The organism is Paraburkholderia fungorum (assembly GCF_046027605.1).
Taxonomy (GTDB): domain Bacteria; phylum Pseudomonadota; class Gammaproteobacteria; order Burkholderiales; family Burkholderiaceae; genus Paraburkholderia; species Paraburkholderia fungorum_F.
Map to the genome: position 1 here is coordinate 228,003 of NZ_JAQQEF010000005.1, position 57,671 is coordinate 285,673.

The 57,671-nt window shown below is 63.5% G+C and carries 43 protein-coding genes, 1 tRNA gene and 2 pseudogenes (2 of these 46 cut by a window edge); 20 read left to right on the forward strand and 26 right to left on the reverse strand.

Going from position 1 to position 57,671, the window contains the following annotated elements:
• The 3 genes from PQR53_RS11505 to PQR53_RS11515 all read left to right on the forward strand — a co-directional run.
• On the forward strand, positions 1-220 hold the 3' portion of the coding sequence (locus PQR53_RS11505; RefSeq protein WP_408453273.1) for an aldehyde dehydrogenase family protein. It extends 1,220 nt beyond the left edge of the window; 220 of the gene's 1,440 nt are visible here — the last part of the coding sequence; its start codon lies off the left edge, out of view; it ends in the stop codon at positions 218-220.
• A gap of 111 nt (positions 221-331) precedes the next feature.
• Positions 332-1,090: an SDR family oxidoreductase gene (locus tag PQR53_RS11510; protein ID WP_408453276.1), complete on the forward strand. Its 759-nt coding sequence runs from the start codon at positions 332-334 to the stop codon at positions 1,088-1,090.
• Between the two features lie 82 nt (positions 1,091-1,172).
• Positions 1,173-2,492, forward strand: coding sequence for an MFS transporter (locus PQR53_RS11515; RefSeq protein WP_408453278.1), 1,320 nt, complete (start codon positions 1,173-1,175; stop codon positions 2,490-2,492).
• A gap of 268 nt (positions 2,493-2,760) precedes the next feature.
• Here PQR53_RS11515 and PQR53_RS11520 read toward each other — a convergent pair whose 3' ends face one another.
• Genes PQR53_RS11520 through hemC form a run of 3 tightly spaced genes read right to left on the reverse strand, consistent with a single transcriptional unit; the run spans position 2,761 to position 7,003 of the window.
• Entirely contained in the window at positions 2,761-3,951 is a 1,191-nt protein-coding gene (locus tag PQR53_RS11520) for a heme biosynthesis protein HemY (RefSeq protein WP_408453281.1), read from the reverse strand.
• Positions 3,952-3,953: 2 nt separating this feature from the next.
• Positions 3,954-5,975 carry a fused uroporphyrinogen-III synthase HemD/membrane protein HemX gene (gene hemDX, locus PQR53_RS11525; protein WP_408453283.1) on the reverse strand — a complete coding sequence of 674 codons (2,022 nt, stop codon included), beginning with the start codon at positions 5,973-5,975 and terminating at the stop codon, positions 3,954-3,956.
• Positions 5,975-7,003, reverse strand: a complete 1,029-nt coding sequence (gene hemC / locus PQR53_RS11530) for a hydroxymethylbilane synthase (protein ID WP_408453286.1) — start codon at positions 7,001-7,003, stop codon at positions 5,975-5,977. The genes hemDX and hemC overlap by 1 nt, the downstream gene beginning before the upstream one ends.
• A 430-nt stretch (positions 7,004-7,433) precedes the next feature.
• Here hemC and ppc point away from each other — a divergent pair, with 430 nt between their 5' ends.
• Positions 7,434-10,670, forward strand: a complete 3,237-nt coding sequence (ppc, locus tag PQR53_RS11535) for a phosphoenolpyruvate carboxylase (protein WP_408453289.1) — start codon at positions 7,434-7,436, stop codon at positions 10,668-10,670.
• A 59-nt stretch (positions 10,671-10,729) separates the two neighbouring features.
• Here the strand turns inward: ppc and PQR53_RS11540 are convergent, their stop codons facing one another.
• Together PQR53_RS11540 and PQR53_RS11545 are read right to left on the reverse strand one after the other, a co-directional pair.
• Positions 10,730-11,188 carry a hypothetical protein gene (locus PQR53_RS11540; protein WP_408453292.1) on the reverse strand — a complete coding sequence of 153 codons (459 nt, stop codon included), beginning with the start codon at positions 11,186-11,188 and terminating at the stop codon, positions 10,730-10,732.
• Between the two features lie 42 nt (positions 11,189-11,230).
• Positions 11,231-11,983 (reverse strand): class I SAM-dependent methyltransferase, encoded by a 753-nt coding sequence (locus PQR53_RS11545; RefSeq protein ID WP_408453295.1) that lies wholly within the window; start codon positions 11,981-11,983, stop codon positions 11,231-11,233.
• A 167-nt stretch (positions 11,984-12,150) separates the two neighbouring features.
• Between PQR53_RS11545 and PQR53_RS11550 the strand changes: the two genes are divergently transcribed.
• From PQR53_RS11550 to PQR53_RS11560, 3 genes are all read left to right on the forward strand, one after another.
• Positions 12,151-12,963 (forward strand): helix-turn-helix transcriptional regulator, encoded by an 813-nt coding sequence (locus PQR53_RS11550; protein WP_408453298.1) that lies wholly within the window; start codon positions 12,151-12,153, stop codon positions 12,961-12,963.
• A 325-nt stretch (positions 12,964-13,288) separates the two neighbouring features.
• Complete coding sequence (gene argH / locus PQR53_RS11555) at positions 13,289-14,695, forward strand: argininosuccinate lyase (RefSeq protein WP_408453301.1); 1,407 nt, start codon at positions 13,289-13,291, stop codon at positions 14,693-14,695.
• A gap of 103 nt (positions 14,696-14,798) precedes the next feature.
• Entirely contained in the window at positions 14,799-14,939 is a 141-nt protein-coding gene (locus PQR53_RS11560; protein WP_408453304.1) for a hypothetical protein, read from the forward strand.
• 163 nt (positions 14,940-15,102) lie between these two features.
• On the opposite strand, the gene PQR53_RS11565 is transcribed toward PQR53_RS11560, so the two are convergent.
• Positions 15,103-22,434, reverse strand: coding sequence for a non-ribosomal peptide synthetase (locus tag PQR53_RS11565; RefSeq protein WP_408453307.1), 7,332 nt, complete (start codon positions 22,432-22,434; stop codon positions 15,103-15,105).
• Between the two features lie 536 nt (positions 22,435-22,970).
• Between PQR53_RS11565 and PQR53_RS11570 the strand changes: the two genes are divergently transcribed.
• The 3 genes from PQR53_RS11570 (at position 22,971) to PQR53_RS11580 (ending at position 25,363) form a co-directional block, all read left to right on the forward strand.
• Positions 22,971-23,393, forward strand: a complete 423-nt coding sequence (locus tag PQR53_RS11570) for an energy transducer TonB family protein (protein ID WP_408453577.1) — start codon at positions 22,971-22,973, stop codon at positions 23,391-23,393.
• A 267-nt stretch (positions 23,394-23,660) separates the two neighbouring features.
• Positions 23,661-24,968, forward strand: coding sequence for an MFS transporter (locus PQR53_RS11575; RefSeq protein WP_408453310.1), 1,308 nt, complete (start codon positions 23,661-23,663; stop codon positions 24,966-24,968).
• A gap of 215 nt (positions 24,969-25,183) precedes the next feature.
• Positions 25,184-25,363, forward strand: coding sequence for a hypothetical protein (locus PQR53_RS11580; RefSeq protein WP_028196775.1), 180 nt, complete (start codon positions 25,184-25,186; stop codon positions 25,361-25,363).
• 41 nt (positions 25,364-25,404) lie between these two features.
• Here PQR53_RS11580 and PQR53_RS11585 read toward each other — a convergent pair whose 3' ends face one another.
• Positions 25,405-25,542 (reverse strand): hypothetical protein, encoded by a 138-nt coding sequence (locus PQR53_RS11585; RefSeq protein ID WP_167363299.1) that lies wholly within the window; start codon positions 25,540-25,542, stop codon positions 25,405-25,407.
• Positions 25,543-26,281: 739 nt separating this feature from the next.
• The gene (gene waaC, locus PQR53_RS11590) at positions 26,282-27,286 is read right to left on the reverse strand and encodes a lipopolysaccharide heptosyltransferase I (protein ID WP_408453313.1); all 1,005 of its coding nucleotides are present in this window, start codon (positions 27,284-27,286) and stop codon (positions 26,282-26,284) included.
• A 210-nt stretch (positions 27,287-27,496) separates the two neighbouring features.
• Between waaC and PQR53_RS11595 the strand changes: the two genes are divergently transcribed.
• Entirely contained in the window at positions 27,497-28,912 is a 1,416-nt protein-coding gene (locus PQR53_RS11595) for a chloride channel protein (protein ID WP_408453316.1), read from the forward strand.
• Between the two features lie 195 nt (positions 28,913-29,107).
• On the opposite strand, the gene minE is transcribed toward PQR53_RS11595, so the two are convergent.
• The 5 genes from minE to map form a co-directional block, all read right to left on the reverse strand.
• Positions 29,108-29,371: a cell division topological specificity factor MinE gene (gene minE / locus PQR53_RS11600; protein ID WP_054035076.1), complete on the reverse strand. Its 264-nt coding sequence runs from the start codon at positions 29,369-29,371 to the stop codon at positions 29,108-29,110.
• Between the two features lie 14 nt (positions 29,372-29,385).
• A complete protein-coding gene (gene minD, locus PQR53_RS11605) occupies positions 29,386-30,201 on the reverse strand; it encodes a septum site-determining protein MinD (protein WP_054035077.1) in 816 nt (271 codons plus the stop codon).
• A 104-nt stretch (positions 30,202-30,305) separates the two neighbouring features.
• Positions 30,306-31,163 (reverse strand): septum site-determining protein MinC, encoded by an 858-nt coding sequence (gene minC / locus PQR53_RS11610; protein ID WP_408453319.1) that lies wholly within the window; start codon positions 31,161-31,163, stop codon positions 30,306-30,308.
• Positions 31,164-31,383: 220 nt separating this feature from the next.
• Positions 31,384-31,917, reverse strand: a complete 534-nt coding sequence (locus PQR53_RS11615; protein ID WP_408453322.1) for a GNAT family N-acetyltransferase — start codon at positions 31,915-31,917, stop codon at positions 31,384-31,386.
• Positions 31,918-32,115: 198 nt separating this feature from the next.
• On the reverse strand, positions 32,116-32,901 hold the full coding sequence (map, locus tag PQR53_RS11620) for a type I methionyl aminopeptidase (protein WP_408453325.1): 786 nt from the start codon (positions 32,899-32,901) through the stop codon (positions 32,116-32,118).
• 388 nt (positions 32,902-33,289) lie between these two features.
• Between map and PQR53_RS11625 the strand changes: the two genes are divergently transcribed.
• Positions 33,290-34,276, forward strand: coding sequence for a ferritin-like domain-containing protein (locus tag PQR53_RS11625; protein WP_408453327.1), 987 nt, complete (start codon positions 33,290-33,292; stop codon positions 34,274-34,276).
• 119 nt (positions 34,277-34,395) lie between these two features.
• Complete coding sequence (locus PQR53_RS11630; protein WP_408453330.1) at positions 34,396-35,721, forward strand: Nramp family divalent metal transporter; 1,326 nt, start codon at positions 34,396-34,398, stop codon at positions 35,719-35,721.
• Positions 35,722-35,827: 106 nt separating this feature from the next.
• Here the strand turns inward: PQR53_RS11630 and PQR53_RS11635 are convergent, their stop codons facing one another.
• The 5 genes from PQR53_RS11635 to PQR53_RS11655 form a co-directional block, all read right to left on the reverse strand.
• Complete coding sequence (locus tag PQR53_RS11635) at positions 35,828-37,039, reverse strand: class I SAM-dependent methyltransferase (protein WP_408453333.1); 1,212 nt, start codon at positions 37,037-37,039, stop codon at positions 35,828-35,830.
• 12 nt (positions 37,040-37,051) lie between these two features.
• Positions 37,052-37,915, reverse strand: a complete 864-nt coding sequence (locus tag PQR53_RS11640; RefSeq protein WP_408453336.1) for a DUF1365 domain-containing protein — start codon at positions 37,913-37,915, stop codon at positions 37,052-37,054.
• Complete coding sequence (locus tag PQR53_RS11645; protein ID WP_408453339.1) at positions 37,912-39,213, reverse strand: NAD(P)/FAD-dependent oxidoreductase; 1,302 nt, start codon at positions 39,211-39,213, stop codon at positions 37,912-37,914. Before PQR53_RS11645 ends, PQR53_RS11640 begins: the two co-directional genes overlap by 4 nt.
• A 138-nt stretch (positions 39,214-39,351) precedes the next feature.
• Positions 39,352-40,122 carry a DUF899 family protein gene (locus PQR53_RS11650; RefSeq protein WP_408453342.1) on the reverse strand — a complete coding sequence of 257 codons (771 nt, stop codon included), beginning with the start codon at positions 40,120-40,122 and terminating at the stop codon, positions 39,352-39,354.
• A gap of 116 nt (positions 40,123-40,238) precedes the next feature.
• Positions 40,239-40,994: a hypothetical protein gene (locus PQR53_RS11655; protein ID WP_408453345.1), complete on the reverse strand. Its 756-nt coding sequence runs from the start codon at positions 40,992-40,994 to the stop codon at positions 40,239-40,241.
• 266 nt (positions 40,995-41,260) lie between these two features.
• Between PQR53_RS11655 and PQR53_RS11660 the strand changes: the two genes are divergently transcribed.
• Entirely contained in the window at positions 41,261-41,980 is a 720-nt protein-coding gene (locus PQR53_RS11660; protein ID WP_408453348.1) for a hypothetical protein, read from the forward strand.
• 584 nt (positions 41,981-42,564) lie between these two features.
• On the opposite strand, the pseudogene PQR53_RS11665 reads toward PQR53_RS11660, so the two are convergent.
• The 5 genes and pseudogenes from PQR53_RS11665 to PQR53_RS11685 form a co-directional block, all read right to left on the reverse strand.
• Positions 42,565-43,046 (reverse strand): annotated as a pseudogene (locus tag PQR53_RS11665) (DUF2778 domain-containing protein).
• 15 nt (positions 43,047-43,061) lie between these two features.
• Positions 43,062-43,503: pseudogene (locus PQR53_RS11670) on the reverse strand (Hcp family type VI secretion system effector).
• A gap of 427 nt (positions 43,504-43,930) precedes the next feature.
• Positions 43,931-44,020 (reverse strand) — tRNA-Ser (locus PQR53_RS11675).
• A 171-nt stretch (positions 44,021-44,191) separates the two neighbouring features.
• Positions 44,192-45,487, reverse strand: coding sequence for a serine--tRNA ligase (gene serS, locus PQR53_RS11680; protein WP_408453351.1), 1,296 nt, complete (start codon positions 45,485-45,487; stop codon positions 44,192-44,194).
• A gap of 136 nt (positions 45,488-45,623) precedes the next feature.
• Positions 45,624-46,937 (reverse strand): replication-associated recombination protein A, encoded by a 1,314-nt coding sequence (locus PQR53_RS11685; RefSeq protein WP_408453354.1) that lies wholly within the window; start codon positions 46,935-46,937, stop codon positions 45,624-45,626.
• Between the two features lie 225 nt (positions 46,938-47,162).
• Here PQR53_RS11685 and cytX point away from each other — a divergent pair, with 225 nt between their 5' ends.
• A complete protein-coding gene (gene cytX / locus PQR53_RS11690) occupies positions 47,163-48,479 on the forward strand; it encodes a putative hydroxymethylpyrimidine transporter CytX (protein WP_408453357.1) in 1,317 nt (438 codons plus the stop codon).
• Positions 48,480-48,607: 128 nt separating this feature from the next.
• On the opposite strand, the gene speB is transcribed toward cytX, so the two are convergent.
• Positions 48,608-49,597, reverse strand: coding sequence for an agmatinase (gene speB, locus PQR53_RS11695; RefSeq protein ID WP_408453360.1), 990 nt, complete (start codon positions 49,595-49,597; stop codon positions 48,608-48,610).
• Positions 49,598-49,767: 170 nt separating this feature from the next.
• Here speB and PQR53_RS11700 point away from each other — a divergent pair, with 170 nt between their 5' ends.
• Positions 49,768-50,688 (forward strand): LysR family transcriptional regulator, encoded by a 921-nt coding sequence (locus PQR53_RS11700; RefSeq protein WP_408453363.1) that lies wholly within the window; start codon positions 49,768-49,770, stop codon positions 50,686-50,688.
• Between the two features lie 132 nt (positions 50,689-50,820).
• Here the strand turns inward: PQR53_RS11700 and lolA are convergent, their stop codons facing one another.
• Positions 50,821-51,549 (reverse strand): outer membrane lipoprotein chaperone LolA, encoded by a 729-nt coding sequence (gene lolA / locus PQR53_RS11705; RefSeq protein WP_408453366.1) that lies wholly within the window; start codon positions 51,547-51,549, stop codon positions 50,821-50,823.
• A gap of 234 nt (positions 51,550-51,783) precedes the next feature.
• Positions 51,784-54,099: a DNA translocase FtsK gene (locus tag PQR53_RS11710; protein WP_408453369.1), complete on the reverse strand. Its 2,316-nt coding sequence runs from the start codon at positions 54,097-54,099 to the stop codon at positions 51,784-51,786.
• 336 nt (positions 54,100-54,435) lie between these two features.
• Between PQR53_RS11710 and trxB the strand changes: the two genes are divergently transcribed.
• The 4 genes from trxB to PQR53_RS11730 form a co-directional block, all read left to right on the forward strand.
• Positions 54,436-55,437, forward strand: a complete 1,002-nt coding sequence (gene trxB, locus PQR53_RS11715) for a thioredoxin-disulfide reductase (RefSeq protein ID WP_408453372.1) — start codon at positions 54,436-54,438, stop codon at positions 55,435-55,437.
• Positions 55,438-55,685: 248 nt separating this feature from the next.
• Positions 55,686-56,447 carry a Smr/MutS family protein gene (locus tag PQR53_RS11720; protein ID WP_408453375.1) on the forward strand — a complete coding sequence of 254 codons (762 nt, stop codon included), beginning with the start codon at positions 55,686-55,688 and terminating at the stop codon, positions 56,445-56,447.
• A 13-nt stretch (positions 56,448-56,460) separates the two neighbouring features.
• On the forward strand, positions 56,461-57,081 hold the full coding sequence (locus PQR53_RS11725; RefSeq protein ID WP_408453579.1) for a trimeric intracellular cation channel family protein: 621 nt from the start codon (positions 56,461-56,463) through the stop codon (positions 57,079-57,081).
• Positions 57,082-57,202: 121 nt separating this feature from the next.
• Positions 57,203-57,671 carry the 5' portion of a glutathione S-transferase family protein gene (locus PQR53_RS11730; RefSeq protein WP_408453378.1) on the forward strand. Its footprint extends 191 nt past the window's final position, so 469 of the gene's 660 nt are visible here — the first part of the coding sequence; it begins with the start codon at positions 57,203-57,205; its stop codon lies beyond the right edge, outside the window.

Genomic DNA, 57,671 nt, shown 5'->3' on the forward strand with positions numbered 1-57,671 from the left:
CGGCCTGGTCGCCGGCATCTGGACGCGCGACGGCGCCCGGCAGATGCGGCTTGCGCGGCGCCTGCGCTCCGGCCAGGTGTTCATCAACAACTATGGCGCGGGCGGCGGCGTGGAATTGCCGTTCGGCGGCGTGAAGCATTCAGGCCATGGGCGCGAAAAGGGTTTCGAAGCGCTGTATGGCTTCACGGTATTGAAAACCATCGCGATTCGTCACGGCTAGTCGGGCGCTCGCGTTTCGCAGCAAGCAGGAGCGCAACGAAAGCGAGCGGTAGAAAACGGCAACAAGCGGCAACAAGCGCATCACCATCCACAACAAACAGCGGAGACATTTATGCGGTTGACAGGTAAAACGGCCATCGTCACGGGTGGCGGCTCGGGTTTCGGCGAAGGCATCGCGAAGACCTACGCGCGCGAAGGCGCGAACGTGGTGGTCAACGATCTGAACGGGGCGGCGGCCGAACGGGTGGCGAGCGAAATCGCCCTCGCCGGCGGCAAGGCGATCGCGGTGGCTGGCAACGTCGCGCAACGCGAGGACTGGCAGACGCTGCGCGAAGCCGCGCTCGAAGACTTCGGCAGCGTGCAGATCGTCGTCAACAATGCCGGCACCACGCATCGCAACAAACCGGTGCTCGACGTGACGGAGGCGGAATTCGACCGCGTCTACGCGGTGAACGTCAAAAGCATCTATTGGAGCGTGCAGGCGTTCGTCCCGTATTTCCGCGAGCAAGGCGGCGGCACTTTCATCAATATCGCCTCGACGGCCGGCGTGCGGCCGCGGCCGGGCCTCGTCTGGTACAACGGCAGCAAGGGCGCGGTGATCATCGCGAGCAAGTCGCTCGCCGTCGAACTGGGTCCTGACCGGATTCGCGTGAATTGCGTGAACCCGGTAATCGGCGAGACGGCGCTGCTGTCGGAATTCATGGGCGTGGAAGATACGCCGGAAAATCGTCAGCGCTTCCTTGCGGGTATTCCGCTCGGCCGCTTCTCGACGCCGCAAGACATCGCCAACGCGGCGCTGTATCTCGCCTCGGACGAGGCGGAGTTCATCACCGGCGTGTGTCTTGAAGTGGACGGTGGGCGCTGCGTGTAAACGCCATGCCGACCAAGCCGCCCAGCACGGCTAGAATCGCTCGACGGCGGTACTTCATTTCCACAAGAAAAGAGGAGACACCATGGCTAGTCCTGCAAATCCGCTTCACCATCCCGGCGCGGGTGCGCCCCCCTCCACTTTCGAAGAGGCGACCTACCGCAAGGTCACCTGGCGGCTCGCGCCGCTCCTGATGCTCTGCTACGTGGTCGCGTATCTGGATCGCGTCAACGTCGGCTTCGCCAAGCTGCAAATGACCACCGATCTCGGCTTGAGCGACGCTGTTTACGGCTTCGGCGCGGGGATTTTCTTTGTCGGCTATTTCATCTTCGAAATTCCGAGCAACGTGATCCTGCACAAAGTGGGCGCCCGTGTGTGGATTGCACGGATCATGGTGTCGTGGGGCGTGATCTCGATGCTGACCATGTTTGTCACCACGCCGACCATGTTCTACGTGATGCGCTTCCTGCTCGGTCTCGCCGAAGCGGGCTTCTTCCCCGGCATCATTCTCTATCTCACCTACTGGTATCCGTCGCACCGCCGCGGCCGCATGACCACCTGGTTCATGACGGCCATCGCATTGTCCGGCGTGATCGGCGGCCCGGTCTCGGGCTATATCCTGAAGAGCTTCAACGGCATGAACGGCTGGCATGGCTGGCAGTGGCTGTTTCTGCTCGAAGGGATTCCGTCGGTGATCGTCGGTGTGATGGTGTTCCTGATGCTGGACGACCGTATCGCCAAGGCGAAGTGGCTCACCGACGAAGAAAAGCAGTTGCTCGAACGCCAGGTATCCGCTGAAGAAGCCACCAAGCACGACATGCCGATCCGCCAGGTGCTGACGAGCGGCCGCGTGCTGATGCTGAGCCTCACGTACTTCTCGTTCGTGATGGGCCTGTACGGCGTGAGTTTCTGGCTGCCGACCATCATCAAGGCGACCGGCGTCACCGACTCGTTCATGATCGGCCTGTTGTCGGCGGTTCCGTTCGCCGCCGCGGTGGTCGCGATGGTATTGGTATCGCGCAGCGCGGATCGTAAGCGCGAACGGCGCTGGCATATCGCGTTGCCGGCCTTTGCGGGGGCGATCGGCCTCGTGCTCTCTGTGGTGTGGGCGCACAACACCGTGCTGGCGATGGCCTCGCTCACCCTCGCGACCATGGGCATCCTCACCACGCTGCCGCTGTTCTGGAGCTTGCCGACGGCAATCCTCGCCGGCACGGGCGCGGCGGCCGGCATCGCGATGATCAATTCGATCGGCAATCTCGCGGGCTTTCTCAGTCCGTATGCGGTCGGCTGGCTCAAGCAGGCGACTGCCGCGAACGACTCCGGCATGTATATGCTGGCGGCGTTCATGATCCTCGGTGGACTGCTGGCGATCAGCGTGCCCGCGAAGATGGTCAACAAGTAGCTTTAAGTAGCTGTAGCGTGGCTGACCGATGAACTCGTCGATGCGCTCGCGCAGGAGCCGCCGTCAAACGTCCTGAGTGACGCGTCACAGTTCATCTTTTGGCGAGTTCACACCGCATGCGCAGCGGTTCGTGGCGCACGCCACAAGCCGCGCGTTCCAAAGAAAAGCCCCCGGCATCTTCCGACGCCGGGGGCTTTTTTCATTTCACGTTCTGATTCCCGGCACCGCCGCGGCGTTTTCTGAACCGCACGCCGCAGCAGTCGAAGCATCAAACGATATTCATCGCCAACGCGCTCTCACGATAATGCTGGCTCGCCTTATCCGCATCGCCGAGCTGTTCATGCAAACGCGCCAACGCGCGATGCGAACGAATCTTCAGCGTCTCGTTGTCCGCCAGTTTCAGCGCGCGTTCGAGGAACGATTGCGCCTTGCCCCACAACTGCTGATGCAGACACAAGCGGCCCAATGCGAACAGCAAGTCCGCGTCTTCCGGACGATCCTTCTGCCACGCTTCGGCCTTCTGGATCAGCGGCAGCGCGTCGCCCCCGGTTGTGTCCGGATAACGGCGTAGCAGACGCGCGTCCCAGTTCTGCGCCAGCGCTTCTTCCACGATCTTGCGTGCTTCCTGCGGACGATTCAACGCCACCAGCAATTCAGCAGCGAGATCGGCGAGACGCGGCGAATGACGCTCAGTGGCCGACAGCGAGTTCCACAACTCCAACAGCGCATCGGCGTTGTGACGCCTGTCACGCAGCAGATTTTCCGCGGCGAGCTGACGCAGTCGCACCGCCACCGCCGGATGAATCGCCTCGCGCTTTTCCAGCGTCTTGACGAGCTTGAGCACTTCGCCCCAGTTCTTCAATTGCTGTTGCGCGCGCAACATGATCTGCTGCGCGTGAATGCGCCGTGCGCCCTGCGACTGCATTTCGGTGAGCGCGGTGAGTGCGCCGTCCGCGTCGCGGCCATCGGCGCGCATGTCGGCGGTGGCCATGAGCCGCGCGTCCTGCCAGTCGGCCTCGTCGATCTGGGCGAGCCATTCGTCGCGCCGCGCATATTCATGCATGCGGTGCGCCGCGGTAGCCGCGATCAAACCGGCCGCGCCCTTGTTGGCGCCGTTCGTGAGCGAGTCTTTCGCGGCTTTTTCAGCGCGCGAAAAACGCCCCGCGTACAGATTGCCGATCGCGTCACGCAAGGCGGCGTGCGCCTTCGCGACCCGTGAGCGAGCGCGATAGGCCGCCACGCGCTGCGGCATGCGCCAGATATTGCGCACGATGCGCAGCAGTGCATACAGCAGGATGAACAGCACCACCAGCCCGACCACGAACAGATTCAGCGAGATGTCGACGCGGTACGGCGGATAGATCAGCAGTACCTGCCCCATGTCGAAGCGTCCGACCACCGCCAGCACCACCGCGATAGCGAACAGCAACGCGAGCCATAGAAGTCCCCGGATTGCCATGATTAACCTCGGCTCCGGTATTGATTGACGGCCTGCAGGCTGGTGTTCAGATTCGGCAGTTCAACCGCGGCCGAGCCCGCATCCACCTGCTTGACCAGATCGATCACGGTCTGCGTCTTCTTCGACGTGCTGTCGAAGTAGCGTGTGAGCGCAGCCTGCGCCGCCTGCAGGTCGGACTTCAGCGTGGTCTGGTTGCGCGAGAGCAGCGCAAGCCGCGCCGACAGCAAACGCAGCTTCAGATTCTCACGCACGAAATAGCCTTGATCGGGCGTGATCAGCATGGCGTCGGCATTGTCGATGCGGCGCACCTGCACGAGGCTCGTCAACTGCTGGCCGATGCCAGTGGTGACTTCGCGCCACCAGACTTTCCAGCGCGGCTCGCCGGTGGCCGTGGCCACCTTCGCCGTGTCGGCCCAGGTGGCCGCCTTCGGCGTGGCGTGGGCGATCGGTGCCTCGCCGGAGAGCGGCAAGTTGTCGACCTGGTCGATCGCGTTGTCGAGCTTGATCGCCATACCCGTCAGATCCGTGGAGGGCGCGGCCTTCAGTTTGTCGATGTCTTGCGCGATCGCCTTGCGCACGGCCACCGCCTGCGGGCTATCCGACGCGGCGAGCCGCGTGTCCGCGCTTTGCAGCGCGAACAGCGCAAGTTGCGTATTGCCGGTGAGCTGCAATTGCTGGCTCGCGGCCGACAGCATCTGGCCGACTTCAGCCATCGTCCAGTCGTCGCGATTGCGCGCGAGATCGGCGTATTGCTGTTGCAGCGCTTGCTGCGCGCTTTGCGCGTCGGCGAGCTTGCCTTCGAGTTGCGCGACCTGCGAGTCCGATTGATGCACCGTGGCCAGCGCCTGATCGGTCTTGACGCGCAGATCGTTGGTCTGCGCGTCGTTGGCTTGCTGGCGTTGCACGAGCTGCTGCTCGGTGCGCTCCACCTTGCGATTGAGCGCATAGCCGCCCACCCCCGCCGCGCACGCGATGATCACGACGACAAACCACAGCAGCGGTCCGCTCGCGCTGCGGCGCTTTTGCTGCGCTTCGTAGGGCGTGAAGGGTTGATTCGGCGGCAACGCAGAGGTCGCGGCCGGCTGGGGTGAAGCGTTCGTGGATGCGTTCGTTTCAGTCATGCGTGATTTAGCCGGTGAATGAGCCGGATTGGACGGTACCGGTTGAACTACGGTCGGGACGGCGGCTAGCAAGGCGCGGACAATGCGATCATCGCCCGCGCCGGACACCGTAATGCTATCAAAACCCAATGCCCGCGCGGTCTGCGCGATACGGGGATGCGGCGTGACCAGGGCGGCGCGCTTCAGTTGAGCGATTTCGTCGGCGGTCAGATGGTCTTGCGCGAGTTCGTGCAGATTGCGCACGCCTTCCGAACTGGTCAGCAACCAGGCATGCGGCTCACCTGCGAGCAACGTGTGCACGCGCGCCCAGCCGCCGATCGACGGTTCCGGCACGAGGCGCCGATAGGCCGCAACCGTTTCGACTTCGGCGCCCGCTTCGCGCAAGCGATCGGCCAGCCATTCGCGGCCGCCGTCGCCGCGCACGATCAGCACGCGCTTGCCTTCCAGCGTGCTCGCGCCGAGCGCGCTATCGAGCGCCGCGAACAGGCCTTCGGAATCGAAGCGCCCGGTGTCGTCGTCGGGTACGGACGGCGGGCTGATGACGTTGTATGCCGGCGCCGTGACGCCATGGCGCACCAGCGCCTGCACACTGCCCGGCCCGACTACGCCGATCGGCAGCGCGTGCGGCCAGATCGCGTTGCTGCGGGCAAACGCGTGATCGACCGCATTGGGCGAGACGAACACCACCAGCGCATAGCGCTCCAGAGCAGCCAGCGCCGCACGCAACGGCGCGTCGTCAGCGACAGGCGCGATGTCGATTAACGGAAAGTCGAGCACGGCGACACCTGCCGCCGCGAGTTGCGCAATCAATTCGTTCGACTGACCGGCCGGTCGCGTAATCACGACCGTGAACGCCGCCTTGCCGACGGATGAGGATGCGTTGCCCGGGATATCGGCCGCCATCACTCGCGAGGCGCCGCGCTGTCCGGCCCGCCGTCGGCCGCCTTGGCCCCGGCCTCTGCCGCGGGACCGCTGGCCGTGCTCAACGCGCGGACGATGTCCATCGCGCCTTGCTGTTCGAGCGCGCTCGCCACTTCCTGGCCAAGCGCGACCGCACGTTCGACGGTGGGCGCCGGCGCGGACGCCTGCGCGCTGAGGATACGCTGCCCATCGGGCGTGGCGACGATGCCGCGCAGATGCAGTGCGCCGTCGTGCCAATGCGCATATGCCGCGAGCGGCACTTCGCAACTGCCGCCGAGGGCGCGCGAGACCATCCGCTCGGCTTCAACGGCCGCCGCCGTATGCTCGTGATGCAGCGGCGCAAGCCATGCCGCGAGCTCCGCCCGGTCGGCGCGAATCTCGATGCCGAGCGCGCCCTGACCGGCTGCGGGCAAGCTGTCTTCGGGATCGAGCAGCGCGCGGATGCGCTCGCCGAGACCCAACCGCTTCAAGCCGGCTGCCGCCAGAATGATCGCCGCGTAGTCGCCGCGATCGAGTTTCGCCAGACGTGTGTCCAGATTGCCGCGCAACGGCCGCACCACGAGATGCGGGTAACGCATGCGCAGCATGGCCTCGCGGCGCAGGCTGGAGGTGCCGACCACGGCGCCGGCCGGCAACGCGGCAAGCGAGTCGTAGTCGTTGGACACCATTGCGTCGCGTGGATCCTCACGCTCCATGATGGTGGACAACGCAAAGCCCGCCGGCAATTCCATCGGCACGTCTTTGAGCGAGTGCACGGCCAGGTCGGCGCGGCCATCGGCCAGCGCGGCTTCCAGCTCTTTGACGAAGAGGCCCTTACCGCCCACCTTCGACAAAGTGCGATCGAGAATTTGATCGCCGCGTGTCGTCATTCCGAGGATTTTTACGTCACAAGATGGATATAATTTGTGCAGCGCACATTGCACATGCTCCGCCTGCCACATGGCAAGGCGGCTTTCTCGCGACGCAATCACAAGCGTGTGAGGTGGCGCAGAAAACGTCTCGGTGTTCATTGGCTTGCTGATCGAATGATGGGATGTAATAACAATCAATGTTAGCACGCGACCCTGTGTCTCAAGGCACAGCGCCGCGCCGTGCTGACGCGGTATCGATGGAGGAGACGAGCCTCGCGCGCGGCGCGCGCGCATGCCGCATTCCAGCCGGTTCACGCACGGTCGTTCGCGCACCGGGGCACGGCATGCGGGATGATGCAATGCGGTGCAACGTGCTTCGTGTGCCCATGGCGCATGCAATGCACGCCGTGCGCCTCAAGCGCTTTGTGCGCTGTGTGCAAATGCGCGCGCGGCCATCCTCTCCGGCGTGGTGCCATCGGCGCGTACCGCTTTGTGCTGGTTCCTTGCAGTTCACGTTGCAACTCATAGTGCAGTTCCGCAGTAGCAGTTCATCACTCAACAGACCCTGGCTTCCCTGAGGAAACCCATCGTGACGTCTTCCGGATCGGCGCGCCCTGCCCGCCGCAACACTGCATCGCCCAACGCTCAAGCGGCCGACGCCGCCGCGGCGCCCGCCGCTTCTGCGTCCGCCGCAACGGCTGCCCAGTCCACACCGGCCAAACGTGCCGGCAAAGGGGCCAAGGCAAGCCAGGCCGCACACGTCGCCAAAGCCGCGAAGTCCGCCAAAACCTCCGCGGCCACCAAAACGGAAAAGACGATGAAGACAGTGAAGGCCGTCAAGACATCCAAGGCAGCGCAAGCCGCGAACGCCGCTCAAGCGGTGAAGCCGGCCAAAGCCAAATCCCCGAAGATCAAGGTCGTCGCGAACAAAACGGCCGCGCCGCAAACCGCGAACGCGCCCAGGCTGCAAACCGTTTCGCCGGATACGGTCGTGCCGGCGTCGAAAAGCAGCGGCCGCACCCGTGAGGACAAGGACCACCCGCTGTTCCAGGACATCCGTTATCTGGGACGCCTGCTCGGCGACGTGTTGCGCGAACAGGAAGGCGACGCGGTGTTCGACGTCGTGGAGACGATCCGCCAGACCGCTGTGCGCTTTCGCCGCGAGGACGACAGCGCCGCCGCGCAAACGCTCGAGAAGAAACTGCGCTCGCTGAGCCCCGAGCAAACGGTCAGCGTGGTGCGCGCGTTCAGCTACTTCTCGCACCTTGCGAATATCGCTGAAGACCGCCACCGCAATCGCCGTCACCGGATTCACGCGCTGGCCGGGTCGACCTCGCAACCGGGCACCATGGCGCATGCACTCGAACGGCTGGTCGAGGCGGGCGCCGCCGCGACGCCGGTCCTGCAGCAGTTCTTCAACGACGCGCTGATCGTGCCGGTCCTGACCGCCCACCCAACCGAAGTGCAGCGCAAGAGCATTCTCGACGCACAACACGACGTCGCGCGCCTGCTGGCCGAACGCGATCAGCAATTGACCAACCGCGAACGCGCGCATAACGAAGCGATGCTGCGCGCAAGTGTCACGTCGCTGTGGCAAACCCGGATGCTGCGGGACTCGCGGCTGACGGTGGGCGATGAAATCGAAAACGCGCTGTCGTATTACCGCGCGACCTTCCTCGAAGAAATTCCGGCGCTTTACGCCGACATCGAGGAAGCGCTCGCCGAGCACGGCCTCGCCGCGCGCCTGCCGCCGTTCTTCCAGATGGGCAGCTGGATCGGCGGTGACCGCGACGGCAATCCGAACGTCACGGCCGAAACGCTCGAACACGCGATCACCCGCCAGGCCGCGGTGATCTTCGAACACTATATGGAGCAGGTGCACAAGCTGGGCGCCGAGTTGTCGGTGTCGAACCTGCTGGCCGGCGCAAGCGACGCGTTGAAAGAGCTCGCGGCCGCTTCGCCCGACCAGTCGCCGCACCGTACGGACGAGCCATACCGGCGCGCCTTGATCGGCATGTACACGCGGCTCGCGGCAAGTGCGCGCGTGCGTCTCGGCGAAGGCAGCGTGCCAGTGCGCAGCGCGGGCCGCGGCGCGGCGCCGATCCGCGCCAAGCCGTACGGCGACGCCGACGAATTCGTGCGCGACCTGCACGTGCTGATCGATTCGCTCGCCGAGCATCATGGCGCGCCGCTCGCGGCACCGCGCCTGTCGCCGCTCGCGCGCGCCGCCGAAGTGTTCGGCTTCCATCTGGCGAGTATCGACTTGCGCCAAAGCTCGGACATCCATGAAGCGGTGATCGCCGAGTTGCTGAACCGCGCGGGCGTCGAAGCGGACTACGCGTCGCTCTCCGAAGAAGACAAGCTCAAGGTGCTGCTCGCCGAACTTTCGCAGCCGCGCGCGTTGCGTCTGCCGTACGCCGAGTACTCCGATCTCGTGAAGAGCGAACTCGGCGTGCTCGAAGAGGCCCGCGTCACGCGCGAGAAGTTCGGCGCGCGCGCGGTGCGCAACTACATCATTTCGCACACGGAGACCGTCAGCGATCTGGTCGAAGTGATGTTGCTGCAGAAGGAAACCGGTTTGCTTCACGGCCGTCTCGGCGATGCCAACGATCCGGCGCGAGCGGGCCTGATGGTGATTCCGCTGTTCGAGACGATCCCCGACTTGCGCAACGCGCCGCACATCATGCGCGATCTGATCGCGCTGCCGGGTGTCGATGCGCTGATCGAACATCAGGGCAACGAGCAGGAAGTGATGCTCGGCTATTCGGACAGCAACAAGGACGGCGGCTTCCTGACCTCGAACTGGGAGCTGTATCGCGCCGAGCTTGCGCTGGTGTCGCTCTTCAATCAGCGCGGCGTGACCCTGCGCCTGTTCCATGGACGCGGAGGCACGGTTGGCCGTGGCGGTGGCCCGACTTATCAGGCCATTCTGTCGCAGCCGCCGGGCACCGTCGACGGCCAGATCCGCTTGACCGAGCAAGGCGAAGTGATTGCCAGCAAGTTCGGCAATCCGGAGATCGGCCGGCGCAATCTGGAAACCGTGGTGGCCGCCACCCTGGAAGCCTCGTTGCTGCCGCATGGCAATGCGCCCGAGCAGCTGCCCGTCTTCGAAGAGACGATGCAGCAATTGTCCGACGCGGCGATGGCGTCGTATCGCGCGCTGGTCTACGAAACGCCCGGCTTCAAGGAGTATTTTTTCGAGTCGACACCGATCTCGGAGATCGCCGAGTTGAACATCGGCAGCCGTCCGGCTTCGCGCAAACTGCAGGACCCGAAGCAACGCAAGATCGAAGATCTGCGCGCGATTCCGTGGGGCTTCTCGTGGGGTCAATGCCGTTTGCTGCTGACCGGCTGGTACGGTTTCGGCAGCGCGGTGGCCGCGCATCTGGATAGCGCGCCGAGCGATGCCGAGCGCACTCGCCGTCTTGCACTGCTCAAGAAGATGCACAAGACCTGGCCGTTCTTCTCGAACCTGCTTTCCAACATGGACATGGTGCTGGCGAAGACCGACCTCGCGGTCGCCTCGCGCTACGCACAGCTCGTGTCGGACAAGAAGCTGCGCAAGCACGTGTTCGAGCGGATCGTCGCGGAATGGGAGCGCACGTCGAAGGTGTTGTCGGAGATCACCGGCAAGAGCGAACGGCTCGCGGAAAATCCGCTGCTCGCGCGTTCGATCAAGAACCGCTTCCCGTACCTCGACCCGTTGAATCACTTGCAGGTGGAGTTGCTCAAGCGTCACCGTGCGGGCGATACCAATGCGCGCGTGCGGCGCGGGATTCATTTGAGCATCAACGGGATTGCGGCGGGTTTGCGCAATACGGGTTAATTAACCGCGGGTTAAACAGCGGCCGAACTGGCCGCTATACCGACGAAGCCGAGCGCGGATTATTTCGCCGTGCCCGGCTTCGGCATTTGGGGCGTGGGAATGTTGAATTTGAGCGGCGGCTCGCGCCATGCCTGAACCCGCTTGTCGCGCTCCGCGTTTTCGAACTGGATGCGCGAGTCAAGATCACGCCGCGCTTGCCGTGACATGTTCACATTGGAGCCCGGCGTGGTGATGGTAAACGGCGCGCCGGCTGAGTTGTTTGAATCAGGAACCGGATCGGACGACAGCGAGCGCGACAAGGTGTTGTTGTACGGATAGCCGTTATAGTCTTTGTAGAGAGAGTCGCTATTGACCCCACTGCCCTGCGCCGACGTGATACCGGGCAGCGCAATTGCGACCGCCCCAAAAAAGATCAGCCGCTGCATCTTCGCACCTCCGGATTGCTTAGCAATCCGCAGCGTATCACGCCCAGGCGCCGTATCTTTTCCGGGATGACCACATGGGTCGTTCTGCCACATCGGGCGCCCAATGCATCGGCGCCCACACGTTTCCGCACAGGTTTACCGCGCCTCCACCATCAGCGCGTCGAGCTGGAACGAGCCGTCTTCCTGCACGTCGAAATACTGGCGCACCTCATCCGGCGCGTTGCTCCACAGCGAGCGGATCGCCACCACGCGCGGCTCCGGCGTGCGCATACGCGCCACCCACGCGCTGAACTCGATGTCGATGCGCCAACGCTCGCGAATCGACGCCTTGAAACCCGCCGCTTCGAATAAGGCAATCCATTCGTCGGCGCGGTAGTCGCGAATATGCGAGCCGTCGCGCAATACTTCGACTGCCTGAATATGCGTGTCGAGCAATGGATGATCCGCGCCGGCGATGTCGATGAACAGCACTTTGCCGCCCGGCTTCAACACCCGGCGTACTTCGGCGAGCGCCAGCGGCACATCGTGCCAATGGTGCGCGCTCATCCGGCTGATGATCCAGTCGAACGAATGATCGTCGAACGGCAGCGTTTCGGCGGCACCCTGCTGCGTGCGGATGTTGGTCAGGCCGCGATCCTTCGCCGCGCCGTCGACCGTTGCCAGCATTTGCGGCGCGATGTCGTAGGCGACCACTTCTTTTGCGTGCGGCGCCACCGCGAAACTCGCGTGGCCCGCGCCGCAGCCCATATCGAGCACCTTCGCGCCCGGCGTCGCGGCGATCGATTCGGCCAGCGTCTGCAGATCGGCGCCGGTGGCGTGCGTCTGACTCGTCAAATACGCGGCGGCGGTCGAGCCGAAAGCGTCGGCGACCTGATCGTGATGCTTCATGGGGAGCTCCGGTTTGTCTCTGTAGGGTTGGGCCCGGACTGGGCGGGACGGGCACTGCGCCGTTCCAGCCGTTACAATAGAGGCCGCCGTGTACCAGTACAAGTTAAGCAATTATTCTGGTATCGATAGCACTACCCCGACACCTTCCCAACCGCTGCCCGACCAGAATGACCACGCCGTCTCCCGCCGACAATCCGCCGCCGCTCGACGCCACGCCCGCCCGCGCACTGGGCGATTTCATCCGTGCGCATCGCGAACGGCTCTCGCCGCAAGCGCTCGGCCTGCCGCCCGGCCCGCGCCGCCGGACACCCGGCTTGCGGCGCGAGGAAGTCGCGCAGTTGTGCGGCGTGAGCCCGACCTGGTACACGTGGATCGAACAAGGCCGGCCGGTCTCCGCCTCCGCGGACGCGCTGGCGCGGATCGCCGTCGCGCTGCAGCTGTCGCGCGCCGAGCGGGCGTATCTGTTCGAACTGGCCGCGCAGCGCGACCCGGCCGAGCCCGATCCAGCCGCCGCCGACGCGCCCGCCACGCTGCTTGAAACCGTGCAGCTCGTGGACGCACCGGCTTACGTGCTCGACCGGCAGTGGAATGCGCTGGCGTGGAACGCGCGCGCCGCCGACCTGTTCGTCGGCTGGCTGGACGGCACGCACGACCGCAATCTGCTGCGCTACACCTTCACCGAGCCGGCCGCGCGCGAGTTGATTTTTGACTGGGAAGCGCGCGCCCGGCGCCTTGCCGCAGAATTTCGCGCTGACTCGATCCGCCATCTGAACGACGCGCCAACACGCGCCTTGATCGACTCACTGACCGCCGCCAGCGACGAATTCGCGCGCTTCTGGGCGTCGCAGGACGTCGGCGGGCGTGAAGGCGGCCGGCGCGAATTCAACCATCCGCGCGACGGCCGGGTCGTCTACGACCAGATCACCTTCAAGCCCGCGCATCGCGAGGATTTGAAGCTGGTGGTGCTGGTGCGGGAGTAGCTGCTTGCGTGGCGGCGGCCTGTCGCGTCGTCCACACCGAACCGCCGCCGCTCCTGCGATGCGGCGCATAATACCAGTGCCGAGGCGCGGATCGGCAATGCGCTGTCTGGAGTGCGCCCGGCACGGACCTCGCACAACGAGGCACCCCTCGTCATCACGCCCTCAAAGCGCCGCGGCCCTTTCGCCAAGGACCGCCCCCTGGCAGGCCGCGTCTTTGCAGCGGGCCGCCAGTGTTAAAATCCCCCTCTTTCGCTCGTTTCGATGGCGCCCGCACCCTAAGCAAACGCCGTCAGTCTCCTCACCGCTCGCTCAACTGCCCAACACCATGACGTCCCAACTGCACAAAAAAGGCGAAGCCTGGTCGGCTCGCTTCTCGGAGCCGATGTCGGAGCTCGTCAAACGCTACACGTCGTCGGTTTTCTTCGACAAGCGTCTGGCGCTCGTCGATATCGAAGGGTCGCTCGCGCACGCCTCGATGCTGGCCGCGCAGAAGATCATCGCCGCCGACGACCTCGCCGCGATCGAACGCGGCATGGCGCAGATCAAGGGTGAAATCGAGCGAGGCGAGTTCGAGTGGCAACTCGATCTGGAAGACGTCCACCTGAATATCGAGGCGCGCCTGACCGCGCTGATCGGCGATGCCGGCAAGCGCCTGCACACGGGCCGCTCGCGTAACGACCAGGTGGCGACGGATATCCGCCTGTGGCTGCGAGGCGAAATCGACCGCATCGGCGGCTTGCTGACGGAATTGCGCACGGCTCTCCTCGACATGGCGGAGAAGAACGCTTCGACCATCATGCCGGGCTTCACGCACCTGCAAGTCGCGCAGCCGGTCACGTTCGGTCATCACCTGATGGCTTACGTCGAAATGTTCTCGCGCGACGCCGAACGCATGGTCGATTGCCGCAAGCGTGTGAACCGCCTGCCGCTGGGCGCGGCGGCGCTCGCCGGCACCAGCTATCCGATCGACCGTCAGGCGGTGGCGAAGACGCTCGGCTTCGACGGCATCTGCGCAAACTCGCTCGATGCGGTGTCCGATCGTGACTTCGCGATCGAATTCACGGCAGCGTCGGCGCTGATCATGACGCACGTGTCGCGTTTCTCCGAAGAACTCGTGCTGTGGATGAGCCCGCGCGTCGGCTTCATCGATCTGGCCGACCGTTTCTGCACCGGCTCGTCGATCATGCCGCAGAAGAAGAACCCTGACGTGCCCGAACTCGCACGTGGCAAGACCGGCCGCGTGAACGGCCATCTGATCGCGCTGCTGACCTTGATGAAAGGCCAGCCGCTCGCATACAACAAAGACAATCAGGAAGATAAGGAGCCGCTGTTCGATACCGTCGATACGGTCGCGGACACGCTGCGCATCTTCGCTGAAATGGTCGCCGGAATTTCGGTGAAGCCACAAGCCATGCGCGACGCCGCGTTGCAAGGCTTCTCCACGGCAACCGATCTCGCCGACTACCTGGTCAAGCGCGGTCTGCCGTTCCGCGACGCGCACGAAGCGGTGGCGCTCGCGGTTCGCGTGTGCGCGGATCGCGGCTGCGACCTGGCGGACCTGACGCTCGAGGAAATGCGCAAGGAACTGCCGAACGTCGCGCACCTGATCGGCGAAGACGTGTTCTCGTATCTGACGCTCGAAGGCTCGGTGGCGAGCCGCAACCATCCGGGCGGCACAGCGCCGGAGCAGGTGCTCGCGGCGATCAAGGCCGCACGGGAAGCGTTGAAGTAAGGTCAGGCCTGGCGCGCGTTGGCGCGTCCGGTAACGGCCCCGTGCGTACATCGTGTGGACCGGCCACATTACCTCAAGCGTCGCCGCGGGCATTAAACGAAGCATGAAAACAAAGGCGAACTCATCGGCGGGTTCGCCTTTTTCGTTTTCGGAGCTGGATGAATGGCTGGATGGCTGGATGGCTGGATTGATTGCGCAAAGCGTCGCGCAAAAAAAGAAAGCCCGCGCGAAGCGGGCTAAATGAAAGACTTCCACCGATGCCTCTCGAAAGAGGCCATCGAAGTGTAGGCGTGTTTTGGCCGAAGAGAAAACCGCCTATATTTCAGCCTATTACAAAGCGCGCAGGGGTTCGATTCGCAAGCTGAACGGGCGGGCCCGCCCGTCGCTTGCATGCCCTTCACAGCGCTTCAGGACAGCGCCGTCTCCGGCAACGGCTGAAGAAAACCCGCATCGCGCAGATAACCCACGTAGAGCCTGATCAGCGCGCCGTAGTCGACCGTCAGATCCACACCGAGCCGCGCCAGTTCCGTCAACGTGCCGAGCTGCTCGACCGGCAACGGCGCGGCGGACAGGTCACCGATATAAAAGTCGCGAATCAGCGCCAGCCCATTCGACGCATCGAGATCCGCCAGCCGCCGTTGCCAGTCGGCCGCCACCTGCGGCTCAGCGTGCAAACCGCAGACGGCGAGCGCATCGAACCACTGCCGCTGGGTGAGCGCGATCGGGTTGTTCAGGTTCGCCACCCTCACGCCGGTACGCGGATATAGCGCCACCGCCGTCACCGCGCTCGCAATCAGATCGACCGGCATCATCTCCACTTCCTGCGCCGTTTCCGGATAAGCGCCCAGTTGCAAGCAGCCCTTGTTGAACAACCAGAAATGGTTGTGCGCGAAGTTGCTGAAGCCGGTACGGCTATCGCCGGTGATATTGCCCGGTCGCGCGATTACCGCCGACAAACCAAAGCGGCGCGCGCACTCCGCAACTCGCTGCTCGCCCACCCACTTCGTCAGCAGATAGCCGTTGTCCAGCAACGGACGGGCGTCATTGACCTGCTCGTCGATGTGCCCGGCACCCGCCAGCATCTCGCCGACCGACAGCGTCGAGACAAAGCAGAACGGCTTGCGCCGCTCTGTCAGCGCGAGCCGCAGCAAAGCCTCGGTGCCGCCGACGTTCGCCCCTTTCATCTCCTCATAGCTATGCAGGTGATGCACGAACGCGCCGCAATGCAGGATCGCGTCGACCTCCGCAGCAAGACGCCCCCAGCGCGGCGAGTCGAGTCCAAGCTGCGGCGCGGCAAGATCGGCAGGGATCACTTCGACACGGCTGAAGTCGATCGCCAGACCTGCCTCGCGCGCCTTGTCCTGCAACACAGCGCGCCCTGCCGCGGGGTTCGGACAGCGTTGCAGGCAGATCACCTTGTCGAGCCGCGCGCATAACGCGTGCAGCAGGTAAATACCGAGGAAGCCGCTGGCGCCGGTCAGCAGCATCGCGCGAATCGGCGTCGCTTCGGCGCCGTCGGAAACAACGGGCGCTACATGCTCGACAACGAACGGCTGCGACGCGTCGGCAATCGCGCGTTCGATCATGTCCTCGTGACCGCCATTCGCGAGCGTGGCGATGGTCGGCGAGCGATAAAACGCAGCCATCGGAAACTCGATACCGAGCGCATCGCGCAATTGCCCCTGCATCCGCACCGCCAGAATCGAGTTGCCGCCGAGCCGGAAGAAACTGTCGTCGCGGCCGATACCGGTAACACGCAGCAGCGTCTGCCAGATTTCAGCGATGCGTTGCTCGACGCCCGCGCGCGGCGGCGTACCGCTTACGCGTGATGGCGCGGGCAACGCCTTGCGATCGTGTTTGCCGTTCGGCGATGCCGGCAGCACGTCCAGCCGGATAAAACACGCCGGCACCATGTAGTCGGGCAACGCCTCGCCCACATGACGGCGCAGCGTGTCCTCATCGAGCGCCGCGCCTGCGTCACCCGGCGCGGCAACGTAATACGCGGCCAGATAGCGCGCCTCGCCCTCGCCCCACACCGCGCAAGCAGCCTGCGCGACACCCGGCGCGGCCGCGATGCAATTCTCGATTTCGCCGGGTTCGATGCGAAAACCACGCAGCTTGATCTGCGCGTCGTTGCGGCCGAAATATTCGATCGTGCCGTCAGCGAGAAAGCGGCCGAGGTCGCCGGTGCGATACATCAGGGCGTACGGCGCGTCGCGAAACGGATCGACCACGAAACGCTCCATCGTCATGGCCGACTGGTTGATGTAGCCCCGCGCCAGATTCTCGCCGCCGATATAGATTTCACCGACTGTCCCCGGCGGCACCAATTGCCGCTGCGCATTGAGCAAATAGAGCCGGTAACCCGGCAGCGGCTTGCCGATGATGCGGCTCGGGCCGCCCGGCAGCACTTGCCCGCACGAGGCCATCACCGTGATTTCGGTGGGACCGTAGAGGCTGAAGAGGCGCGTGTGTTCGCTCCACCAGGCGGCGCTCGGCTCGTCGAGCGTATCGCCGCCGAAGCCGAGCAACTGCAAGTCGGGCAGCGGCTCGCGCGGCAGGTTCTGCACGACCACCGGTGCAAGCGATGCATGCGTGACACGCTGCGCCTTCAGCAAGCTGTGCAGCAGCCGCGGATCGCGGCGCGCCTCTTCCGGCAGCACGATCAGCGTGCCGCCGTGCAGCAGGGCGAGAAACAGATCGAGCACGCTGGCGTCGAAGTTGGTGGACGCCGCCAGCGTGCTGATGCTGCCCGGCGCATAGTCAAGCGCGCGGCTTGCACCGGCCACCATCCGGACCACGCTATGGTGTTCGACCAGCACGCCCTTCGGCTTCCCGGTCGAGCCCGAGGTGTGGATCACATAGGCGAGTGCCTGCGGGCCGACGGCACGCGGCCGGCCCGCAGGCGCTGCCAGTTGCGCGGGGTCGAGCATGCGCAATTGGCCGAGACCGGCGTCTTCCAGCGCACGGCGGCTCGTTTCATCGGCGAGCACGGTATCGACCGCGCAGTTCTCGACGAAATAGCGCAAGCGTTCGGCGGGATAAGCGGGATCGAGCGGCACATACGCGCACCCCGCCTTGAGTACGCCCAGCACAGTCGCCACCAGCAAGGCGCTCTTCTGCATGCTCAAACCGATGCGCGCGCCGTGCGGCATGCAGGCAGCCAGGCCGTTGGCGATGGCGTCGCTGAGCGCGTCGAGTTCGCGATAGCTGAGCTGCTCCGCGCCACAGCGCACCGCAACGCGCGCGGCGTTCGCCGCGACCACCTCGGCGAAGCGCGCGGGAATCGACTGGGGCGCGTCCGGCAGCGGCTCGCCGCAAGCGAAGCCTAAACACCGTGTGTGTTGCCCGTCGTTCAGATACTTGAGCTCGCCGACCAGCGCGTCCGGCTGGTGACCGGCGGCGTCGCACAGCGTCATGAACACCTCGGCCATCTGCTCGACCGAGGCCGCATGCAGCACCGAGCTGTCGTATTCGAAGCGCCCCTCCAGGCCGCCGTCCGGCCGCGGATAGAAGACCGCCGACAGATCCACCTTCGACGTCAGCGCAGCGTATTCCTCCGCGTGATAAGGTGCCTCGCCAATGCGGCCATTCAGTTTGATACCGTTCTGCAAACTGAAAATCGTGTTCAACGCGCCGAGCTGCGCGTTATCGGTGTCGTAAGGCGTGGCGAGCAGATGATCGCGGTCGTCCAGCATCTGACGCTGCACGGCTCGCGCCAGTTCGCCGAAACCCTGCCGCGTGTCGATGCGCTGCACCAGCACCGCCATCGAGACGAACATCCCGTGGATGCCCTCGCTGCCCGGCACGTCACGGCCCGCATACGGATAAGCGCACGCCAGATGCTGCTGGCCGCTCACGCGCCACAGCCAGACGAGGTACAACGCGAACACCACGGGCGGCAAAGTCATCTCGTGCGCCTCGGCAATCTGCTTCAGGCGCCGCATCTGGTCGGGCCGCACATGCAGCTTCAATGCGCGGTTCGCGTTGGGCTCGCGTTGCAGCGCGTCGAACGGCAGCTCGGTGCGCAACGCGAGCGCGTCGAGTTTGCGCATCCAGTAATCACGCGCGGCGGCAAAGCGCGGCGAGGCCGCGAGTTGCGGCGCCCAATGGCCGTAGTCGAACCACGAGAGCGGTTGCGCTGAAACCAGCTGGCCTTCGTAGCGCCGCGTCAGTTCATCCAGCAGCAGCTTGAACGACCAGCCGTCGAAGATCGCGTGATGAATGGCGAGCAGCAGGCTGGTGCGGTTCTCCAGCGGGGACATCAGCAGTTGCGCGCGCCACGGCGGCGCGCAGTCAAGCGGTAAGCGCAGCGCGCGCATGACATCGATACGCGCATCGATCGCGGAGGCAGCGCAGCTTTCCAGCGGAATTTGCCAATGCGGCGATTCAGCGGCAGTGCCCGGCTGCATCCACAATTGTCCGTCGCGCTCGGCGAAGCTCATGTTGAAGACCGGGTTGTGCGTCAGTACCGCGACGAGTGCCTGGTGCAAGCGCAGCGGATTGGCCGCGCCGCCGAAGTCCACCCGCATCACGATGTTGTACGCGTTATCGTCCGGCTTGCTGAGCGTGCGGCTGTGCATCATCCGCACGAGCCGGCTGGTCACCGGCACGGGCATGGGTTCGCCTGGCCGCGCGACGAGCGGCGGGAGCATGGCGCCTTGTTCGACACCTTGCCGTGCCCGCGCGCAGAACGCATCGAACTGGGGATGCTCGAACAGCGTCTTCAGTTTGACCGGGGCGTGCAAGCTCGCACTGACGCGATTGCACACGAGCGTGGCGAGTAACGAGTGGCCACCCAACTGGAAGAAATGGCTGTGCTCGCCAACGCTCTCGAGCGGCACGCCCAACACCTCCGACCAGATGCGTTGCACGGCCTGTTCGAAGGCGTCGAAAGCGCGCTTCGCAGGGTCGGCCGGACCGGCTTGCGGCGCCGGCAATCTGGCGCGGTCGATCTTGCCGTTCAGCGTCAGCGGCAGCGCCTCGATCTGCAACAGGAATGCCGGCACCATGTAATGCGCGAGACGTTGCGCAAGCCGATCCCGCAGCACGGCAGGCTCCAGCGATGCCCCGACATACCAGGCCACCAGCGCCGTGCCGCCTTGCCGCTCACACGTGCCGACATACGCGCGGCGCACCTCCGGCTGCTCGACGATGCTGGCCTCGATCTCGCCGAGTTCGATCCGGTAACCTCGGATCTTCACCTGAAAATCGCTACGGCCGAGAAACTCGATCGCGCCGTCCGGCTGGAAGCGGCCGAGGTCGCCGGAACGATAAAGACGGCCCGGACCGAACGGATTGGCGCGGAACTTCTGTCCGGTCAACTCGGGCCGCAGCAGATAGCCGCGCGCGACCGCCGCCCCGCCGATGCAGATCTCGCCGATGGCGCCGAGCGGCACCGCTTCGCCTTCCTCATCGAGCAAATGGATCTGGTAGCCGGGGAGCGGATGACCGAGTTGATTGGCCGGTTTGTCGCCGTCAAAGGTGTTGTCGGTCGCCATCACGGTGGCCTCCGTCGGCCCGTAGATATTCGACAGACGTAGTACGCCGGACCAGAAACGGATTGTCTCGTCGTCGCTCGCTTCGCCGCCGCACAAGATCGTGTCCAGGTGCGGCAGCGCCCGCCGCGGCAGCAGCTTGAGAATCGCCGGCGGCAGGAATGCATGCGTGATGCGCTCGGCGTCGAGAAACCCGGACAGCGCTTCAGCATCGGTGCGCACCGCTTCGGGTGAGACGATCAGGTGGCCGCCATGCGTCAGCGGATTAAAAATCTCCAGCACGCTGGCGTCGAAATTGACGGACGCGAACTGCAGCCAGCGGGTGCTTTGATCACGCCGGTAGCGGCCCGTCAGCGACGCGATGAAATGCGCCAGCATGCCGCGCTCGATGACCACCCCTTTGGGTTTGCCCGTCGTCCCGGAGGTGTAGATCACGTAGGCGGCGCGTTGCGGATCGGCCGGCGTAAATCGTGAAGCGACTCGTGAGGCGGCTGCCTCGGCCGCCGGGGCGTTCAACAGATCGTCGAGCCGATACAGTGCGCAATCGACCAGCGCGCTCAGGCGCTCGTGCGTCGCCGCATCGACAATCACCGCTTGCAGTTGCGCATCCTCGACGATGTAGCGCAAGCGCTCATCGGGCATCTGCGGATCGAGCGGCAGGTAGCCCGCGCCGCTGGCGAGCACGCCGAGCATGGCCGGCACGATGCGCGCGCCGCGCGAGACGCAAATGCCGATCAGCGTGTCCCGCCCATCCGGTGCGGCGGGTTCGGGCACGGCTGGACCACGCGTGGCGAGTGCTGCGCCCACGCGCTGGGCGGCAAGCGCCAGTTGCGCGTAAGTGAAGACGGCGTCCGGGCCGCTGAGCGCCGGACGCCCTGCGTGTTCGAGCGCTGTCTGAGCGAACAGATCGAGCACGTCGCGCGCGGGCGCCGCGAGCGGGCCGCCATCGGACCATTGCGCGCAACGCTGCCGCAAAGCCGGGGTATAGAGATCGATCGCATCGAGCTTCTGCTCGAGACACTCGCCGACGCGCGCCAGCAAAGCCGTCAAATGCTCGAAGGCGAGACGCAAGCCGTCGAGCTCCTGCGGATGCCGGCTATGCACATGCAACGCGATCCCCTCGCGCACATCCAGATAGACGCCAATCTCCTCATGCGCGAAACGGCGCGAATACGCTGCCAGCAAGACCATCGGCAGCGCGTCGAGCGTAAGCGCGTCATAGGGCAAGCTGTCGGTCTCGCAGACCACATTGGTCGCACGCACGAAACCCGGCTCGCGCCGCTCGATATCGTGCAGCACTTCGAAAGCCGGCAGCTCGGCGTGAAAATCCGCCATCTCCGCGCGCGCAGCCGCGTGCCGCAGAAACTGCCGCAGCGTCATTGTGTCGTCGAAATCGGTTTTCAGAACGCGCCGCCGTTCGTCGAAGCCGATCGTCTCGTCGCGCGGACCGCGACCGCGCTGGTGATGCGCGGTGAGCACCGCGCGGCTGCCAGTCATGCGGTGCAGCAGCACGTGGACGCACAACTTGATCAGTAAATCCGGCGCGATGCCGAGTGCTTTTGCCTGGCTGCGCAATGCAGCGCGGGTTTGGGCATCGAGGCGCACGGTGAAGCTGCTGTCGGCACGCGCGTTCTGCCGGCGCGGCGGATGCCATTCGAACGAGGCATTGCCCAACTGGCCGATCCAGAAATCGAGGTCGGTCTGCAAACGGTCGCTCGCCAGCAGTTCGCGCTCGGCGTCGAGCAGGCCTTGCTGATCGATGTCGAGCGGCGCGCCAGGCGCCTCGCCGCAATAGAACCACGAAAGCGCATTGAACAACGGCTTCAGCGAAAAACGGTCGAGCAAGGCGGCATGACAGGCGAACACGAGATAACTTCGCTCACCGTCGCGCAGCAGCGTAAATGCCCACGGCAGCCCGGCATCCATGCGAAAGGCCCGCGCGCACAGGCCGTCGATCAGCGACAGCGCGGCGGCTTCGTCGCGCGTATCGCGACTGTCGAGATCGATCACGTTCAGCTCCGCGCACACCTCGCGGCGCATGACCCAGCGCAGGCCCTGCTCGGTTTCGACGAGGCGGTAGGCGAGTGGCCGGCAATGCACGACCAGTTGCGCCACGGCTGCGGACAGACGTGCGGCGTCGGGACGGCCGTCGATCCGGTAGACGGCACAGAGATTGGGACCGGCGGCATGCGCCAGCGTGCGGGATTGCGTGCGCGTCAACGCAAATGAAGAGTGTTCCAAACGATACCTCGTTGTCGGGATGGACAGGTCCGATCGGCTCGCGTAGCGCCGGCCGCGCGCGGCTCATGACCGCGCCGCGCCGCTTCGCCCGATGGTCGTTCAAACACGCTATTGACGTGAGGATCGAGTCGCCATAGGAAGACTCTTAGAACTCCTGTTATGTGAGGACTAGCGCGCGGACCTTTGTTTAAACGCGGGTTGTGTCAGGTGGATTGCATCAGACTGAAGCCGCTCATGCATGAAGCAGAAAGGCATTGGAAAGATCTCGGGACATCGCCTGCAAGCGATCCGGGCCACATGGCATGGGATTGACATACAGGGTGAACGACAATTGAAACCTGGCGCTTTTTGACTACCATCGAGTTAGATCCGTCCCTGTACTTTCCACGACGATGCTCAGCCGCACGCGCCACCTTCGCCGCTTGACCGGACGCTTCTTCGCCTCACGCGTGAGCGCGTCTTTATCGCATGCGTATCACGCGGCGTCGGCGTTGACGTCGGCATTGACGGCCGCTTCGATTCTGACGCTCGCCGCCATGGCCGGCTGCACCATCACGCCGCCGCAACGGCCGCTGATCATCACGCCGGCAGCGGCTGTCAACAGCGCGACGCTCGATCAGTACCGCAGCGCGGTCGCCAAACGCATCATCGAACGCAACCCGTCCTATGTATTGCACGGCACACCGCAAGCGATGCTGCGCTCGCTGGTGGTGGTGTCGTTCACCGTGGATCGCGAGGGCCGGGTGCTGGAGTCGTCGGTCTATCGCACCAATGGCGACGACGAAGCCGAAAGCACCGCGCTTGCCACCTTGCGACGCGCGTCGCCATTACCGCAGCCGCCCGGCAAATTGCTGAACGGCCGTGGCCAGATCGAATTGTTCGAAGACTGGCTGTTCAACGACAACGGCAAATTTCAGTTGCGCGAATTCGCCTCGCCGCAAGCCCAAACCATCGACTGAACCCGGCGCCAAAGCAGCGTCCGAACGCGTCTAACCGCAGCGGGAGGGGCTGCATCGCGGCTTTAAAGCAGCGCTAAAATCTCATGCGACCGCTGACGCCAGCCGGCTGCCGTTGTAAGCTGTCGCTTCGTCGCTCGCGCCGAGCATGACTTCAACCCTCTGCGAGACGCGCGCAAGCGCACGAATCCAAACAAAGATGCCGCCTGACCACGCGCCGCCCGCTTAGAAGCACGGCGCCCAAAGGCACCACGACATAGGAGACCCTGCATGTCCACTTCGCCGATTTCCGCGGCTCAGCCCAATGCGGCCGGGCAGAACAGCAGCGCGCGGATCATTTTCGCGAGCTTTATCGGCACCGCGATCGAGTTCTACGATTTCTACGTCTATGCGACCGCCGCGGCGCTCGTCATCGGACCGGTGTTTTTCCCGCACGGCTCGGCGACCGCCCAGGCGTTGTCGGCTTTCGTCACGTTCGGCATCGCGTTCGTCGCGCGGCCGATCGGCTCGTTCATCTTCGGTCACTTCGGCGACCGGATCGGCCGTAAGTCGACGCTGGTCGCTTCGCTGCTGGTGATGGGTGTGTCGACCACGTTGATCGGTTTCGTGCCCGGCTACGACTCGATCGGCAGCCTCGCGCCGATCCTGTTGTGCGTGCTGCGCTTCGGCCAGGGTATCGGCCTCGGCGGCGAATGGGGCGGCGCGGCGTTGCTCGCGACCGAGAACGCGCCGGCCGGCAAACGCGGCTGGTTCGGGATGTTCCCGCAACTGGGGCCGTCGATCGGGTTTCTCGCCTCCAACGGTCTGTTCTTCGCTTTGGCGCTGTCTTTGAGCGACGAACAATTCCGCAGCTGGGGCTGGCGCGTGCCGTTCCTCGTCAGCTCGGTGCTGGTCGCGCTCGGCTTGTACGTGCGCCTGAAAATCGCCGAGACGCCGGCCTTCCAGGCCGCGATCGAACGCAAGGAGCGCGTGAAGGTGCCGATCGCCACGCTGCTCTCGCAGCACTGGCTGCCGACCCTCCTCGGTGCGCTGGCGATGGTGGTCTGCTACACGCTGTTCTATAACGCCACGACGTTTTCGCTGTCGTACGGCGTGTCGGTACTGCATATTCCGCGGCCCACTTTCCTCGGCATGCTGTGCATCGCAGTCGTGTTCATGGCGCTCGCCACGCCGCTGTCGGCCTGGGCGAGCGACCGTTATGGCCGCAAGCCGGTGCTGATCGTCGGCATCATCGCGGCGATCCTGTCGGGCTTCACGATGGCGCCGTTGCTCGGCAGCGGACAGACCCCACAGGTGCTGCTGTTCCTCGTGATCGAACTGTTCCTGATGGGGGTGACCTTCGCCCCGATGGGCGCGCTGCTGCCGGAACTGTTTCCGACCAACGTGCGCTATACCGGTGCAGGTGTGTCGTACAACCTCGGCGGGATTCTCGGTGCGTCCGTCGCGCCGTATATCGCGCAGGTGCTGGCCGCGCACGGCGGGTTGCCGTGGGTGGGCGCGTATGTGTCGATCGCCGCGGCCGTCAGCATGATCGGCGTGCTGTGCATGCGCGAAACGCGCGACGCCCGCTTGATGTGATCGGGCGCGCTGCATTGATGGTCTGATTGCTTCTTTACCCCGATGCCGCCAGGCGCGTCTTGATGCGCGCTGCGGCCGCATCGGCGGTCATCCCCCGGTTCTCCCGCTGTTCTCCCGCGTTTTGCCCACCTTGCTGGTAAATCTCCGGCCTTGCGCGTCTTTTTGACTTGCCTATACTCGAGATCAATAACCCTATGGCGAGCAGGGAGGCTCTGATGAACATTCATCTTCACAACGCGGACATCGTGATGATCATCGCATTGGCGTTGCTGTGTTCGCTGCTGCTGGCCTTGCGTTTTCGTCCCGCGACGTGGAAGGGCATTGTCGTGGAAGCGCTGGCCGCCAACGCGGCCGCCATCACCGCGGTCATCGCTTTCGAAATGCTGCTCGCCTGAGCGGCCGAACGCGGCGGCGCCCGGATGGGCGCCGCAAGCCATTACCGGTAGTAGTAGCCACCGTGATGGTAGTAACCACCGCCGCCGTAGTAATAGCCAGGCGCCGGTGCGACGATGCAACCTCCAAGCGCCGTGGCGAGCAGCGTGCCTGCGATCAGGGTGAGGATTAGGCGTTTCATATTGTTCTCCATCGAGTCAGATTCATTCGAGCCGAATTCCCGAATGACTCGATTGAACACGACCCCGCCCCGCGCGAACGTTGCTAGTTGTAAGGGCAGATCACCGACGTGTTACACGTCGCGCAGCCCGACACCGGCTTCACCCAAAGGCGATGACAAGAGATTCACTTCAGACGAAAACACCGCCTATACTGCTTTGAGCATGTCCGCTCCGCACAAGCCCAGCCCGTGGCCGATGCGCGGACCGACGCGACGATTGTAAGCACGGCGTTCGGGGTTCATGCGCGATAAAAGAGCCAACGGTCACACACAAGAGAGTGCGTGTAGCCAATTAGGCACTCAACGAAAAGCGACAGATTTAACAGGTGTGTAATGCGTGACGCTTATCTGAACTCAGAGAACGACCCTGAGCACGATGAGCGACCGGCGGCGGGACGCCAATGAGCGGCACACGAATCCGCCGCCACACGCGCGGCATGCATTGATGAAGAGATCATTGAACTCGACCGCCGGCCGGCGGCCTCTTTAGAACCAGGCGCGTCACTCGATGTGGCCGCCCGGTACTTGAGTCAGTTTGTTCATTGCAGCGATTCCTCTCCGCCCGTAGTTCCCCGACACGGGCGTTTTTCGAGGCGTTCCGTGGCAGCGCTTGCTGGATTGAGCGACTGCGCGTTACGCCTCTTTTCTTTTAGCCAAACGATCAGCTAAACGATTGCGCGAACGCGCGGCGAAGCTGCGTTCAGGCGGCGGCCGATCCGTGCTGCACGGCGGCGACGCTTGGCTCCGTATTCACGTAGGCGATTGCCTCGAGTGCCTCGGCGATCGACGGCACGGATTGACCGTCACCGATCGAGATCGAGCGGAACGGCGCCTCGATGCCGCAATGCGACGGCGAGGTTGCCACAAAAATCATCACCGTGCGCTTCTGCAATGCATGCGCCAGATGAACGAAGCCGGTATCGGTGCCGACCACTAGCGCGCACGCGTCGATCATCTGCGCGATTTCGGTCACGCTCAGCTTAGGCAGCACGGTCGAGCCCGGCACTTCGGACGCAATCTGCTCCGCCTCCGCTCGCTCGCCTTCCGATCCCCACGGCAACACCACCCGAAAACCGCGCTGCGCCAACTCGCGACCGACCGTAACCCAATGGGGCACCGGCCACTTCTTGTCGTCTTTGGAGGTAGCGTGAAACAGCGCCGCGACCGGCGCGCTGTCTGCCTCGAACAGAGGAGCAGCCGGGTCGGGCAGGCGTAGATTGTAGACAGCCGGACCTTCGACTTCATAACCCAGCGCCTCGCCGGCACTGATGCGCATGCCATGCCATGCATTGCACTGCGGACGCGGGCCGAAACGCCCGGTGTAGGCAAATGCGGCGCCCCGCTCTCCCAGATCCTGGGACTGGTAGCCGATACGCTTCGACGAACGCGCCAGAAACGCAATGATCGCGCTCTTGTAGACGCCGTGAATGTCGATGATGAAGTCGTAGCGATAGGCGCGCAATTCGGCGATCGACGCCGCGATCGCCTTGAAATCGCCCCAATGGCGCGCTTTCTTGAAACGGCGCAGCGGCGCGGACAGCACGCGGTCCACGCTCTCGCTCCAATGCACCACTTCGGCGAATGCTTCGTCGGCTGCCCAGTCCACTTCCACGCCGGGAAACGCGCGTTTGATGTCGGCGACGACCGGCAGTGCCTGCACGATATCGCCGAGCGAAGTGACCTTGACGATAAGGACGCGCTTCATTGAGGACCTATTAGTTGTTCGAACGTCAAACCATTTTAGCCGACGATTGAAAGAATCTTTGCCTAAGGCGGCAAAGCGCGAAGGCGATCACCAATACAGTGCGTTACATTGCACGTGTTACGACAGCCCTTTTACAGCATTTCAAAATACTTTCACACCGTTGAACCGATCCGCCGCGCCTTATACTTCACCCTTTGCACCCGCATCCTCATGTCCTCCGCATCTCCCTTTCTCTCCTCCAGCATCGTGCGCCGCGCGAGACGCCTGTGGCGGCAATACGGCGTGTTCTGGCTCGGTGCGATCGCAGTCGGCCTGGTGGCGGTGCTCTATGCGAGGCTGATCGACTGGGGTTACGGCGAATTCCGCACGATGCAGCAGCGGCACGTGTGGGCACCGCTGATCGTCACGCCCGCGGTTGCGGCGCTCGCCGTCTGGCTCACGCGCACCTTCTTCCGCGGCGCCGAAGGCAGCGGCATTCCGCAAGTCATCGCCACGCTACACGCCAAGCCCGGCGAATACGGCGCGCGGCTGCTGTCGTTCCGGATTCTGTTCGGCAAGATCGCGGTGTCGTTTCTGGCGATTCTCGGCGGCTTCACGATCGGCCGCGAAGGACCGACCGTGCAGGTCGGCGCGGCGCTGATGTTCAATCTGCGGCGGCTGTATCCGCGTTCGAACGCGCAAATCGAACGGCAACTGGTGCTCGCGGGCGCGGCTGCGGGTTTGTCCGCGGCGTTCAATACGCCGTTGGCGGGGATCGTGTTCGCGATCGAGGAACTCACGCGCAGCTTCGAGGCTCGCGCGAGCGGTGTGCTGATTACGGCGATCATCATCGCCGGTGTGATCGCGCTCGGGGTGAACGGCAACTACACCTATTTCGGCACCATTCAGATCGGCGCGCATTTTCCCGATCTGCTGGCGGTGGCCGTCGTACTCACGGCAATCGTCACGGGTATTGCGGGCGGCGTGTTCGGCTGGCTGCTGCTGAACACCGCGCGCTGGATTCCGGCGCCGCTACGCGAGTTACACGGTGAGCGGCCGGTCGCGTTCGCCGCGCTGTGCGGTTTCGTGATTGCGGTGGTCGGCCTCATCTCCGGCGGCACGACTTTCGGCAGCGGCTATGCGGAAGCACGCGGACTGCTCGAAGGACACGAGCACCTCTCCGTGTTCTATCCGTTTCTAAAGATGATCTCGATGGTCGGCTCGTATCTGCCCGGCATCCCGGGCGGCATCTTCGCACCGTCGCTGTCGATCGGCGCGGGCTTCGGCAATCTGCTGCACATGGTGTTCAGTTCGATGCAATTGCCCATGCTGATCGCCCTCGCGATGGTCGGCTATCTGGCCGCCGTCACGCAGTCGCCGATTACGTCGTTCGTGATCGTGATGGAGATGATCGACGGCCACGCACTGGTGATTTCGCTGATGGCCACCGCGTTGATTGCGAGCCGGGTGTCGCGGTTCTTCGCGCCGCCGTTGTATGAGTCGCTGGCGCAGCGCTATATGGCGCCGCTGCCGGATCCGGCGCCCGCGCCGGTGCCGGAAGTCCCCGAAGTCGAAGCGGCCGGATCAGCAGTGGTCGATCAGATCGACGGCGATGCTTCCGCTGAAGAAGGCGCCCCGCGTCAGTAGACGAGGTCAGTAGACGACAGCCGCCGGCGCGCCGCAGAGGGAAAGGCACAACAAGACAGACAGCGCGTGGAACTCGCATCCGCGCGTCGATTTGAACAGCAGAAAGAACCGGTGGAGAGCGGCGCTGCCGCGCTCTACCTCGTCACATCACGTCGACGCAACGAAGCAGAACGCGGAAGCAGAACGCGCGGCACGTCATGCAGAACCAACCTGCGGTATTTCGATCTTGACCTCGAGCACTTCAAGGTCGTCCTGACGCTCGAGACTCACGCGTATATCGTCGTCGGAAATTTTCACGTACTTCGAAATCACGGCCACCAGTTCGCGTTGCAACGCAGGCAGGTAATCGGCTGGCGCATGGCCGCCGGCGCGCTCGTGCGCGATGATCAACTGCAGGCGTTCCTTCGCTACCGACGCGGACTTCTTCTTCTCGCCCAGCAAAAACGAAAGAATCGACATTACGTGCGCTCCCCTTACTTGGTGCCGAAGAGGCGCTGCAGCAGGCCTGGCTTCTGGTAATCGGTGAAGCGAAGCGATTTCTGCTCGCCGAGGAACCGCGACACGACATCCTTATAAGCTTCGGCGACATCCGTACCGTCCAGGTGCACCGCCGGCAGACCCTGGTTCGACGCATGCAGCACCGCTTCCGATTCCGGAATCACGCCGATCAGATCGATGCGCAAAATTTCCTGGATGTCGGTGAGCGACAGCATTTCGCCTTCGCTCACGCGCTTCGGGTTGTAACGGGTGATCAGCAGGTGTTCCTTGATCGGCTCCTTGCTTTCGATCGCGCGTTTGGTCTTCGACGACAGAATGCCGAGAATGCGATCCGAGTCGCGCACCGACGAGACTTCCGGGTTCGTCACGATCAGCGCTTCATCGGCGAAGTGCATGGCGAGCAGCGCGCCCGATTCGATACCCGCCGGCGAATCGCAGACGATATATTCGAAGTCCATCGCGATCAGGTCGTTGATGATCTTCTCGACGCCTTCCAGCGTCAGCGCGTCTTTGTCACGCGTCTGCGACGCCGGAAGGATAAAGAGGTTCTCGCACTTCTTGTCCTTGATCAGCGCCTGGTTCAGATTGGCTTCGCCCTGAATCACGTTGATCAGGTCATACACCACACGGCGCTCGCAGCCCATGATGAGGTCGAGGTTACGCAGGCCGACGTCGAAGTCGATCACGGCGGTTTTGCTGCCCCGCAATGCGAGGGCCGATGCAAAACTCGCGCTCGTGGTCGTCTTGCCCACGCCACCCTTGCCCGAAGTCACCACAATGATTTTTGCCATTACCCTTACCTTGTGTTCGTCAAATTCGTCAATTATGTGCGGCCATATTTGCCGTGGAACGCCGCTTGCCGTGTACGTTCAGGGCAGCGCGCGCGTCACGTCGATCACGTGAGCCGCAGTGGTTCAATCATCAGTTTTTCTTCGTCGAGCCAGATCTGCACCGGCTTGCCGAGCACGTCGGCCGGCAGCGGGGTCTCAGTCGTACGGTAGATGCCCGCGATCGAGATCAGTTCCGGTTCGAGACACGTGCAAAAAATGCGCGCGTCGTGATTGCCCTGCACGCCGGCCAACGCCCGGCCGCGCAGCGGCGCGTAAATGTGGATGTTGCCTTCCGCGATCACTTCCGCGCCGTAGCTCACCAGACCGAGCACGACCAGATCGCCCTTTGCGTAGATGCGCTGGCCCGAGCGCAACGGTTTGTCGACCACCATGGTTTGCGACGACGTGGCGAGACGCGCGGGCTCGGCGGCAGGCGCCGGGTCGACTGCGACGGCGGTGGCCGGTGTGCCGTTTCCCGAAAGCCCGCCGACGGGCGTGACGGCAGCCGCTGCAAACAGATCGGTCGGCGGCGTGGCCGTCGCGGCGGTGGCTACCGGTGCCGCGGCAGTGGCGCCGTCCTCTTCGGCGGACTTCGCGGTGGCGCCGCGGCGGTCGCGCGCTTCGAGCAGCGGCAGCGCGGATTCGGCCGCCCATGCCTGCTGCGCGTTGGCGACGATGCCGACCGGGCGCATGCGCACGCTGTCGAGCAGTTGCGCAATGTCGGCGAGCGGCACGCGTTCGCTCTCGGCGAGCCGGCGCACGTCGATCGCGACGACGTCGTTAGCGAAAAATTCGGGGGTCGCCTCGAAGCGCCGGGTCAGTTCGGCACGCATCGCGTCGAGGTCGGTTGTCTTGACCACAAACAGGAGTGTGTCGACAGAGCCGCTACGGAGTTCGAAAAAGGGCGATTTCTTGGGCGACATAGCGTTCGGCAAAAAATTTTGCGTATTTTACAGGCGTCCAGGCGGGCGGCGAGCTTTTTTGCCGAGAGAACGCGCCGCCACGGCCTGAATACTCGTGACGTGGCCACGCCTCGGCCATTCAGGCCGCGCTCAGGCCGCTCACCTGGGCGGTGATTTGGCCATGAACGCTGTAGCGACGCGGATGGGATGTGAGCGGCAAGCTGACGCGCCGCTCGCGGGATCACTGCTGAAATACCTGCGACGTGGTCGGCACGTGACGCACCAGCAGGCTTTCGGCCTGCTCGGGCGCGCGCGAGACGCGCCGATGCTCGCCGGTCGGACCGAAGCCGAGCGCCTCGTAAAAGCGCATCGCATTGCGATTGGCGTCGGCGACCCACGCGTAGATTTCCATGGCGCCTTCGCCGGCGAGCCACGCGCTGGCAGTATCGACCAGCAACTCGCCGCCTCGCAGATGACGCACGGCCGGCGCCACCCACAACTCGCAGACGAACGCGCGGCGCGCCGCGGAGTCGTCGAAATACGCTTCGATGAGTCCCGCCGGATGGCCCTCGGTATAAAGGATGAACGTGGTGGCGATAAACGAAACAGCGTGTTCGGCGGCGGTGGCGTCGAACGTGGCGGCATCCGCCGACAACGCGTCCTCTAGCGTTTCGCCGAAGGCATAGGGGGCCTCCCGCAGCGACGCAGTACGGAGTTCGCGAAAAACGGCGCCCTGATCAGCGGCGATACGGCGAACGGTCAATGACGGACTCATGCAGACGAAAACCCCTTGAAACCCTAAGGCGTAGCTTTAACCGAACCGGCGCGCGAGTCAAATCCTTATTTGCTGAATCGGACTGTAGCGCAGGCCCGGGGACCTGGAGCCGCGCACCCATCGCGCGGCATTTCGCGCGCCCACCGTCTTGCAAAACCGGTTCGTGTGGCGCGCTGGCTACTGTGTTCAACGCGGTGTTCAAGGCGCTTCGTAATCGCCGGTGCCGTCCGGCCAGGGCGTGAGCAGCTCGTAGCCCGCCTCGGTCACGACCACCATGTGCTCCCATTGCGCCGACAGCGAACGGTCCTTGGTGACCACCGTCCAGCCGTCGCGCTGCACCGCGGTGCCGGCGCGGCCCGCGTTGATCATCGGCTCGATCGTGAAGACCATGCCCGGCTTCAGGCGCACACCCTGCCCCGGCTGACCGTAGTGCAAGACCTGCGGGTCTTCGTGATACACCTTGCCAATGCCGTGCCCGCAGTAGTCGCGCACGATCGAAAAGCCGTCGCGCTGCGCGACTTTCTGGATCGCGTAGCCGACGTCGCCCAGCGTGGCGCCCGGCTTGACCTCGCGGATGCCCGCCAGCATCGCTTCATAGGTCGTGTCGATCAGCTGGCGCGCAACCGTGCTCGGCTGACCGACGCAATACATGCGGCTGGTGTCGCCAAAATAGCCATCTTTGATGATCGCGACGTCGATATTGACGATGTCGCCGTCTTTCAGGATTTCGCCGCGGTTGGGAATGCCGTGGCATACCACCTGGTTGACGGACGTGCAGACGGTTTTCGGAAATCCCAGATAGCCAACGTTTGCGGGAATCGACTTTTGCGTATTGACAATGTAGTCGTTGCACAGGGCGTCGAGCTCGTCGGTGGAGACGCCGGCCTTGACGTGCTCGCCGATCATCGCCAGTACGTCGGCCGCGAGGCGGCCGGAAATGCGCAGCTTGGCAATGTCGTCGGGAGTCTTGTAGGTAATGGCCATGAATTCGGTCGAGGTAAATCGGTGTTGACGATCGGCCAATTGTACAGAGGATCGCCGGACGGGCTGCGCGAGTCGGGTCGAAGCCGTTCGATGGATGCTGTGCGAGCGGCACCGGGCCGCGTTCGAGGTCGTGCAGCCAGGGGCCGTTCAATCGCATGCTGCGAGCGCACACGGAAATTTTTTGGGCGCTTTGCATCTGGCCGCGCACTCGCTCCGTAAAGACGATTGAGGACTCACTTCTTCTGCCCGCATCGTTTAGTTCTTCTCAGAAGGACGGGGCCTCTTTGCGTCCGCGTTCTTGCGTTTGTGCATCGTGTGAGTATCCGTGTCCATGCATCTGCACCGCGAGTCCGCGGCATTGGCAGCGAACCATCTGAGGAGCATCGCCATGTCGAAGTCCAGCAATCAATCCGCTCAATCAGCAGAGCTTATCCAGGTACTTGACCGCCGGGTTGAACGGCGCCTGCAACGCAGACAGTTTTTCCGCAACGCCGGCGGCCTGGGTCTGGGGTTGGTCGGCGGTACGCTGATCAGTGCGTGCGGTGGCGGTTCCGGATCGAGCGCATCAGCGGCCAGCGCGCCGACTGACGCGGAGATCCTGAACTTCGCGCTGAATCTGGAATACCTCGAATCGCAGTTCTATACGTATGCGACGACGGGCTCGGGACTGCCCGCGAGCATGACCACGGGCGTCGGCACGATGGGCATGGTGATCCCAGGGCAGCAAGTGCCGTTCCAGGATCCCGTGGTACAGGCCTACGCGAACGAGATCGCCAATGACGAACGCGAGCACGTCAACTTTCTGCGCTCAGCCTTGGGTAGCGCAGCCGTGGCCATGCCTTCGATCGACATCGGCGGCACCAATCCGAGCGGGGCCTTCTCGAATGCGGCGCGGGCGGCGGGACTTGTCGGCGCGGGTGTCGCCTTCAATCCGTACGCGAACGACAACAACTTCCTGCTCGGCGCCTTCATCTTCGAAGACGTCGGCGTGACGGCCTACAAGGGCGCGTCGCCTCTGATCACCAACAAGACCTTCCTCGAAGCGGCGGCCGGCATTCTCGCGGCGGAGGCGTATCACGCGGGTCTGGTACGCACGGTGCTGTTTGCGAAAGGCGTCGACACGGCAAGCATCTACACGGCCGCCAACGCGATCTCCGCCGCGCGCGACAGCCTCGACAACAACGGCCACGACGATCAGGGCATCACCGGCGCGACGGCCGGTTCGTCGAACATCGTGCCGCTCGACAGCAACGGACTCGCGTTCAGCCGCGGCTATGGCAATGTACTCAACATCGTGTATCTGACGAGTTCTGTGGCGACCAAGGGCGGCTTCTTCCCGAACGGTGTGAACGGCACGCTCAACATGAGCGCCTGAAGCACGCAAGCTGCCGTGCCGGGTGCACCGGCAACGGGTCGCCGCGATGACCATCGCGCTCACCCGTCCCGGTCTTCATCTGCATTGCCTTGAACGCCTGAAAACGGACAGGAGCAGTCATGAACGAAGCGATGAGTCAGGCCGCCGTGCCTCAGACCCTCACCGAGCAGACCTGTTTCGACGTCCGCGAGGCGCTGGCCGGAAGGCGCCGCGGCGTGCGGGCGATGCTGCCGTTCGTCGGGCCGGCGGTGGTGGCCTCGATCGCGTATATGGACCCGGGCAACTTCGCCACCAATATCCAGGCGGGCGCCGGTTACGGCTATACCCTGCTGTGGGTGGTGGCGTTGGCGAACCTGGTGGCCATGCTGTTTCAGTCTCTATCCGCCAAGCTGGGGCTTGTCACCGGCAGCAATCTCGCCGAGTTATGCCGCTCGGCGCTGCCGCGCCGCTGCGTGCTCGCGATGTGGGGCATCAGCGAAATCGCGGCAATGGCAACCGATCTGGCGGAGTTCGTCGGCGGTGCAATCGGCGTTTCGTTGCTCACGCATCTACCGATGCTGCCCAGCATGCTGATCACCGCCGCCGTCACCTATGGCTTGCTGCAGTTCGAGAAGCGCGGCTTCCGCCCGCTCGAACTGGCGATCGCGGCGCTCATCGGTGTGATCGGGCTGTCGTATCTCGCCGAGTTGCTGATTGCGCCTGTGCATTGGCCGTCGGTCGTCGAACATACGTTCACGCCCAGCATGCCCGATAGCAATGCGTTGACGATTTCAGTCGGCATCATCGGCGCGACCGTGATGCCACATGTGCTGTTCCTGCATTCGGGACTCACGCAGAAGCGCGTGAAGCCGCGCAATGAAGGCGAACGTGCGAAGCTGCTGCGGTTTTCGAATCTCGAGGTCGTGGCCGCGCTCGGTGTCGCCGGGCTCATCAACATGGCGATGGTGATCATGGCCTCGAGCGCGTTTCACGCTGGCCATGCCGAGATCGCCAGCATCGAGACCGCGTGGCGCACACTGACGCCGCTGCTGGGTGGCGCCGCGGCGGGTCTCTTTCTCGCGGCGTTGATTGCTTCCGGGGTGTCGAGTTCAGTGGTCGGCACGCTGGCCGGGCAGATGATCATGCAGGGCTTTGTCGGCTTTCACATTCCTGTTTGGGCCCGACGGCTGATTACGATGGTGCCGGCCTTCGTCGTGGTTGCCGGCGGACTGGATGCGACGCGTGCGCTCGTGCTAAGCCAGGTGGTGCTGAGCATTGCGCTGCCCGTGCCGATGATCGCGCTCGTGTGGTTCACGTCGCGCGGCGATTTGATGGGCCGCTACAGGAACCGGCGTTCAACGACGATCGCGGCGGTAACCGGCACGGTTGTCGTGCTGGCACTGAATCTGATCTTGCTGCTGCAAGTGGCTGGGATTTCACCTTGGCCACCGTTCCGGGCGGGGTGAAGCAGCCGCCGGCATCCGGTCAACGAGTTTCATGTCGAAGACGGTCCGGCATGCGCAAGCTCTCCATGCGCGCCCTCACTGCGTTATCCCAAGCAAGTGCCTGCGGTCAGTCCGCCGGGGCGAGCACGAACTGCATCACATCTGTGCGCCCTTCGTCGAAACCGGCTTCGCAATATGCCAGATACAGCCGCCACGTCCGCACGAAAATCTCATCGAAGCCTTGCGCGCGAATCGTCTCGATCTGAGCTTCGAACTCACTGCGCCAGCGGCGCAGCGTCTCGGCGTAGTCGCGCCCGAATGCCAACGACGTGTGCGCCGCGAGCTTGCCGCGCCGGGCCGCTTCGACGAAACGCCGCGGACTCGGCAACATGCCGCCCGGAAAAATGAACTCGCGGATGAAGTCGCTAGTGGCGCGATAGGCTGCGAAGTGCGAGTCGTCGATCGTGATGGTTTGCACGAGCGCGCGTGCGCCTGGCTGTAAGCGTTCGCAAAGAATGCGGAAGTACGTCGGCCAGAATTTTTCGCCGACGGCTTCGAACATTTCGATCGATACGACACCGTCGTACTGGCCGGTCAGCGTACGGTAGTCGCACAATTCGAGGTGCACGCGCTCACTCAAGCCCGCTTCGCTCACACGCTTTCCGGCGAATTCGAACTGCGCCGGCGAGATCGTTACGCCGTGCACGTGAATGCCCTGGCGTGCCGCATGCATCGCAAAACCGCCCCACCCGCAGCCGATTTCCAGAATGCGCATGCCTTCGCGCAAACCGAGCGTATCGATGATGCGTTGATACTTCGCATGCTGCGCGTCTTCGAGCGATTGATAGAAATTGCCGTGAAACACCGCGCTTGAATACGTGAACGTCGAGTCCAGCCACTGCGCGTAGAACGCGTTACCGATGTCGTAGTGCGCGTGAATATTGCGCCGGCTGCCCGAGCGTGTATTGGGCCTCAGTTTATGACGCAACCCGTACCAGAGTTGGGCGAGCCAGCCGCCGTAGACGGTGCGTTGCAGTGCGCGTTCGTTGCGGATGGCGACGCGCAGCAAGGCGGCCAGATCCGGCGTGTCGACCCAGAACGAGCGCCACGCGTCGGCGAAACCGATGTCGCCTTTGCGCAGAATCGCCCCGCAGGCACGCCAGTCGCGCAACTCCAGACGCGCGGCCGGCGCCGCGCGCGGATCGCCGAACACGCGCTGCTGACCGTCGGGCGTGATCAGCACCAGATGTCCCACCTGAATCCGTTCGAGCAGAGAGAGAAACAGACGGCCCGACGCGGGGACGGGCCGGTGGCCGCTCAGGGTTCTTGAAAGCGCCATGGCTGAATCTCCTCAATCGGTCGAAATGCGGCGCGCAGCGGCGGACGGTCGACCGGCCGCGGCATGGTCGGTGGATGCGTCCGTGGAGGCATCGGCGGTGCGGCCCGGCGCAGGCTTTTTGCCATGGAACGGCACTCTTTTGATGGCGAGGCGCAACGCTTGCCAATGAATTCTTGCGACGACGCCGACGGTCAGGAGCGGCTGACGGATCAGCGCGGCAAGTGCTGTCGAACGTGTCAAGGGCCTCAGACGGCCACCGAGTGCCGTGCGAATCAGGAGCCCGTCGGCGTCGCGGTAGACGATCGAGACGGACGCACTGTTCGGCGTCTCTCTTACGCGAAATTCGTAACTCCCCTCGACGCGGCAAAATGGCGACACGTGTAGCACTTTGCGGCATTTGAGCTCTGTCTCAACCGTAATTGGCGCGTTGCCAGCGGCGCTCAGCAGATAGCTGTGGCGATCGCCGAACGTGTTGCGCACCTCCGCCAGCAGCGCACGCAATTGCCCGTCGCGGTCGTGGCAAAACCAGAAGCTAACCGGATTGAACGCGTAGCCGAACACGCGCGGAAACGCCTGCAGCCAGATCCTGCCGTTCGCCACGTCCAGGCCCGCGGCGGATAGTTGCGCGCGCATCCACGTGGCAAGATCGCTGCCGTCACACGGACCGTGATCGCACTGGTGAAGGCTCAGCAAACGCCACCGGTCGATGCCGAACCATCCATGATCGAGCGACGCCAGACGATCCAGATCACAGCGCACGTAAAACACCGGATACGTGAAGCGATGATGCTTCGGCCGCAGACGCTCGTGCATCACCTGGCCCGTCAAAAGCCACGCGGCCGGATCGATGTCGACGTCAACGCGAGCAGGATTCATAGCGTGGCCCATGCCGGCGAAGCGTCGAAATCGGCGGCCACGCGCAGTGCCGACTTCAGTCCGTCCTCATGAAAACCATAGCCCGTCCACGCGCCCGCGAACCAGGTGCGGCGCTTGCCTTGCAGCGACGGCAGACGGTGCTGCGCATCGATGGCGGCCAGATCGAACAGCGGATGGTCGTAGACGAAGCGGCGCAGTTCGGTCCCCGGCGCGGGTTGCGTCACCGGATTGAGCGTGACGACAAGCGGCGTTCTGAACGGCAGCGGCTGGAGCTGATTGACCAGATAGCTGACACACACCGGATGCGTGCTGTCGACGCCGCGGCTTCCCAGGTAATTCCACGCCGACCACACGCGCTGACGACGCGGCAGCAGATTCGTATCCGTATGCAGCACGGCGACGTTCGGCTGGTAGCGCACCGCACTGAGCACGCCGCGCTCGTCCTCGCCCGCGTCTTCGAGCAGCCGCAGCGTAGTCGGCGCATGGGTGGCAAGCACGAGCGCGTCGAAACGCTCCGCGCCGTTGTCCGTGAAGACGTCGACGCCGTCGGCATCGCGCCGCACGCCTCTAACCGCGGTGGCGATGCGGACGTCGTCGAGCGTGCCGACGATACGGCGCACATACTCGCGCCCTCCTCCAGCCACCGTCCTCCACTGCGGCCGGCGGTTCACCTGAAGCAGCGCATGGTTCAGGCAAAAGCGCAGGAAGGTGGTGGCCGGAAAGGCGAGGATGTCGGCGGTCGCGCTCGACCAGATCGCAGCGGCCATCGGCAACAGATAGTGACGCTGGAACGCGCCGCCGTAGCCGCCGGCCGCCAGCAGTTCGCCCATCGACGCGCGCGTTTGCGTCGCGATTTCGAGGTTCCGCTGCGCGCTGCGGTTGAAACGCATGATGTCGCGCAGCATGCCGATGAAGGTCGGCGAAAACATATTGCGGCGCTGCGCGAATACCGTGTTCAGGCTGGTGCCGGCCCATTCCAGGCGGCCTTCATCGAGCGAGACTGAAAAGGTCATGTCGCTCGGATGCGACTCGACGCCCAGTTCGGCGAACAGCGCGATCAGATTCGGATAGGTATGGTCGTTGAAAACGAGGAAACCGGTGTCGACGGGATGCGTGTGGCCTTCGAGCATCACGTCCACCGTGTTGGTGTGACCGCCCATGTAGCCGGCCGATTCGAACAAGGTGACCTGATGGTTGCGCGCCAGCAGATAGGCGCTGGCTAAACCCGAGATACCGGCGCCGATGACCGCGACCCGCGAGCCGCGCGGTAGTGGAGAGGTCGGTGCGGGGTGGGCCATGGGCGCGTCTCCTGGTCGTGGGACGCGCTTTGGTCGAGGGGATGTGGCGGGGGTTGCGCGCCCTTGAGGGATTTACGCAACGGGGGTGGAAATGGATGCAAAGGGGGCGGATTTTGCAGGCGTGAAGAAGTTACCGATTTAGTTGCCGTGCGGTGCCCTTACGCTATTTGCGGCGCAGCATGAGTAGCTCAACTGCTCATCCCAGTCGGATCCACGCCCCTCGGGGGTGAGGTCGAACAGGTTCCAGAGTGGTTCGAGCGTACCGGTGTGGCGGCAGTCCTGTCCGGGATCGGCGGGTGCGAACAGGAGCTCAGTGCCCCAGAAGTGGCGGATCACGCCGCCATCGCGATGGAACACGTTCAGCATGGGCATCTGTGCCCCGTCCGCCGTTTCACCGAAGTAGTCGCGGTTGTAATTGTTTCCCGCCGAAGACAGCAGGCGCAGGCGCCGCCAGCCGCGCTCATGGGCAAAGGCAAGAATGCGCGGCAGAGGGGCCTTCGCGACTGTCACGAGATTGAGACGTGGGGCGACGTGCTCCGCGGCGCCCTCGAACTGGTCAAGCAGCGCGGTGCACGATGGGCATGGGCCGTCCTCGAGCTTCAGGAGCGCCGTCGAGCCGGCCTCGGGCCCTGGCCGTCTGTCATTGGACGCGCGGGGGAACATGAAGCTGTAGATCGCGACCGAATCTAAGCCGGGTGCAAACAACTCAGACAATCTCACATCGCCCGGTACGCCGTCCGACCCTTGACCTTCGAAAACGTAGTCCTCCAGAATAAGCCCGCCAGACGGCAGCGCTCGCCTGGCAGCGGCCACCGCCTCCATGTTGCGGCGTAATTCGATCTCCCGCTCGAGCAGGTTATCGCGCGCGGCCCTGTACTCCGCGGACTCGTTTGGAAACCGGATAGTCATGAGTTTCTACCTCCCTGCGGATCGCCTGGGAACGGATCGCGTCCCTCGTTGAAGTGTCGCCGCGGCTGCGCCTCGGACGGCTCCCCTGGGCCATGATGTGGTTGTGTCTCGCTGGGTCACATCATTCCGCCTATGCCGCCCTGGCTTCCGGTGCCGCCTGTGCCGCCGGAGCCCGTGCCCGCACCTGGGGCCACAGTAATCGGATGCGCCGCTCCCATCGTTGCCATAAGCGCGAGGGCGGTAGCGTCAGGCGCGCCGTTGGCATCGATTGCACCGCGAGCGAGGAGCGCTTCGAGATCACTGTCCACGCCTGGTTGACCGACAGTAAATGAAGTGGTCAGGAAGTTGGGCGTGGACAGCGCCACACCGTACGTCTGTTGAATGTTCTGTGCCACAGCGGCCTGCGCGGTCAGCAGATCGTTCTGATTTGCCAGCGTCTGCTGAAACAGCGTACTCGCCGGGAAGCCGGCGATAAGCCCACTCTCGTTCGTACCGAGCTGCCCCGCCACGTACGACAGTAACAGGTCGGTTTCGGGTGTGACGTTGTACGTGCCGCCGGCGAACGCAACTGAATGCAGCACCGTCGCGCTCGATGTTGCGGTGATCATGCACGGCATCACCGCGTGGAGCGTCGCCCGGTAGTTGCCGTTCACATCTGCGCCGACCGACATCGAGCCCTGTGCGCAACTGATATTGATCGTCGCGTTCGCGAGCGCCTTGCCGGTTGCGGCCGTACCGGCGAGTGCGACCGTGGACATGCTGCTCGCGCCAGAGCCGCCTCCGCCTCCGCCACAGGCCGCGAACAAGGCGACGGACGCGATCAGCAGCAGTCCGCTGGCGGATCGAATGACATGCGGTTGTCGGATGTTCATGGAGAGCCTGCCACGGGTTGTTCGAACACGTCGTTTAAACGGTCTGCGGGGGCGGTCTATTCCATTTTTGCGCAAAGATCGGTGTGCAGAGGCGTGTGGTGATGGGTGAACCCTGGCTCGAAAAATATGATTGACGCGTCCCGTCCCCAGTACGAAAGCGTACCGACATCCGCGGCAATGGTGCATACCGTACAAAACTGCAATGGCTAACCGAACAGTTGTTATGGACCCGGGTTTGAAGTCGTCATTTATTTTTGGAGCAGGCAATGAATGATCTGTTGGCTTTTGCCATCGACGCGCATGGCGGCCTGGAACGCTGGAACAGCTTTACGAAACTCGAAGCGCCACTGTCAATTGACGGAGCGATCTGGCATTTGAAGCAACAGCCGGGGCTGCTTGCCGACAAACTCTTCGAGATCAAAACACACACCGAACAGCTGACGATCACGCCATTCACCGCACCGGATAGGCGCAGTGTGTTCGTACCGGACAGGCTGACGTTGGAAACCCTGGCGGGTGTTGTCGTGGAAAGTCGCGAGAATCCGGAAGCGTTTTTTGCCGGGCAGACGATCGAGACGCCGTGGGACAGTTTTCATGTCGCCTATTTCGCAAGCGAAGCGCTCTGGACTTATTTGACTTCACCATTTCTCTACACGTACCCCGGTTTCGAAACCGAAGAGATAGAGCCATGGCATGAAAATGCCGAAGTGTGGCGGCGCCTGAAAGTCACGTTCCCAGACTATGTGGCGAGCCACACCAAAACACAGGTTACGCATTTCGGGCCCGATGGACTCATGCGGCGTCACGACTACACGGTCGACATTTTGGGCGGGGCGACCGGCGCGAATTATCCGGGTAATTATCGCGAGTTCCAGGGCATCCGAATGCCGACTATGCGTCGAATCTACGCTTACGACGACGCCATGCAGAAGGTGCCGGAACCACTGTTGGTCTCGCTCGACTTCGGCGAGCTACGGTTCAGCTGAGTGGGGTGTCGGGTTGAGGCAGTTCGGTACGGACGGGGAGTCGACGGACATTCGCACCGACAACGCAATTTTCGACAATGCGAAAGACCTCGCAGAGCGAGCATTCGCGCATAAGGTCGCAAACAAGGTTGAAGCGGCCTATCACCGTACCGACCTTTTGGAACAGCGGCGACCGATGATGGGAGCTTGGGCAACGCACGTCTGGAAGAGGTGACGCCAACGCGAGGCATTAGGTGCCGGCGACGGGGTAAGCTATCGGTGGCATCTTTTTTCTCGCGAGGTAGCGCTGTAAGGCCCGGTTGCCAAGATGAACTAGCAAACCGACCAGTAGCGTTGCGACTATCCAATAAAAAAGCGCTGCGAGCGCTTCCATGTCGTCAGGGTTTGCCAAGTCGTCGCGTCCAGCGACGGACAGACAAAACCGTATAAACATATCGACCGGATACGGCATGTCGCTACAAGGAAAAACACGTCGATAACGTTCCCGCATGGAATCAGATCAGGGAGGTGCGAGAGAAACAATCCACCAATAACCGGCGCCGCGATGAAAACGACGCAAGCTCTCAGCTTCACAATGATTTTCCTCATTTGACCTCAACGGTCCCATATGCCCGCAAGGCTGTACCGGGTACGGGCAAGCTTGCCGCGCGCGTGCGGATGAATTTTTGAAGCCTGTCGAATTCATATGGATGGACAACCGTAACGCAGCCCTCGCTCAACCGCCGCACTCCCATTGGGTGCAACCTAAATTACCCCGCTTGATTCCATTGATGTTGGTCGTATCGCCCGACGCGGGATTCCAGAGCATGAACCATTTGCGCCTGTCGGTTGTACCAAAACCATAGGCGTCCCACATGTCGTAGAAAAAACCAAGATAGCCGCCTGACTGTCGATCCACAAGGTAGTACGTCCCCTTCGGGAGTGGGCCAACGTTTTCCATAGCCGTATCATCGGGATTGTCCCGGCCTTGATCGGTTCCCGAAAATGCCTCTACCGGCGCGGTTCCTTCACACGTGAGAGTAGAGGTCGTTTGCTTGTTAAGAACAAAGGTGCATTTGACCGGCATTCGACTTATCCCAAGTCAATTCATCGCGTTGTTTTTGATGTACAGCGTAGCAGTGACCGCACCGCCACTTCCGCCCATCTCATTCTGCACGAAGTATTCGTGTTTCATCGTTGCGAAAGATAGATGTACTTCCTCGTGACAAGAAACGCCGCCACCGATAGGCTCAACCTGCGTAATGACCACATCGTACATTGTGATCTTCAGGTACTCGAATGGCAGCCGTCCCGCCTTTCGTGCGGTCAATTTCACTTGGTCGATATGCCTGCCCATGAAGCAGTATTTGCCAGATTCGGGCTGGCACGGTCTAGCTGGTGGGTGAATTGAAGATCGGAACCGTAGCCTTGGCCGCACCGCCGCCGGAACCCGACATCATGGTTGACTGCTGCGAAACTTTCCAACGCCATCCAATCGCATCAATTTCGTTCAGGTGCGAAGCATCCTGCGATTCGCCGTCGATAACCTAGCAGATTGCCGGATGCTCATGTTTTTGGGATATTTGCCGCAAACAAAAAAAACCGACCCTTTCGAGGTCGGCCTTCGCGCCCATCAATTTGTGGGTGGCGCACGGTGACACGTATCGACCGCCTTTTTTGGGGCGGAAGATTCAGCCAGTAAGGTTATTCATTCGCGACTGTCTGCGTTAGTGTTGCGCGTTTGTCCGCGAGTGCATCCTCGAACAGACCAAAAATGGAAACCTGCGCGACGGTTGAGAGATCGCAGAAGTGCTCCGCGAATTCTTCAAGACTCAACAGCGCAGCCATCGCCTGCAATTGATCGAAGCGAATGACAGTGGCGTCGAATGGACCAGCCGTGAAACACGGCTCGATGACGGGCCCCAAAAGCAAAACCCCCGCAAGGCTTGCGCTTTGCGGGGGTTTCTAATTTGGCGGAAAGGGTGAGATTCGAACTCACGGTACCCCTAAAGGTACACTGGATTTCGAGTCCAGCGCATTCGACCACTCTGCCACCTTTCCGGGTCTTCCAACTCACAGCAACGTAACTGTTTCGTCAGATCCAAGCGGGTCGTTGCTTGGGAGAGAAAGATTATAGAACAGCTGAATCCGATTTCCAAGCCCTTCGCCAGAATTTTTTAAAGCGACGCGGCAAGCGGTAATGGCATCAGCCGCGCATCAACCCGGCATCAATCAGGCCGCCGGCACTTCCAGCCGCTCCAGGCCACCGAGGTACGGACGCAGCGCCGCCGGCACCGTCACCGATCCATCCGCGTTCTGGAAATTCTCCAGCACGGCCACGAGCGTGCGGCCAACCGCCAGACCCGATCCGTTCAGCGTATGCACCAGCTCCGGCTTGCCTTGCGCATTGCGAAAGCGTGCCTGCATCCGGCGGGCCTGGAACGACTCCGTGTTCGAGCAGCTCGAAATCTCGCGATACGTATTCTGCGCAGGCACCCACACTTCCAGGTCATACGTCTTGGCAGCCGAAAAGCCCATGTCGCCCGTGCACAGCGTAATCACCCGGTACGGCAGTTCAAGCTTCTGCAGGATCGTCTCAGCGTGGCCGACCATCTGTTCCAGCGCGTCATACGACGCTTCCGGCGCGACGATCTGCACCATTTCGACCTTGTCGAACTGATGCTGGCGAATCAGGCCGCGCGTATCGCGGCCATATGAGCCCGCTTCCGAGCGGAAGCACGGTGAATGCGCAGTCAGCTTGATAGGCAGCGTGTCCGCTTCGACAATGCTGTCGCGCACCGTGTTCGTCAGCGATATTTCCGACGTCGAAATCAGATATTGCGTAACCGTATTCTCGTCACCGCCCTTCTCGACGCGGAACATGTCGTCGGCGAATTTCGGCAGTTGGCCGGTGCCGTACAGAATCTCCGGATTCACGATGTACGGCGTGTATACCTCGGTATAGCCGTGGTGCTGCGTGTGCGTGTCGATCATGAACTGCGCCAGCGCGCGATGCAGCCGTGCAATCTGTCCACGCAGCATCGTGAAACGCGCGCCCGACAGTTTCGCGCCGGTCTCGAAATCGAGGCCGAGCGGCGTGCCGACGTCGACGTGATCCTTCACCTCGAAATCGAACTGGCGGGGCGTGCCCCAGCGGCGCACTTCGACGTTCCCGGTTTCGTCCTGGCCCTGGGGCACGCTTTCGTGCGGCAGGTTCGGCACGCCGAGCAGCAGGTCGGACAGACGCTTCTGGATATCGTCCAGCCTCGCCGCCGACGCCTTCATCTCGTCGCCGATGCCACCCACTTCGGCCATTAGCGCCGACGTATCCTCGCCCCGCCCCTTCATCCCGCCGATCTGCTTCGACAAAGTGTTGCGGCGCGCCTGCATTTCCTCGGTACGGGTCTGGGTGTCGCGGCGTTCCGCTTCGAGCGCGGTAAAGGCCGCCACGTCGAGGGTGTAGCCGCGGTCGGCGAGGCGCCTGGCGACGCCGTCAAGGTCTTTGCGCAGCAGCTGAATGTCGAGCATGGGATGGGGCAGGTATTCGTTGTATGAAGCAGGGATTTTAGCGCACCGGCACGGGCGGCCGGTGCGTTAGATCGTTGAGGGCCGCGCAATGGCGATACAGCATCCGAAACGGCCGCAGAAGCACAAGCGACGACTCTCAGCCCTTTTTAGGCTTGTTCTCGCTGCGCCACTGCGCGTCAAGCTCGGCCAGACGCGCCATCTTGTCGCCGATCTTGCCTTCGAGACCGCGCGGCGTCGGCTCGTACCAATGCGGATCACGCATGTTGTCCGGGAGATAGGTTTCGCCGGCCGCGTAGGCATCGGGCTCGTCGTGCGCATAGCGGTATTCATGACCGTAGCCAAGTTCCTTCATCAGCTTGGTCGGCGCGTTACGCAGATGCACCGGCACCCCGCGCGACTGGTCTTTGCTGACGAAACGGCGTGCCTCGTTGTACGCGTTGTAACCCGCGTTCGACTTCGGTGCGACCGCCAGATAGATGATCGCCTGCGCCAGCGCCAGTTCGCCTTCGGGCGTGCCGAGGCGCTCGTAGGTTTCGGCGGCGTCGAGCGCGATGCGGGCCGCGCGCGGGTCGGCGAGGCCGATGTCTTCCCATGCCATCCGCACGATGCGCCGCGCGAGATAACGTGGGTCGGCGCCGCCGTCGAGCATGCGGCAGAACCAGTACAGCGCGCCGTCGGGGCTGCTGCCGCGCACCGATTTATGTAGCGCGCTGATCTGGTCGTAGAATGCGTCGCCGCCTTTGTCAAAACGGCGCAGATTCTCGGCGAGCGCGCTGCCGAGCAACGCGCCGTCGATTTCGGTCGTCTTCTGCTGCGCAGCCGCGCGGGCGACGATTTCGAGGTTGTTCAGCAGCTTGCGGCCGTCGCCGTCGGCGGAACCGATCAGGGCGTCGCGCGCTTCGTCGGTGAACGTGAGGCCGCCGAGTTCTTGCTGCGCGCGATCGAGCAGTTCGCGCTGCTCTTCGTCGGTGAGGCTTTTCAGCACGTAGACGGCGGCTCGCGAGAGCAACGCGCTATTCACCTCGAACGATGGATTCTCGGTCGTCGCGCCGACGAACACGAACAGCCCCGACTCGACGTGCGGTAAGAACGCGTCCTGCTGACTTTTGTTGAAGCGATGTACCTCGTCGACGAACACGAGCGTCTGATGCCCGTTGGCACGATGAATTTGCGCCATCTCGACCGCTTCGCGGATATCCTTCACGCCCGACAGCACGGCGGACAACGCGATGAACTCGGCGTGAAACGCGTCGGCCATGAGCCGCGCAAGCGTGGTTTTGCCGACGCCGGGCGGGCCCCACAGGATCATCGAATGAGCTTCGCCAGATTCGAAGGCGACCCGCAACGGCTTGTTCGGGCCAAGCAGGTGCTTCTGACCGATCACTTCGTCGATATTGCGGGGCCGCAGGCGTTCGGCGAGCGGAACATTGGCACGGGGTTCTTCAAACATGACGTTTTGGGGATAATCTCGGCTTTTCCGGACGCGGTCCGTGTGAAGGCGGCGTGCTGCCGGACGGGCAAAGCCGGCGCACGGCGGCGCGGGCAACGTCCCGCATTATGACAGTGACCGCGCCTGAACGCGCCCTGGCCAATCGGCCAACGTGCGCTCGCTCGCCGATCCGGCCTGGAAAAAATCACATAACATCGCAAGCAACATCGACAGGGACACGACCAGATGGCACAAGACCCACTCGCCGGCGACGCCGGCTCCACCTACGCCCCGCTCACGCCGGTGCCCGACGCGCGCCGCGCGTTTCGCACCGGCGACGCTTTCGCGCTCTGGTTTTCGCTCGGCATCGGCCTGCTGGTCGCGCAGGCGGGCGCACTGCTGGTGCCGGGGCTGTCGCTGCCGCATGCCTTGCTGGCGATCGTGATCGGCAGCGTGATCGGTGTCGTATTGCTGGCGCTGGCCGGCGTGATCGGCACGGATACGGGGCTCGCGGCGATGTCGTCGCTGCGCCCGACGCTCGGTGTGCGTGGCGCGTCGGTGCCGGCGGTGCTGAATGCGGTGCAACTGGTCGGCTGGGGCTCGTTCGAGGTAATCGTGATGCGCGATTCCGCCGATGCGCTCGCCAAACAGGCCTTCGGTTTCTCGATGCCGCTGATCTGGACGATCGTCTTCGGCCTGCTCGCGACACTGCTGGCAATCAGCGGCCCGCTGTCGTTCGTGCGCCGGTTTCTGCGCACGTGGGGCATCTGGCTGCTGCTGGCCGGCGCCGTGTGGCTCTCGTGGAACCTGCTCGCCAAGCACGATCTGAGCGCGCTGATGCGCCGCCCGGGAACCGGCGAGATGTCGTTCGGCGGCGCGATCGATCTGGTGGTCGCGATGCCGCTGTCATGGCTACCGCTGATCGCCGACTACACGCGCTTCGGCCGGCGCCCAGGCGAAACCTTCCGCGGCACGCTGCTGGGTTACGGCATTGCGAACATCTGGTTTTACGCGCTCGGCGCGATCTATGGTCTCGCGGCAGGCGGTGGCGACGCGCTCCTGACCGGTGCGCTGGCGCAAGCGGGCGGCGGCCTCGCCCTGCTGCTGATCCTGATCGACGAGGTCGACAACGCGTTCGCGGATATCCACTCGGCAGCGGTTTCAACCGGCACGTTCTGGACGCGCGGCACTGTCCCGTTGTTGTCGGCGGCATTCGGTGCGCTGTGCACGGCGATCGCCTTGCTCGTGCCGATGGCGAAGTATCAGAACTTCCTGCTACTGATCGGCTCCGTGTTCGCGCCGCTGTTCGGCGTGGTGCTGGTGGATCACTTCATCGTGCGCAAGCGTCGCATTGAAGCCGCCGTGCTCGCCGACGTTCGCGGCCGTTATGGCTTCTCAGGCGGCTGGCATCTGAGCGCGTTTATCGCGTGGGCAATCGGGATCGTGTCGTATCAGGCGATCAATCAATGGCTGCCGAATCTGGGCGCGACGTTGCCCGCGTTGGCGATTGGTGCGGTGTGTTATCTGGCGCTGGTGTCGACTCGCAAGACTGCGTACGCGTAAGCGGAGCAAACATCACCGCGATACGGAAAAGGCCTGCAAATGCAGGCCTTTTCTCTTCATGCGTCATCAACCTTAATCAGCTCAACTCGCAGCTCAACCCGCAGTTCACCCGCAGTTCCAGCCCCACTTCACCGCTTTGACGTCCGATACTCGACGCCCGGCAACACGCACAGCAATTCGAACGCGAGATTCGCGCCGAGCAGCGCGGTCGTGCCGAACGGATCGTACGGCGGCGCCACCTCGACCAGATCGCAGCCGACGATGTTTAATCCATGCGAGCCGCGAATGATTTCGAGCGCCTGCGGCACCGTCAAACCGGCGATTTCCGGTGTGCCCGTACCCGGCGCAAAGGCCGGATCGATCCCGTCGATGTCGAACGTGATGTACACCGGACCATCGCCCATGCGTTCACGCACGCGCGCCATCAGCGGCACCAGCGACTGGTTCCAGCACGCCTCGGCCTGCACGACTTCGAAGCCCTGATCGCGGCACCAGTCGAAATCTTCGGCCGCGTAACCCGTGCCACGCAGACCGATCTGCACGACGCGGTCGCAATCGAGCAGGCCCTCTTCCACCGCGCGGCGGAATGGCGTGCCGTGCGCGATTTTCTCGCCCATCATCGTGTCGTTGACGTCGGCGTGCGCATCCACGTGAATCAGGCCAACCTTGCCGTGCTTGCGATGAATTGCGCGCAGGATCGGCAGCGCGATCGTGTGATCGCCGCCGAGCGTGATCGGCTTGCAGTCGTGCTGGAGAATCTCGTCGTAGGCGGTTTCGATGCGTTTGATCGAATCGTGCAGGTTGTATGGATTGATCGCGACGTCGCCAAGGTCGGCCACGCGCAGCGAATCGAACGGCGCCGCGCGCGTCGCCATGTTGTACGGGCGCAGCAGCACCGATTCGCTGCGGATCTGGCGCGGGCCGAAGCGCGCGCCGGTGCGGTTCGAGGTGCCGAGATCGAACGGCACGCCGACGAAGCAGGCGTCGAACCCTTCGGCCGAGCCGACGTTCGGCAACCGCATCATCGTCGCAATGCCGCCACAACGGGGCATGGCGTTGCCGGACAACGGCTGCGGCCGTTCACCGGCGTCGGGGGAAATGAAGGAGGAAGTATTCATCGTGTCTCGGCAATGAAAAGAGGGGCAGTAAGCAAATACGTGCAACCGGCCGAGGCATCACGAGAAAAGCGCACCTTGCCGGGCGAATCTCGATTCTTGAGCAGTTTCCAGCAAGTTAAAATACGAACAGAATAAACTTCACATTGATTCGTAGCGATGTATCCTGCCGTATGTTCTCCCAACTCACCGATCTCGACCTGCGGCTGATCCGCGTCTTCCTCGCCATTGTCGACGCCGGCGGCGTCTCGCCGGCCCAGGCCACCCTGAACGTCGGCCAGTCGACCATCAGCACACAACTCGCCACGCTGGAAACGCGCCTTGGCTACCGGCTGTGCGAACGCGGCCGCGGCGGCTTCAGCCTGACCGCGCGCGGCGAGCAATTCATTGACGCAGCGCGCGCGCTGCTGTCCGCCGTCGATACCTTCGGCATGCAGGCGCGCAATGTCGGCCGCAAGCTGGTCGGCACGCTCGATATCGGCATGATCGGGCACACGCCGGTATCGGCGAGCGCGCGGATCAGCGACGCGATCGGCCGGTTTCGGGCACGCGATCAGTCGGTGCGTTTTTCGATTCTGGTGCGCTCGCCGGGCGAGCTGGAAGAGCTGTTGCTGAATGGCCGGATTCAGATCGGCATCGGCTATTTCTGGCATCGCGTGCCGTCGCTCGAATACACCGAGGTGTTCGCCGAAGATCAGTTCGCGTATTGCGCGAAGGGGCATCCGCTGTTCGCTTCAGCCGGAGACGTGTCACCCGCCGAAGCCGCGGCTCACGAATGGGCGTGGCGCAGTTATCCGCTGCCTGAAGCGGAGAGCTCGACCACGCCGCACAACGTCACCGCCGTCGCGGACAACATGGAAGCGGTCGCGATGCTGGTGCTGTCGGGCCAGCATCTCGGCTATCTGCCCGGGCATTTCGCCGCGCCGTTCGTCAAACAGGGTTTGCTGGCCGCGTTGAATCCGGCACAGATGCGGTATCGCGTGGCGTTCCATATGGTTACGCGGGCGCGTCAGCATCGAACGGATATCGTCGAAGCGTTCATCGACGACATGAAGGCCGCGCACGCCGCCCCGCACGCTGAGGTAGACGAATAGCGGACACCGGGATGGTGCTTCACGCTGCCTCCGGCGATGCTTGCGAGAGGTTCGTTGAATACCGCCGAAGCGCAATAAAAAAGCCGCGCCCGATGGCGCGGCTTTCAGTCAGGCACAGCTCAAAGCCGGCGCCTACCCATTGATCACATCCGCGCCCTTCGGCACCGTGAACTTGAATGCATCGGCCGGCAGCGGCGGGTTCTTCTGAATGTTCGAGAACGTTAGCAGCGTCACGTTGCCGAACACGTCATGCAGCTCCATCGCCTCAAGATTGCCATCCTTGAAGCCGATGCCGACTCGCTGAAACTGTGTGTCTTTCGCCTTGGGCGTCAGTTCGAGCCAGTCGATGCCGGCCTTCACGCCCGCATCGCGCAGCGTGAAGTTCTTGTCCAGGTCGTTGCTGCCGAACAGGATCGCCGCCGGGCTCGCGCCGAGCGCGCCGCCGAGGGTGCGCACCGTCACCTGGTTCAGATCCTTGTCATACACGTAGAGCTTGTCGCCGTCGGCTTGCAGCAGTTGTGCATAGGGCTTCTCGTACTGCCAGATGAACTTGCCGGGACGCGCGAACGTGAATGTGCCGCTCGACGTGCCAGTCTTGCCGGCCGTGGACAATACACCGCTCGCACCTTGCGCCTTGCTCGGCGCGCGCACTTCCTGCTGCACGAAGGTACCGCGCGCGGAATGCACTTGCGCGACGAACGCCTTCAGTTGGTCGGTGCCGCTCGCGGATGCTTGCGACGCGACGAGCATCGACGCGCCGATCACCACACTGCCGACGCCACGGACGAGCGTGCGCGCGAGTTGGCCGAAACGGCGGGGTTGAGCACGCTGGCGAGCGTGCTGCTGCGCGAAAAACTGCATGGTGTTTTCTCCCTTGATTGAATGTGTTGAGCGCTCACGACGGCCGGCGAACGACACGGCGACTGCGGGGGCAGTGGCGGTTAGTTTGAACCGCGTGGCCGGCGGGCGAGCCCGTGGCCTTCATGAGCAGCTTAAGCGCCGAGCCTTAAACGGGCCTTATGCGGGACGTTTCGTGTCTTGGCTCAGCTCCCAGCACGCACGTTTCGCGCCGCGGCGCCAGCGCCGCGTGGCGCCTTATTCCGCTTCCCGCGCCGGCGCAAGAATCTCGCGATTGCCGTTCGACGACATCGCCGACACCACGCCCGAGTTCTCCATCTGCTCGAGCAAACGCGCCGCGCGGTTATAGCCGATGCGCAAATGCCGCTGCACCAGCGAGATCGACGCCCGGCGGTTTTTCAGCACCACGTCGACCGCCTGGTCGTATAACGGGTCCGACTCGCCATCGCCCGAGCCGGTTCCCCCGGCGCCCGCGGAGCCTTCGTCGCCCTCGCCCGTCACGCCGCCTTCGAGAATGCCCTCGATATAGTTCGGCTCGCCCTGCTCCTTGAGCTTGTCGACGACGCGGTGCACTTCCTCATCCGACACGAACGCGCCGTGCACCCGCACCGGCAAGCCGCTGCCCGGCGGCAGGTACAGCATGTCGCCCATGCCGAGCAGCGATTCCGCGCCCTGCTGGTCGAGAATCGTGCGCGAGTCGATCTTCGACGACACCTGGAACGCCATCCGCGTCGGCACGTTGGCCTTGATCAGGCCAGTGATCACGTCAACCGACGGACGCTGCGTGGCCAGAATCAGATGGATGCCGGCCGCGCGCGCTTTCTGCGCGATCCGCGCAATCAGCTCCTCGACCTTCTTGCCGACCACCATCATCAGATCGGCGAGTTCGTCGATCACGACGACGATGTTCGGCAGACGCGCCAGCGGTTCCGGATCGTCCGGCGTCAGGCTGAACGGATTCGGCAGCTTCTCTTCGCGCTTCGCGGCTTCGTCGATCTTGTTGTTGTAGCCGGCGAGGTTACGCACGCCGAGCTTGCTCATCAGCTTGTAGCGGCGCTCCATTTCGGCAACCGCCCAATTAAGCGCATGCCCCGCCTGGCGCATGTCCGTCACGACCGGACACAGCAGATGCGGAATGCCTTCGTAGACGCTCATTTCGAGCATCTTCGGATCGATCAGGATCATCCGGACCTGGTCGGCGCTCGCCTTGTAGAGCAGCGACAGGATCATCGCGTTGATCCCCACCGACTTGCCCGAACCGGTCGTACCGGCCACCAGCAAGTGCGGCATTTTCGCGAGATCGGCGCACACCGGCTTGCCGCCGATGTCCTTGCCGAGGCCCATGGTCAGCGGCGAAGCCGCGTCCGCATAAACCGCCGAGCCGAGAATCTCCGAGAGACTCACAGTTTGGCGGCGCTGATTCGGCAACTCCAGCGCCATGAAATTCTTGCCCGGAATCGTTTCGACCACGCGAATCGACACCAGCGACAGCGAACGCGCGAGATCTTTCGCCAGACCGACGATCTGGCTGCCCTTCACACCAGTGGCCGGCTCGATTTCGTAACGCGTGACGACGGGGCCCGGATAGGCCGCGACCACGCTCACTTCGACGCCGAAGTCCTTGAGCTTCTTCTCGATCAGACGCGAGGTGAATTCGAGCGTATCGGCGGAAATGGTTTCCTGCGCGGCCGGCGCCGCGTCGAGCAGCGAGATCGGCGGCAACGTGGAGTCGCCCGGCAGGTCCGTGAACAACGGCACTTGCCGTTCTTTCTCGACGCGCTCCGATTTGGCCGGCGTGACGACCGGCGGCACGATCATGACCGGTTCGTGTTCCTCGATCCGCACGCGGCCCTTTTCGACCTTGCCTTCGCGCTTCACGGCGGCGGCTTCGCCCAATTTACGGTCGCGGCCGGCCTCGCGGCGCAGTTTGGCGAAAGTCACGGCCGAAATGATCGATTCACCGACCCGTTCCGATACCGACAACCACGAAAAGCGGAAATACAGCGACAAACCGATGCCGAGCACGATCAGCAGCGCCAACGTGCCGCCCGTGAAACCCAGCGCATGTGACACCCCGCGCGCGACCGCTTCGCCGATCACGCCGCCCGGCGCGCGCGGCAGTTGCACTTTGAGCGACCACATGCGCAGCGCCTCGATACCGTCGCAGGCAAGCAACACCAGCATGAACGCGAACGCGTCCGCGAGCCAGCTGATATCGCGCGGCGCGTCTTCCTGCGGTTCCTCGTGACGGGTGATACGGCGGTAATTGGCGGAGATATGACGGCCGAGCAGCACGATCCACCAGTAGGCGGACAAGCCGAACAGCAGCAGCAGGATGTCAGACGTCCACGCGCCGACCCGGCCCGCCCAGTTGGCGATGTGGTCGACCTGCGCGGCGTGCGTCCAGCTCGGATCGTGCCGGCTGTAGCTGACGAGCGCCATGAGCAGGAACACGCCGAGCGCGACCTGCAAGATCCAGCGGATTTCGGTGAAAAGGCGCGACATGCGGTGCGGCAATGCCTGCGCGCTCGCGGAATAGGGAGCTTTTGCCATTGATCCTGTTGCTTGTGTGGCCGATTCGCTGCCAGAGTCGCGGCCCGAAGCCGCGCCTAGGGCGGCTCCAGACCTGGCCCCGGCTGCCGGGTCCAGCGATGCGGCCTATTGTAAACGCAGTGTCGGACGCGAGGCTGTAAATGACGGTAACTTAGCCAATTGGCCTCGCGAAAGGCTCCCGAGCCCCACGGCGACGCTATCGCCACGATCGGAAAGCTTCATGGAGCAGGCCGGCGTGCCGCCCTTTATAATGCCGCTCTGATACCCATCTATAGTTACAGCTCAAGTCGCGCGGCCTCGCATGGGCGAGCCGGGCGCCGTAAAAGGATTTCGATCATGCCCGCAACTTCCACGAAACACGCCAAAGTTCTGATTCTCGGCTCCGGTCCCGCCGGCTACACGGCAGCGGTCTACGCGGCACGCGCCAACCTGTCGCCGGTCCTCATCACGGGTCTCGCCCAGGGCGGCCAGCTGACGACCACCACCGACGTCGAAAACTGGCCTGCAGACGCGAATGGCGTGCAAGGCCCCGAACTGATGCAGCGCTTTCTGGACCACGCCGAGCGCTTCAACACCGAAATCATTTTCGACCACATCCACACGGCCAAGCTGGATGAGAAGCCGATCCGCCTGATCGGCGACTCGGGCGAATATACCTGCGACTCGCTGATCATCGCGACCGGCGCATCGGCTCAATACCTGAAACTTGACTCCGAACAGAAATTCATGGGCAGGGGCGTGTCGGCCTGCGCCACCTGCGACGGGTTCTTCTACAAGCAACAACATGTGGCCGTGATCGGCGGCGGCAATACCGCGGTCGAGGAAGCCCTCTATCTTTCCGGCATCGCCAAAAAAGTGACGGTGATCCATCGCCGCGAAAAATTCCGCGCCGAGCCGATCCTGATCGACCGTCTGCTGGCGAAGGAAAAGGAAGGCCTGGTCGAGATCAAGTGGAACAGCACGCTCGACGAAGTAACCGGGGATCAATCCGGCGTGACCGGTATGCGCATCAAGAACACGCAAACCGGCGCAACCACGGACATCGCGCTGCAAGGCATCTTCGTCGCGATCGGCCACTTGCCGAACACGGAGATTTTTGCAGGCCAACTGGAGATGAAGAATGGCTACATCATCACCAAGGGCGGCCTGAATGGCTTTGCGACGGCGACCAGCGTGCCGGGCGTGTTTGCGGCGGGAGACGTGCAAGACCACATTTATCGTCAGGCGATCACCAGCGCGGGCACGGGCTGTATGGCCGCGCTCGACGCGCAACGGTACCTGGAAACCATCAACGAGATGGCCGGCGAACATGCAATGAGCCAGGAAGCCGATCGTTAAGCGGCAACGCAAGGCGCAACGGTAAAATGGCGGCTGGGCATGGCCCGGCCGCTTGCTTGATAGAAGGCCGCGGCTGAGAAGCCGACGGCTTTTTTGCTTATTGAAGCGCGTTTTTGCGTTGCGCTTTGCGTCGCATTGGCGCCTTTTCGCATCGTCTCGCCGGCGCTTCGTGGCGACGCTCTGCGGCATATACCGATGCCCCAAGAAGCGTCACGCGATCGATCTACTTTTCTGCGTGTATTACCGATATGCCGAAGAATCAGCCCCACCCTAGCGATCCGAAGCGCGCCCGTGCCGTTGCCAGGCCCGCGCCGGAGGAGGCGGCCGCTCCGGTCGTCAAACCGAAGATCGAGGCCGCTGCCGGTCTGGCCGGCCTCGGCGCGCTGCGCGATGCGTTGAAGGGCGACGCGCAACGGCGTGAGCGCAAACGTGTGGCGGCAGCCGTCGCGCAGCGCGAAGCATCGGCCGACGCCGATCTGTTTCGCAGCGAGATCGGCGCCGTTGCGCCGCTGGCGGTCCCGCCGCGCGCGAGCTTGCCGCGCAATCCGCCGCCTCCCCTCCCCGTGCAAACCAGACTCGACGAAGAAGCCGTGTTGCACGAAGCAATCTCCGACGAGTTCGATCCCGAGATTCTGCTCCAGACCGACGAAACGCTCTCCTATTGCCGGCCCGGCGTGAGTCAGGAGGTCGTGCGAAAACTGCGCCGCGGCGACTGGATCGTGCAGGCGCAAATCGATCTGCACGGCATGCGTCGCGAGGAAGCACGCGAGGCGCTGGCCGAGTTCATTCGTGAAGCGGTGAAGCGCGGCCTGCGGTGTTTGCGCGTGATTCACGGTAAGGGCCTGGGGTCGATCGGCAAAGAACCGGTACTGAAGGGCAAAGTACGCGCATGGCTCGTGCAGAAGTCCGAGGTAATCGCGTTTTGTCAGGCGCGTCCGCATGACGGCGGCGCGGGTGCGGTGGTCGTGCTGTTGCAGCCGGGCGCACTGCCGGCTCACGCCAGATCCTGACGGAGCCCCGGTGATCCATCCGAGGCTGACACTGGCGCTGACCATCATGGAGGCGCTGGCCATTTTCGCGTACGCGATTTCCGGCTTTATCGAAGCGAGGACCCGGCGGCTCGATGCCGTGGGCACCTTCCTCGTGGGAATCGCGACGGCCTTCGGCGGCGGTACGTTGCGCGACGTGCTGCTCGAGCGGCGGCCCTTCTACTGGGTCGAACATCAGGCTTATCTGATCGCGATCTTCGTAATGTCGTTGTTCGCACCGACGCTGCTAAAGATGACGTCCCGCCTGCTCTCCGAGCGCGTCTTGCTGGTGGCCGACGCGATCGGGCTGGGCTTGTTCAGCATCTCAGGCACCTCAATCGCACACGACGCGCAGATGCCGTGGTTCACGTCGGTGATGATGGGGGTGTTGGCGGGCGTATTCGGCGGCGTGATTCGCGACGTATTGTGCAACGAGGTGCCGCTGATCCTGCGCGATTCCCGGCCCTACGCGACGTGTGCTTTTGTAGGGTGTTGGCTGTACGTGCTGCTGGACTACATGAACGTCGATACGGTTTATAGCGTATTGATCGCCACCGCTTTCATCCTGCTCGCGAGACTGGCGACGTTCAGGTTCGATGTCCGGCTGCCTCATTGAGCTTCGTTTCTAAAATTTTCCCGGCTGTCGATTTCTTCAGCCTCCGTTCGTCGTGAGGTTAACGGTCCCCGCGGCCGTCATTGCGCTACGGCGCTTCTAGCAACCGCCACAGGTGACCACGATGCCCTTGAAGCTCTACGCCCACCCCTTCTCTTCCTACTGCCAGAAGGCCCTGACCGCACTGTACGAAAACGGCACGCCGTTCGAACTGCGCCTGCTGGCGTACGACGACCCGCAGATCATGGCCGAGTTCGCCGCGCTCTGGCCGATCCAGCGTTTTCCCGTGCTGGTCGACGGGAGCCGCACCGTGATGGAGGCGAGCATCATCATCGAATATCTCGGCTTGTATCATCCTGGCCCCGTCCCGCTCCTGCCCGCCGATGCCCGCGCCGCGCTGGAAGTACGCAGCATGGATCGCTTCTTCGACAACTACATCTCCACGCCGCAGCAAAAGATCGTGTACGACAGCGTGCGGCCCGAGCCGGAGCGTGATCCGCAAGCCGTGGCAGAAGCCCGCGCCATGCTCGACACCGCCTACGGCTGGCTCGACAAGGTCATGGCCGAGCGCGAATGGGCGGCCGGCGATACGT

Bases quoted from the DNA above. Each gene is read 5' to 3' on its own strand.
- PQR53_RS11510 (WP_408453276.1), top strand. From the start codon at position 332: ATGCGGTTGACAGGTAAAACGGCCATCGTCACGGGTGGCGGCTCGGGT.
- PQR53_RS11515 (WP_408453278.1), top strand. From the start codon at position 1,173: ATGGCTAGTCCTGCAAATCCGCTTCACCATCCCGGCGCGGGTGCGCCC.
- PQR53_RS11520 (WP_408453281.1), bottom strand. From the start codon at position 3,951: ATGGCAATCCGGGGACTTCTATGGCTCGCGTTGCTGTTCGCTATCGCG.
- hemDX (WP_408453283.1), bottom strand. From the start codon at position 5,975: ATGGCGGCCGATATCCCGGGCAACGCATCCTCATCCGTCGGCAAGGCG.
- hemC (WP_408453286.1), bottom strand. From the start codon at position 7,003: ATGAACACCGAGACGTTTTCTGCGCCACCTCACACGCTTGTGATTGCG.
- PQR53_RS11540 (WP_408453292.1), bottom strand. From the start codon at position 11,188: ATGTGGCAGAACGACCCATGTGGTCATCCCGGAAAAGATACGGCGCCT.
- PQR53_RS11545 (WP_408453295.1), bottom strand. From the start codon at position 11,983: ATGAAGCATCACGATCAGGTCGCCGACGCTTTCGGCTCGACCGCCGCC.
- PQR53_RS11550 (WP_408453298.1), top strand. From the start codon at position 12,151: ATGACCACGCCGTCTCCCGCCGACAATCCGCCGCCGCTCGACGCCACG.
- argH (WP_408453301.1), top strand. From the start codon at position 13,289: ATGACGTCCCAACTGCACAAAAAAGGCGAAGCCTGGTCGGCTCGCTTC.
- PQR53_RS11560 (WP_408453304.1), top strand. From the start codon at position 14,799: ATGAAAACAAAGGCGAACTCATCGGCGGGTTCGCCTTTTTCGTTTTCG.
- PQR53_RS11570 (WP_408453577.1), top strand. From the start codon at position 22,971: ATGGCCGGCTGCACCATCACGCCGCCGCAACGGCCGCTGATCATCACG.
- PQR53_RS11575 (WP_408453310.1), top strand. From the start codon at position 23,661: ATGTCCACTTCGCCGATTTCCGCGGCTCAGCCCAATGCGGCCGGGCAG.
- PQR53_RS11580 (WP_028196775.1), top strand. From the start codon at position 25,184: ATGAACATTCATCTTCACAACGCGGACATCGTGATGATCATCGCATTG.
- PQR53_RS11585 (WP_167363299.1), bottom strand. From the start codon at position 25,542: ATGAAACGCCTAATCCTCACCCTGATCGCAGGCACGCTGCTCGCCACG.
- waaC (WP_408453313.1), bottom strand. From the start codon at position 27,286: ATGAAGCGCGTCCTTATCGTCAAGGTCACTTCGCTCGGCGATATCGTG.
- PQR53_RS11595 (WP_408453316.1), top strand. From the start codon at position 27,497: ATGTCCTCCGCATCTCCCTTTCTCTCCTCCAGCATCGTGCGCCGCGCG.
- minE (WP_054035076.1), bottom strand. From the start codon at position 29,371: ATGTCGATTCTTTCGTTTTTGCTGGGCGAGAAGAAGAAGTCCGCGTCG.
- minD (WP_054035077.1), bottom strand. From the start codon at position 30,201: ATGGCAAAAATCATTGTGGTGACTTCGGGCAAGGGTGGCGTGGGCAAG.
- minC (WP_408453319.1), bottom strand. From the start codon at position 31,163: ATGTCGCCCAAGAAATCGCCCTTTTTCGAACTCCGTAGCGGCTCTGTC.
- PQR53_RS11615 (WP_408453322.1), bottom strand. From the start codon at position 31,917: ATGAGTCCGTCATTGACCGTTCGCCGTATCGCCGCTGATCAGGGCGCC.
- map (WP_408453325.1), bottom strand. From the start codon at position 32,901: ATGGCCATTACCTACAAGACTCCCGACGACATTGCCAAGCTGCGCATT.
- PQR53_RS11625 (WP_408453327.1), top strand. From the start codon at position 33,290: ATGTCGAAGTCCAGCAATCAATCCGCTCAATCAGCAGAGCTTATCCAG.
- PQR53_RS11630 (WP_408453330.1), top strand. From the start codon at position 34,396: ATGAACGAAGCGATGAGTCAGGCCGCCGTGCCTCAGACCCTCACCGAG.
- PQR53_RS11635 (WP_408453333.1), bottom strand. From the start codon at position 37,039: ATGGCGCTTTCAAGAACCCTGAGCGGCCACCGGCCCGTCCCCGCGTCG.
- PQR53_RS11640 (WP_408453336.1), bottom strand. From the start codon at position 37,915: ATGAATCCTGCTCGCGTTGACGTCGACATCGATCCGGCCGCGTGGCTT.
- PQR53_RS11645 (WP_408453339.1), bottom strand. From the start codon at position 39,213: ATGGCCCACCCCGCACCGACCTCTCCACTACCGCGCGGCTCGCGGGTC.
- PQR53_RS11650 (WP_408453342.1), bottom strand. From the start codon at position 40,122: ATGACTATCCGGTTTCCAAACGAGTCCGCGGAGTACAGGGCCGCGCGC.
- PQR53_RS11655 (WP_408453345.1), bottom strand. From the start codon at position 40,994: ATGAACATCCGACAACCGCATGTCATTCGATCCGCCAGCGGACTGCTG.
- PQR53_RS11660 (WP_408453348.1), top strand. From the start codon at position 41,261: ATGAATGATCTGTTGGCTTTTGCCATCGACGCGCATGGCGGCCTGGAA.
- serS (WP_408453351.1), bottom strand. From the start codon at position 45,487: ATGCTCGACATTCAGCTGCTGCGCAAAGACCTTGACGGCGTCGCCAGG.
- PQR53_RS11685 (WP_408453354.1), bottom strand. From the start codon at position 46,937: ATGTTTGAAGAACCCCGTGCCAATGTTCCGCTCGCCGAACGCCTGCGG.
- cytX (WP_408453357.1), top strand. From the start codon at position 47,163: ATGGCACAAGACCCACTCGCCGGCGACGCCGGCTCCACCTACGCCCCG.
- speB (WP_408453360.1), bottom strand. From the start codon at position 49,597: ATGAATACTTCCTCCTTCATTTCCCCCGACGCCGGTGAACGGCCGCAG.
- PQR53_RS11700 (WP_408453363.1), top strand. From the start codon at position 49,768: ATGTTCTCCCAACTCACCGATCTCGACCTGCGGCTGATCCGCGTCTTC.
- lolA (WP_408453366.1), bottom strand. From the start codon at position 51,549: ATGCAGTTTTTCGCGCAGCAGCACGCTCGCCAGCGTGCTCAACCCCGC.
- PQR53_RS11710 (WP_408453369.1), bottom strand. From the start codon at position 54,099: ATGGCAAAAGCTCCCTATTCCGCGAGCGCGCAGGCATTGCCGCACCGC.
- trxB (WP_408453372.1), top strand. From the start codon at position 54,436: ATGCCCGCAACTTCCACGAAACACGCCAAAGTTCTGATTCTCGGCTCC.
- PQR53_RS11720 (WP_408453375.1), top strand. From the start codon at position 55,686: ATGCCGAAGAATCAGCCCCACCCTAGCGATCCGAAGCGCGCCCGTGCC.